The organism is Streptomyces sp. NPDC047061, assembly GCF_040643955.1.
In the GTDB taxonomy this organism is placed as follows: Bacteria; Actinomycetota; Actinomycetes; order Streptomycetales; family Streptomycetaceae; genus Streptomyces.
The window spans coordinates 1-56,709 of the sequence record NZ_JBEYVI010000013.1; the positions used below are offsets into that span (position 1 = coordinate 1).

Sequence of the window (56,709 nt, forward strand, 5' to 3'; positions counted from 1 at the left end):
CGTGATCGGCACGCCGGCGGGAAGGCCCTCCAACGTCGCGACAAGTGCGGGACCATGGGACTCCCCCGCGGTCAGCCAACGCAGCCTGCTCAACGATGCTCCTCAGTGCTCGCGCCCTGGTACTACTGCCCTGCGTACGCGCGTCCTCGCGTACGGCGACGGCCCGACCGGGTGCGCGGCCCCGGTCCGCCACCTCCGATCCTCCCACGTCCGGGCGGTGAACCCGGTCGCCGGTCCAGCAGACGGACGCGGATCTGTCAGGTCAGCGCTCGGCGAGTGCCTTCTCACCGGCCCTGCGCATGGCGTCCAGCGGTGCCGGGGCACGGCCGGTCATCTGCTCGACCTGGAGCACGGCCTGGTGCACCAGGAGGTCCAGACCGCTGACCACGGCTCCCCCGAACATGGACCAGCGGGCGGCAAGGGCGGTGGGCCAGGGGTGGTAGAGGACGTCGAAGAGGGTGGTGGGGCGTTCGGGTACGGCGCCGGCGAGGGCGTCGGTGGTGCCGGCGGGGGTGGTGGCGATCACCAGCGGGGCATGCAGGGCCTGTCCGGCGTCGGCCCAGTCGGCGGTGCGCACCTCGACGTCGAGCCGCTCGCCCCAGTGCCGCATCTCGGCGGCGCGCTCCTCGCTGCGGACGTAGGCGACGACCTCGCCGGTGCAGATCCGGGCGAGGGCGGCCAGCGCGGAGGAGGCGGTGGCACCGGCGCCGAGGACGGCGGCGGAGTCGACCTGTTCGATGCCGTGCTCGCGAAGCGCGGCGACCATGCCCGGGATGTCGGTGTTGTCCCCGAGTCGTCGGCCGTCCTCCGTGAACACGACCGTGTTGACCGCGTCGACCGAGGCGGCCGTCTCGCTGATCTCGTCGACCAGCGGGATGACCGCCCGCTTCAGCGGCATGGTCAGCGACAGCCCCGCCCACTCCGGCCCCAGCGTCCCGAGGAAGGCGGGCAGCCCCGCCTCGTCGATCTCGAAGCGCTCGTACGACCAGTCGGCGAGCCCGAGTTCGTCGTACGCGGCCCGGTGCAGCACCGGGGAGAGGGAGTGGGCGATGGGCTTACCGAGCACGGCGGCCCGGCGGGCATCAGTTGCCCGAGTTGGCATTGAATTTGTCCTTGAGCTTCTCGAATTCGGCGTTGGTCTTGGCGAATTCGGTGTTGTTCACGCCATCGGTCGCCACGAAATACATCCAGCCCTCGTCGGTCGGATTCAGTGCCGCCTTCAGTGCGTCCTCGCCGGGGTTGCCGATCGGACCGGGCGGAAGCCCCTTCTGGGTGTACGTGTTGTACGGGTCCCTGTTGCTGTTGATCTCCGACTCGCTGATGTGGATGTTGCTGGCGCCCTTCAGGTAGTTGAAGGTCGAGTCGAATTGCAGCAACCGGTTCGTCTCGGTGTTCGTGGTCTTGAGACGGTTGTAGACCACCTCCGCCATCTTGCGGAAGTCGTCGTGCGTCTTTCCTTCGGCCTGGACGAGGCTCGCGACCGTGATGACCTGCAGCGGGTTGTCCAGGTCGTACTTCTTGGCCTCCGCCACGAGGTCGTAGTTGGCGTACTCCTCCTTGGCCGCCGCGACCATCTGTTTCAGGATCGCGTCGGGCTTCATGCCCTTGGCCGCGGGATAGGTACCCGGGTAGAGGAATCCTTCCAGCGGATCCATGATCTTGCTGTTGGCGTTCGCGTAGCTCGGCAGACCCAGGTTCTTGTACTCGGCCTTTGCGACCTTCTTGGAGCTACCCGCGGAAAGGCCGAGTTTCTTGTCGAGGGCCACGTAGACGGCCGCGGCGCGCTCGCCCGGGGTGACGATCACATTCGCCTGGCTGCTCGGGTCGAGCATGAGCAGCACGCAGCTCGCGGCGGACATCTCCTTCTTGAGGGTGTAGGCGCCCGCCTGGATCCTGTCGCCCTTCGGATTCTGCGTCTGCGCGGAGACGAACGCGTCGACGCTCTTGACGACGCCGGCCTCCTTGAGCCGACGGCCGATCTCGTATCCGCCGGCGCCCTTGGGGATCTGGACGGTCACGGTCTCGCTGCTGCCGCTGCCCGCGAAGTCCGGGGCCGCGCCGAAACGATTTTGGTAGAAGTGCCAGCCGAAGTAGCCGACACCGGCCGCACCGCCGCCGAAGACCAGGCAGACCACCAGACAGGCGCAGCCGCTGCGACGCTTCTTGGCGCCTTTGCCGCCCTTGGCTTCCTTGCCACCCTTCCCGCCCTTGCCGCGGCCACCACCGCGGCGCCCTTTCGGGTCGTCGTCCTCATCGTCGTCGTCATCGTCGTCGGCGCCCGTGAAGAAGGGGTGCTGCTCTTCCTCCTCCTCGGCGGCGGGCTCCGCCTGCGGTTCCGGCTCGGGGCGTCGGCGGCCGGGCGGCTCCGGCGGCGGGTAGGCGTCCTCGGTGCCGTAGAGGTCGGGCTGCTCGTTGCCGTAGGCCACGGGCTGCTGCCCGTAGGGGTCGCCCGGGTCGGCGGCGTAGGGGACGTGACCGTGGGTGCCGGTGGCGTCCCAGGTGCCCTGGTGGTACTGCTGCGGGGCATGGCCGGCGTGCTGCTGGTCGTAGTGCTGCTGGTCGTACTGCTGCTGGTCGTACTGCTGCTGACCGTACCCGTCGGCGTACTGGAGTTGGCCCTGCTCGTCGTAGTACGCGTACTGCTGCTGGTCGTACCCACCCTGCTGGTGCTGGCCCCAGTCGCCGTACTGCTGCTGCGACTGCTGCGGATAGTGCTGCGGCTGACCGCCGTAGGGGGACTGCTGGCCCACCTGGGCCTGCTGTCCGCCCCATCCGTCGTCCCCGTACAACGGGTCCTCCGGATGCCACGGTTCGGAGCCTGGGCCCCGGCCATACTCAGTCATCGATCCCCTAGAGCCGCGAGGCGGCGCGTCACGCGGCTGGTGGGCCGGTTGACCGTTCCGCCTCTTGCTGTGCGGTGGCTGTTCGAAAACCATCGCATCGCGCGGAACGTTACCGTATCGCGATCAGATGACTACTTCGACGCCCTCGCCGGGTGGTTTACCTGACACCCGTTCGGATTCCAGCGCCTGCTGGAGGATGATCACAGCGGCGGCCTGGTCGATGACCGACCGCCCCTTCTTGGACTTCACCCCCGAGGCGCGCAGTCCCTGACTCGCCGTCACGGTCGTCATCCGCTCGTCGACCAGCCGGACCGGCACCGGCCCGATGCCCTTGGCCAGCTCCTGGGCGAAGGCCCGGACCTTGACCGCGGCCGGGCCCTCGCCCCCCTTGAGCGAGCGCGGGAGTCCGACGACGACCTCGACCGGTTCGTACTCCTCGACCAGTTGCCGCAGCCGGCGGTGGGCCGCCGGGATGTCCCGGCCGGGGACGGTCTCGACCGGGGTGGCGAGGATCCCGTCGGGGTCGCACGAGGCGACCCCGATCCGGGCGTCCCCGACGTCGATCGCGAGTCGACGTCCTCTGCGCATCTCCGACCGTTTCCTTACTTGGCGGTCTCGGCCACGAGACGCTCGACGGCGTCGATGGCCTCTCCGACGGCGGCCGGGTTCTGGCCGCCGCCCTGGGCGACGTCCGGCTTGCCGCCACCGCCGCCGCCGAGCGTCTTGGCGGCGGTGCGGACCAGGTCGCCGGCCTTGAGGCCGCGGTCGCGGGCGGCGTCGTTGGTGGCGATGACCGTGAGCGGCTTGCCGTTGTTGACCGTGAACAGGGCGACCACGGCGGCGCGTCCGCCCTGGATGCGGCCGCGCACGTCGAGGACGAGCTTGCGCAGGTCGTCCGGGGTGGTGCCGTCCGGGACCTGCCCGGTGACGACGGCGATCCCGCGGACGTCCTTGGCGGACTCGACGAGACCGCCGGCGGCCTGCAGCACCTTCTCCGCGCGGAACTTCTCGATCTCCTTCTCGGCGTCCTTCAGCTTGCCGAGCATGGCGGAGACCTTCTCCGGGAGTTCCTCCGGACGGCCCTTGATCAGCTCCTGGAGCTGGGCGACGACCGTGTGCTCACGGGCCAGGAAGTTGTAGGCGTCGACACCGACGAGGGCCTCGATACGGCGCACGCCCGAGCCGATCGAGGACTCGCCGAGCAGCTTCACCAGGCCCAGCTGGGCGGTGTTGTGCACGTGGGTGCCGCCGCACAGCTCCTTGGAGAAGTCGCCGATGGTCACCACGCGGACCCGCTCGCCGTACTTCTCACCGAACTCGGCGATGGCGCCCTGCTTCTTGGCCTCGTCGATACCCATGATGTCGGCGCGCACGTCGAGGTCGCGGGCGAGCACCTCGTTGATCTTCTGCTCGACGTCGGTCATCACGGCCGTCGGGACGGCGGACGGGGAGCCGAAGTCGAAGCGGAAGCGGCCGGGCTGGTTCTCCGAACCGGCCTGGGCGGCCGTCGGGCCGAGGGCGTCGCGCAGCGCCTGGTGGGTGAGGTGGGTGGCCGAGTGGGCGCGGGCGATGGCGGTCCGGCGGCGCTGGTCGATCGCGGCGTGGGCCTTGGCGCCGACCGTCACCTCGCCGAACTGCACGACGCCCTTGTGGACGTAGACGCCCGGGACCGGCTTCTGGGTGTCGCGGATCTCGACGACGGCACCGGAGTCGACCTTGATCCGGCCGGTGTCGCCGATCTGGCCGCCGCCCTCGGCGTAGAAGGGGGTGCGGTCCAGGACGATCTCGACCTCGTCGCCCTCGCTGGCGGCCGGGGAGGAGACGCCGTCGACGAGGATGCCGACGATCGTGGTCTCGCCCTCGGTGTCGGAGTAACCGATGAAGTCGGTCTCGCCGGTCTTGTCGGCGATCTCGCGGTAGGCGCCGGCGCCGGCGTGACCGGTCTTCTTGGCCTGGGCGTCGGCCTTGGCGCGGTCCCGCTGCTCCTTCATCAGGCGGCGGAAGCCGTCCTCGTCCACGGCAAGGCCCTGTTCGGCGGCCATCTCCAGGGTGAGGTCGATCGGGAAGCCCCAGGTGTCGTGGAGCAGGAACGCCTTGTCGCCGGCGAGGACCGTGCCACCGGCGTCCTTGGTCTCGGTGACGGCGGTGTCGAGGATGTTGGTGCCGGCCTTCAGCGTCTTGAGGAAGGCGTTCTCCTCGGCGACGGCGACCTTCTCGATGCGCTCGCGGTCGGTGACCAGCTCCGGGTACTGCTGGCCCATCATCCGGATCACCGTGTCGATCAGGTCGAGCACGACCGGACCGGTGGCACCGAGCAGGCGCATGTTGCGGATGGCGCGGCGCATGATCCGGCGCAGGACGTAGCCGCGGCCCTCGTTGCCGGGGGTGACACCGTCGCCGATGAGCATCACCGACGTACGCATGTGGTCGGTGACCACGCGCAGCGAGACGTCCGAGTCGTGGGCGTCGCCGTAGCGGACGCCGGTCAGCTCGGTGGCCTTCTCGATGACGGCCATGGAGGTGTCGATCTCGTACATGTTCTGCACGCCCTGCAGAATCATGGCGAGACGCTCCAGGCCGAGGCCCGTGTCGATGTTCTTGCTGGGCAGTTCGCCGAGGATCTCGAAGTTGTCCTTGCCGATGCCCTCGCCGCGCTCGTACTGCATGAAGACCAGGTTCCAGATCTCCACGTACCGCTCGTCGTTGACGGCGGGGCCGCCCTCGACTCCGAACTCGGGGCCGCGGTCGTAGTTGATCTCGGAACACGGTCCGCAGGGGCCGGGGACGCCCATGGACCAGTAGTTGTCCTTCATGCCGAGGCGCTGGATGCGCTCCTTCGGCACGCCGACGACGTCCTGCCAGATGCGCTCGGCCTCGTCGTCGTCCTTGTAGACGGTGATCCAGAGCTTCTCCGGCTCCAGGCCGTAACCACCCTTGTCCTGGGGCGTGGTGAGCAGCTCCCAGGCGTACTTGATGGCGCCTTCCTTGAAGTAGTCGCCGAAGGAGAAGTTGCCGCACATCTGGAAGAAGGTGCCGTGCCGGGTGGTCTTGCCGACCTCTTCGATGTCGGGCGTACGCACGCACTTCTGCACGCTGGTGGCGCGCGCCCACGGCGGCTTGACCTCACCGAGGAAGTACGGCTTGAAGGGCACCATGCCGGCCGGGACGAGGAGCAGAGTCGGGTCGTCCGCGATGAGCGACGCCGAAGGGACGACGGTGTGACCGCGCTCCTCGTAGAAGCTCAGCCAGCGGCGGCGGATCTCGGCCGACTCCATCAGTGGTCCTCATTCCGGTTGTACGAGTACGTCGTCCTGTCATCGGCGTACTTCGGGTTGCTGCGGTTCTCGATGGCGGCGAGCCGCCGGGGCGCGGGGAGTTCGGGGTTCGCGTTGATGCCCAGCGCGTCGCCCAGCTCCTCCTCCCGCTGCGCCATGTTGTCGCGGACGTCGAGCGCGAAGCCGACCGCCCGGTCCTTGATCCGGTGGCCGGTCTCCAGCGCCTTGTTCGCGGCGGTCGCGGCGAGGCTCTCCGGGGTCAGCTGCCTCAGCTTGCGGTTGACCTTGGTGGTGGCCCAGACACCGGCGGCGACGCCGGTGGTGAACCAGAACGTGCGGCGGAACATATGGCCTGGCTCCTACTTTCCCCGGTTCTTCCGCCGTGCGGCCGGGACCGTCCGGCCCACGATCACCGTACGCCTGGGCTCCTTCACGGGCACGTCCGCCTTGCGGCCGGCCAGCGCCCGGCGCACGCCGTAGCCGAAGGCCGCGACCTTGACCAGCGGGCCGCCGAAGGTGGCGGCGACGGTGGTGGACAGCGCGGAGGCGTTGGACGTGACCTCCTGGACGTCGGACGCGATCGCGTCGACCCGGTCGATCTGGGTCTGCGCGGAGCGGACGGCGGTGGAGGCGTCGGCGAGCAGCGGGACGGCCTGGTCGGTCACGTCCGCCACCAGCTTGGTGGTCGCCTTGAGCGTCTGGGCCAGCCTCACGAGGGCCACCGCGAGGAAGGAGACCAGGATCGCCCAGAAGACGGCCACCAGGATCCCGGCCACCTCTCCACCGGACACCGCGCGCACCCGCTCCCTGTCTCGTGCCTGAACATCGAAAAGTCTGCACCGAGCCTATCGCGCCGGGCATCGGACTCCGTACCGGATTAGCGCGCGCGGAAGGCGGAGTTGCGGGAAGCGATTGTACGGACCGAACACGGTTAAGTACGCTCCGTGTCCCATGCGAGGTCCTCAGCGCCCCGGCTCTTCGGCGGACGGCAATCTGCCCCTGGAACTGACCGCCTTCGTGGGCCGCTCGGCCGAACTGGGTGAGTTGTCCCGGGCCCTGGAGTCCGGTCGGCTGGTGACGGTGACCGGGGCCGGCGGGGTCGGCAAGTCCCGGCTCGCGGCCCGGGCGGCGGCCGGTGCGGCGCCCCGGGACGGGGTGTGGCGGGTGGAGCTGGCGCCGGTGCGCGACCCGGAGTTCGTGGAGTACGCGGTCGTGGAGGCGCTCGGCCTGACCGACCACACCACCCGGCTGCCGCGCGAGACGCTCCTCGGTCATCTGGCGGACCGCCGGATCCTCCTCGTCCTCGACGGGTTCGAGCATCTGGTCGACGCGTGCGCGGAGCTGGTGGCCGAACTGCTGCGGCGGTTGCCGGACCTGGCCGTGCTGGCGGTGGGGCGGCGGCCGCTCGGGGTGGCGGGCGAGCGGCTGTTCCCGCTGGCGCCGCTCGGTGAGGACGACGCGGTGGAGCTGTTCGCCGAGCGCGCCGGGCGGCAGGGGCTGGACGTGCGGGACTGCGCGGAGGTGCGGGAGGTGTGCAGGCGCCTGGACGGGATCCCGCTGGCGGTCGAGCTGGCGGCGGGGCGGCTGCGGGCGCTGTCGCCGGGGCAGTTGCTGGAGCGGCTCGACGACCGGTTCCGGCTGCTGACCGGTGGCGGGCAGGACGCGCTCCCCCGGCACCGGACGCTGCGCACGGCCATCGGCTGGAGCCATGAACTGTGCACGCCCGCCGAGCGGTTGCTGTGGGCGCGGCTGTCGGTGTTCGCGCAGACCTTCGACCTGGAGGCCGCCGAGTACGTGTGCAGCGGGGACGGGCTGGCGTCCGAGGAGGTCCTGGACGTGCTGGCGGAGCTGCTCGCCCAGTCGGTGGTGTCCCGTGAGGAGGCGCGGTCGGGCGTGCGCTACCGGATGCTCGACACCGTACGGGCGTACGGCGCCGACTGGCTGGCGGCGACGGGGGACTCGGGGCGGCTGCGGCGCCGGCACCGGGACTGGTTCATGGGGCTGGCGACCTGGTGCGAGCTGGAGTGGTTCTCGCCGCGGCAGGGCGAGGTGGCCACGCGGGTCGAGGCCGAGCTGCCGAACCTGCGGGCGGCTCTGGACCACTGTCTGACCGAGCCGGACGAGGCGCATCTGGGCCAGTTCCTGGCGGGTTCGCTGTGGTTCTACTGGGCGGGCTGCGGGCGGCTCTCGGAGGGGCGGCGCTGGCTGGAGCGGAGTCTGGAGCTGGACTCGGAGTATCCGCAGTCCCGGCTGAAGGCGTTGTGGGTGCTCGGCTATGTGGCGATCCTCCAGGGCGACGCGGTGCCCGCGCTCGCCGCGCTCCAGGAGTGCCGCGAGGCAGCCGAGCTGGCCGCCGATCCGACGGCGGTGGCGTACGTGGAGCACCGCACCGGCTGTCTGGCCCTGGTCACCGATGACATGGCGCGGGCGGAGACGCTGCTGCGCTCGGCCCTCGGCCGTTACCAGGAGATCGGCGAGCTCAACAGCAATGTCCTGATGGGGCAGGTCGAGCTGGCGATGACCAGGGCGTTCCTCGGTGATCTGCCGGACGCGGTACGGCTGTGCGAGGACGTACGCCGGGTCTGCGAGGACCACGGCGAGCGCTGGGCCCGTTCGTACGCGCTGTACGTGCTGGCGTACGCGGCCTGGCAGGACGGCGACCACGCGGCCGCCCGGGAGCTGCTGACCGACTGCCTGGGCCATGCGCACGGTTTCCGGGACCTGCTGGGCTCGGTGCTGTCGATCGAGCTCCTGGCGCTGGTGACGGTGGCGCAGGGCGATCCGGCGGAGGCGGCGGTGCTGCAGGGCGCGGCCGGGCGGATGTGGCCGTCGGTGGGGCTGCCGCTGTTCGGCTCGGCGTACTACAACGCCCCGCACGAGCTGTGCGAGGCGACGGCGCGGCGGGCGCTGGGCGACGAGCGGTACACGGAGTGCGTACGGCAGGGGGCGCTGCTGGACCGGGAGGCGGCGGTGGCCCGGGCGCTGGACTACTTCGGGGGACGGCCGCTGGACGCGCTGCCGGCGCCGCGCGGGCCGGTACGGCAGCGGCGGGACGGCGCCGACATGCGGAAGCCCGCCGCCTCGCCCACCCTGAAGGGCGGGGAGACGGCGGGCTGACGCTGAGGTGCTACACCCGGCTGGTGATCAGCGGGCGTAGTACTCGACGACGAGCTGCTCGTCGCAGATGACCGGAACTTCCTTGCGGTTCGGCTCGCGGTCCAGGCGGAAGGCCAGGGCGCGGAGGTTCACCTGCAGGTAGCGCGGGGTCTCGCCGTCGGGGGCGAAGCCACCCTCGCGGGCGATCTGGAAGAGCGTCTTGTCCTTCGAGCGGTCACGGACCTGGATGACGTCGTCCGGACGCACGCGGTAGGACGGCTTGTCGACCTTCTGGCCGTTGACCTGGATGTGGCCGTGGACGACCATCTGGCGGGCCTGGTAGATCGTGCGGGCGATGCCCGAACGCAGGACCAGCGCGTCGAGGCGGCGCTCCAGCTCGACGATCAGGGCCTCACCGGTCTTGCCCTGCACCTTGGAGGCACGCTCGTAGGCGCGGACCAGCTGACGCTCGGAGATGTCGTACTGCGCGCGCAGACGCTGCTTCTCCAGCAGACGGACCTTGTAGTCCGAGTTCTGCTTGCGGCCGCGGCCGTGCTCACCCGGCGGGTAGGGACGGGCCTCGAAGTACTTGACGGCCTTCGGGGTCAGCGCGATGCCGAGGGCACGCGACTTCTTGACCTTGGGGCGGGACTGGTTCGCCACTGTCTCTTTCTTCCTTCTGATATTCGGCTTGTCAGGGTTGAGGGAGGTCGCAATCCGCAGCCGGGGAAACCCGCCGGGACCCGTTGCCGGGCCTGGTGGGCAGCCGCTCCCCTGGTCTGGGCACATACGTGCAGCACGCGAGTGGCCCACCGACCGGTCCCGCCGTGCGGCGGATGGTGGTGGGCTGCCCGCGACACCGATCGACGGTGCGCGACGCTCCTGGATCCCTCTTGACGGGGGTTCCGGCCGACTGTCCCGCTCTGACTGCGCGGGACTCGGCGCTTCGAGGGATTCTACAGGCTGCTCAGGACCGCCTGCGACCGAGGTGCTTCCTGGTCCACTCGACGGCGTCGGCGTACCGCGCCTCGGCGCCGTGCCGGGTCGGGGTGTAGTACTCGCGGTCCCTGACGGTGTCCGGGGCGTACTGCTGCTCGGCGATGCCCTCGGGCAGGTCGTGCGGGTAGACGTAGCCCTGCGCGTGCCCCAGCTTGGCGGCGCCCTTGTAGTGCCCGTCACGCAGGTGCGGGGGCACCTGGCCGGCCAGGCCCTTGCGGACGTCCTCCATGGCGGCGCCGATCGCGGTGGTCGCGGAGTTGGACTTGGGGGCCAGGGCGAGGGCGATGGTGGCGTGGCTGAGGGTGAGGGCGGCCTCGGGGAAACCGATCATGGCGACGGCCTGGGCGGCGGCCACGGCTATGGGGAGGGCGTTGGGGTCGGCGAGGCCGATGTCCTCGCTCGCCGAGATCATCAGCCGGCGGGCGATGAAGCGGGGGTCCTCGCCGGCCTCGATCATCCGGGCCAGGTAGTGCAGGGCCGCGTCGACGTCCGAGCCCCTGATGGACTTGATGAGGGCGCTGGCGACGTCGTAGTGCTGGTCGCCGTCGCGGTCGTACTTCACCGCGGCCCGGTCGACGACCTCCTCCAGGGTCCCCAGGCCGATCTCCGCCTCGCCCTTGTCGAGGGCGGCCCCGGCGGCGGCCTCCAGGGCGGTCAGGGCGCGGCGGGCGTCGCCGCCGGCGATGCGCAGCAGGTGCTCCTCGGTGTCCTCGGGGAGGGTGACGGCCTCCTTGAGGCCCCGCTCGTCGGTGAGGGCCCGGCGCAGGAGGCCCCGGACGTCGTCGTCGGTGAGCGGTTCGAGGGTGAGGAGCAGGGAGCGGGACAGGAGCGGGGAGATCACCGAGAAGTAGGGGTTCTCGGTGGTCGCGGCGATCAGGGTGACCCAGCGGTTCTCGACGGCCGGGAGCAGGGAGTCCTGCTGGGCCTTGCTGAAGCGGTGGATCTCGTCCAGGAAGAGGACGGTCTCCTTGCCGTATCCCCCGGTGGCGCGGCGGGCGCCGTCGATGACCGCGCGGACCTCCTTGACGCCCGCGGTGATCGCGGAGAGCTCCACGAACCGCTTGTCGGTCGCCTTGGAGACGACGTACGCGAGGGTCGTCTTGCCGGTGCCGGGCGGCCCCCAGAGGATCACGGACGACGGTCCGGCGGGGCCGCCGGAGCCCGCGCCGACCAGTCTGCGCAGCGGGGATCCCGGCTTCAGCAGGTGCTGCTGGCCCACCACCTCGTCGAGGGTGCGCGGGCGCATCCGCACCGCCAGGGGGCTCCCGGTCGGGTCCTTCTCCTGGCGTTCTTCTGCGGCGGCGGTGAACAGGTCGGGTTCCACGCTGAAACCCTAAGTCACGGCACTGACAATCCGGTCCGGGCCGTCGGCGGCCCCGGTGGTCAGCTGGTCCAGAAGTCCCACCAGCGGGTCAGGATCAGCATGCCGATGATGCCGATGTGCAGGACCGGCAGCACCCAGGTGAACTCGCCGAAGAAGGACTTCAGCCAGTTCGGGGTCGGCAGGAAGCCCTGGCGGATGTTGAAGGAGGTCACGTACCAGAACATGGTGATCGTCGCGACCCAGGCCAGCGAGCACCACAGGCAGAGCGCGTTGATCCGGTACAGGGACTGGAACTGCAGCCAGGTGCAGAAGGCCACGCCGAAGAGGGTGCCGAAGTTGAAGGTCAGCCAGTACCAGCGCGGGAAGCGGGCGCGGGCCAGCAGGCTCATGCCGACGCAGATCACGATGCCGTAGCAGACCAGGCCGAGCATCGGGTTCGGGAAGCCGAAGGCGGCGGCCTGCTTGGACTCCATGACGCTGCCGCAGGAGACCACCGGGTTGAGGCTGCACCCGGGGGTGAACGTCTTGCCCTCGACCTTGGCTTCCAGCAGCTTGAACTTGTCGATCGTGATGACCCAGGCGGCCAGCAGGCCGGCGGCGCCGGTGATGATCAGCAGCAGCGCGAAGGCGCGGCTGCCGCCCTCGGTGCGCGGTGCCGCGGAGGCGTGCTCGGGCTCGGGCTCGGTGGAGACGTCCTTGACTGTCGTCTTGCTCATCACGCCGATTCCGTCTGTTTGAGAGTTGGAACTTCTTCGGGCAGGGGCCATTGTGCCGCACGAGGCACCCCGTCCACCGTTCGGTGGGCATAAGGAAGTACGCACGACCGCCCCGAAGAGTTCGGTTCCGGCCGATGCTCGGGGCACCCGCGCATGGCGGTCCCGGATGCGCATCGGCCGGCAGGGGGAACCGGCACCCGCCGAGTTGACGGTCCGCCCCCTGCCGGCCCCTGCCGACCCTCTCACCGGCCGCTCAGCCCAGCCGGGACTCCAGCTCCGCCACGATCTCGTTCACGCCGATCGCCGACTGCTCTCCGGACTCCATGTCCTTCAGCTGGACGACGCCCTCGGCGAGGTCCCGCTCCCCGGCGACGATCGTGTAGCGGGCGCCACTGCGGTTGGCGTTCTTCATGGCGCCCTTGAGCCCCTTGGCGCCGTAGGAGAAGTCCGCCGCGATGCCGACCCGGCGCAGCTCCGTGACCTTCGCGAAGAGGACGCGACGCGCCTCCTCGCCGAGCGGTACCGCGAAGACGCTGGTGGCGGACGGGAGGTCGAGCTCGACGCCCTCCGCCTCCAGTGCCAGCACCGTGCGGTCGACGCCCAGCGCCCAGCCGACGGACGGCAGCGCGGGGCCGCCGATCATCTCGGAGAGGCCGTCGTAGCGGCCGCCGCCGCCCACCGCGGACTGGGAGCCCAGGCCGTCGTGGACGAACTCGAACGTGGTGCGGGTGTAGTAGTCGAGACCGCGGACCAGCTTCGGGTCGTCCTCGAAGGAGACACCCGCGGCCGTGATCAGCTCACGGACCTCCTCGTGGTACGCCTTGCAGGCGTCGCAGAGGTAGTCGCGCAGCAACGGGGCGTCGCCCAGCTGCTTCTGGACCGACTCCCGCTTGTCGTCCAGGACGCGCAGCGGGTTGATCTCGGACCGGCGCAGGGTGTCCTCGTCCAGGTCGAGGCCGCGCAGGAAGTCCTGGAGGGCCGCGCGGTACACCGGGCGGCACTCCTTGTCGCCGAGGCTGTTGAGCAGGATGCGGAAGTTGCTCAGGCCCAGCGAGCGGTACGCCTGGTCGGCCAGGATGATCAACTCGGCGTCCAGGGCCGGGTCCTCGGCACCGATCGCCTCGGCACCGACCTGGGAGAAGTGACGGTAACGGCCCTTCTGCGGGCGCTCGTAGCGGTAGTACGAGCCGGAGTACCAGAGCTTGACGGGGAGGTTGCCGGCCTTGTGGAGGTTGGCCTCCAGGGCCGCGCGCAGGACGGAGGCGGTGCCCTCGGGGCGCAGCGCCAGCCGGTCGCCGCCCTTGGTCTCGAAGGCGTACATCTCCTTGGTGACGATGTCGGTGGACTCGCCGACACCGCGCGCGAAGAGCTCGACGTTCTCGAAGCCCGGGGTCTCGATGTAGCCGTAGCCGGAGTTGCGCAGCGGGGCGGCGATCGCCTCGCGGACGGCCAGGTACTTGGCGCTCTCCGGCGGGATCAGGTCGTACGTGCCCTTGGGGGCCTGAAAGGTGCTCACGGAAGTTCTCGTCACATTCCTCGTCGGGGAGCGTCGGCTTGCGCTCCCTGGCCGGCGGCCACCTGCCGCAGATAGGCGTTGGTGGCGCGCTCCTGACCGATGGTCGTCTGGGGGCCGTGGCCGGACAGCACCACGGTGGAGTCGTCTAGCGGCAGGCACACACGGGCCAGCGACAGCAGCATGTCGTCCATGGAGGCGCCCGGCAGGTCCGTGCGTCCGATGGAGCCGGCGAAGAGCAGATCGCCGGAGAAGAAGACCGAGGGGATCTCGGCCGTCTCCGGCATCTGGAAGGTCACCGACCCCCTGGTATGGCCCGGTGCGTGCGCGACGGAGAACTCCAGCCCGGCCAGGGCGAGTCGAGCGCCGTCGGTCAGTTCCCTCACCTCGTCCGGCTCCCCCACCGTCAGCTCGCCCATCAGCGGCATGCCGATGGACCGGCCGAGCGCCTTCTCGGGGTCGCTCATCATGTACCGGTCCGCGGGGTGGATCCAGGCCGGTACGTCGTGCGCGCCGCACACGGGGACGACCGAGGCCACGTGGTCGATGTGGCCGTGGGTGAGGACGACGGCGACGGGCTTGAGCCGATGCTTCTTCAGTGCTTCCTCGACGCCTTCGGCGGCCTGGTGGCCGGGGTCGATGATCACGCACTCCTCACCGGCGGCGGGGGCGACGAGATAACAGTTCGTCCCCCAGGCCCCGGCGGGGAACCCGGCAATGAGCACGATCGTCCTTCGTTGTGTCGATTCGGGTGGCTACAAGCTGTGGTCCAGAGCCTACCGGCGCTGCCGTTTCCTCAGCGAACCCATATACGGTACGGGGCTACACGCAGTGGTCGGCTCACACAGCGCACAGGACGCACGCGTAACCGGTCGACATATACGACACGCATGAGGAGAGAACCCGGTGGTCACCCAGGAGCAGCGGCGGCGTCAGCTCGCCCGGGAGAAGTTCTTGCGGCAGCAGCAGCGGCGTACCAGCGCACGCCGCAAGGCACGCATGCGCAACTCCGTGATCGCGTCCGTGCTCGGCGTGATCGTGATCGGCAGCGTCGCGCTGTACACGACCGGCGTGCTGAAGAACGACGACAAGGCGAACGCCAGCTCGGAGACGACACCCAGCGCCACGCCCAGCGCCAGCAAGGCACCGGACCCGTGCGAGAAGGCCGCGGCCGGCAAGGTGGCGAAGCTGAGCTGGAAGAAGGAGCCGGCGATGACGATCGACACGTCCGCCGACTACACGCTGAAGCTGGCGACGACGTGCGGTGACATCGGCATCGCGCTGAAGACGTCGGCGGCGCCGCACACCGTGAACTCGTTCGACTTCCTCGCGTCGAAGGGCTACTTCGACCACACGAAGTGCCACCGGCTCACCACCAACGGCATCTACGTGCTGCAGTGCGGCGACCCGACGGGCACCGGCAGCGGCGGTCCCGGGTACACGATCCCCGACGAGAACCTGAAGGACAAAAGCCTGAAGGGCGGCATCTACCCGGCGGGCACGGTCGCGATGGCCAACACGGGCCAGAAGCACACCGGTGGCAGCCAGTTCTTCCTGGTCTACCAGGACAGCCAGTTGCCTGCCAGCTACACCCCGTTCGGCACTGTTGACGCCGCCGGACTGAAGGTCCTGAAGAAAATCGCCGCCGCTGGAGAGAACACGGGTCAGGGCGACGGAGCGCCGAACGCGACGGTCGTGATCAACAAGGCCACGGTCACGAAATCCTGACTACCAACTGCGAAATTTCGGTCGCGCGGGATGCGGACAGGCAACCCGCCGGTCGCCTATGTTGGCCGTGACGAAACTGTGGACGATGCCCGGGGGCGCTGAGGCCCCTCGCGGGCATCATGTGGAGGAGGCGCTGTGAGCAGCGACCCGTGGGGCCGCGTCGACGAGACGGGGACCGTGTACGTGCGTACGGCCGACGGCGAGCAGGTCGTCGGTTCCTGGCAGGCCGGCTCCCCCGAGGAGGCGTTGGCCTACTTCGAGCGCAAGTACGAGGGCCTGGTTGTCGAGATCGGCCTCCTCGAAAAGCGAGTCCAGACCACCGACCTGTCCGCGAAGGACGCCCAGGTCGCCATCGACCACCTGCGCGAGCAGGTGGAGGCGCACCACGCGGTCGGTGACCTGGAGTCGTTGCGGACCCGGCTGGGCGATCTGGTGAAGACCGTCGACTCGCGTCGCGAGGAGCGCCGGGCACAGCGTGCCAAGCAGTCCGACGAGGCCCGGCAGGCCAAGGAGGACCTGGTCGTCGAGGCGGAGCAGCTGGCGCAGTCCGACCAGTGGCGGGCGGCGGGTGAGCGGCTGCGGTCCCTGGTGGACACCTGGAAGGGCCTGCCGCGTCTCGACCGCAAGTCGGACGACGAGCTGTGGCACCGCTTCTCGCACGCCCGGTCGGCCTTCTCCAAGCGGCGCAAGGCCCACTTCGCGCAGCTCGACGCGCAGCGCGAGGACGCCCGCAAGGCCAAGGAGAAGCTGGTCGCCGAGGCCGAGTCGCTGTCGGACTCGACGGACTGGGGTCCGACGGCCGCCCGCTACCGCGAGCTGATGTCGGAGTGGAAGGCGGCCGGCCGTGCCCAGCGCGAGCACGAGGACGACCTGTGGAACCGCTTCCGCGGCGCCCAGGACGTGTTCTTCGCGGCGCGCGGGTCCGCCTTCGCCGAGCGGGACGCGGAGCAGACGGAGAACCTGAAGCTGAAGGAGGAGCTGGCCGCCGAGGCCGAGAAGCTCCTGCCGATCGGCGACCTGAAGTCCGCGCGGTCCGCCTTCCGCTCGATCAACGAGCGGTGGGAGGCCATCGGTCACGTGCCGCGCGACGCGCGTCCGAAGGTCGAGGGCCGGATGCACACGGTCGACCGGGCCATCCAGGAGGCCGAGGAGGCCGAGTGGCGCCGGACCAACCCGGAGGCACGCGCGCGTGCGGCGGGTCTGACCGGCCAGCTGCAGGCCGCCGTGGACAAGCTGCGGGCGCAGATCGAGCAGGCCCGCGGCCAGGGCAACGCGTCGAAGGCGGAGAAGCTGGAGCGTGAGCTGGAGGGCCGCCAGGCGCTCCTGGACCAGGCCCTGAAGGGCCTGCAGGAGTTCGGCGGCTGAGTTTTCCCGACGGTTTCCGCGACATCGAGAGGGGCCCCGTACACGGCGTACGGGGCCCCTCTCGTCGTATGTCCGGTGTCCGGCTGCCGCTACGAGCGGTTGCGTGCCGAGGTCACGCGGTAGACGTCGTACACGCCCTCCACGCCCCGTACGGCCTTCAGGACGTGGCCCAGGTGCTTGGGGTCGCCCATCTCGAAGGTGAAGCGGGAGGTGGCCACCCGGTCGCGGGAGGTCTGGACGGCCGCGGAGAGGATGTTGACGTGCTGGTCGGACAGGACGCGGGTGACGTCCGACAGCAGCCGGGACCGGTCCAGGGCCTCGACCTGGATGGCGACCAGGAAGACCGAGGACTGGGTGGGCGCCCACTCGACGTCGAGGATGCGCTCGGGTTCGCGGGACAGTGACTCGACGTTGACGCAGTCGCTGCGGTGAACCGATACACCGCTACCGCGCGTGACGAAGCCGATGATCGGGTCGCCGGGCACAGGGGTGCAGCAGCGGGCCAGCTTGACCCAGACGTCGTCGACGCCCTTCACGACCACACCGGGGTCCTGGTTGCTGCGCCGCTTGCGGCCGCGGGTCCGGGACGGCGGGACCGCCTCGTCGATCTCCTCGGTGGCCGCCTCCTCGCCGCCGAGCGCCTGCACCAGCTTCTGCACGACGTTCTGCGCGGCCACATGGCCCTCGCCGATCGCCGCGTACAGCGAGGAGATGTCCGGGTAGCGCATCTCGTGCGCCAGCGTGACCAGCGAGTCGCCGGTGAGGATGCGCTGGATCGGCAGGTTCTGCTTGCGCATCGCGCGGACGATGGCGTCCTTGCCCTGCTCGATCGCCTCGTCCCGGCGCTCCTTGGAGAACCAGCCGCGGATCTTGTTGCGGGCGCGTGGGGACTTGACGAAGCCGAGCCAGTCGCGGGAGGGGCCGGCGCCGGGCGCCTTGGAGGTGAAGACCTCGACCAGGTCGCCGTTGTCCAGCGTCGATTCGAGCGGGACGAGACGGCCGTTGACCCGGGCCCCTATGGTCCGGTGGCCGACCTCGGTGTGGACCGCGTACGCGAAGTCGACCGGGGTGGCCCCGGCGGGGAGCGCTATGACGTCGCCCTTGGGGGTGAAGACGAAGACCTCGTTGCGGGACAGGTCGAAGCGCAGGGACTCCAGGAACTCGCTGGGGTCCTCGGTCTCCTTCTGCCAGTCCAGCAACTGCCGCAGCCAGGCCATGTCGTTGAGGTGGTCGTCCTTGCCCTTGCCGGACGACTTCGGCACGTCGGTGCGGACCTTGGAGGCGCCGGCCACGGCCTCCTGCTTGTACTTCCAGTGCGCGGCGATGCCGTACTCGGCGCGGCGGTGCATGTCGAACGTGCGGATCTGGAGTTCGACGGGCTTGCCGTTGGGGCCGATGACCGTCGTGTGCAGCGACTGGTACATGTTGAACTTGGGCATCGCGATGTAGTCCTTGAAGCGCCCCGGAACCGGGTTCCAGCGCGCGTGGACGGTGCCCAGGGCCGCGTAGCAGTCGCGGACGGTGTCCACCAGGACGCGGATGCCCACCAGGTCGTAGATCTCCGCGAAGTCCCGGCCGCGGACGATCATCTTCTGGTAGACGCTGTAGTAGTGCTTCGGCCGGCCGGTGACGGTCGCCTTGATGCGGGCGGCCCGCAGGTCGGCCTGGACCTCGTCGGTCACTATGGCCAGGTACTCGTCGCGCTTCGGGGCGCGTTCGGCGACCAGCCGGACGATCTCGTCGTACATCTTGGGGTAGAGGATCGCGAACGCGAGGTCCTCCAGCTCCCACTTGATGGTGTTCATGCCCAGGCGATGGGCGAGCGGCGCGTAGATCTCCAGGGTCTCGCGCGCCTTCTTCTCCTGCTTCTCGCGCTTGAGGTAGCGCATGGTGCGCATGTTGTGCAGGCGGTCGGCGAGCTTGATGACCAGGACGCGCGGGTCCTTGGCCATGGCGACGACCATCTTGCGCACGGTCTCGGCCTGCGCGGCCTCGCCGAACTTGACCTTGTCGAGCTTGGTGACGCCGTCGACGAGCAGGGCGACGACGTCGCCGAAGTCGCGGCGCAGGTCCTCCAGGCCGTACTCGGTGTCCTCGACGGTGTCGTGCAGCAGGCCCGCCATCAGGGTGGCCGGGTCCATGCCCAGCTCGGCGAGGATGGTGGTCACCGCGAGCGGGTGGGTGATGTACGGGTCGCCGCTCTTGCGCTTCTGGCCGCGGTGCCAGCGCTCGGCGACCTGGTAGGCGCGCTCGATCTGGCGCAGTGTGGCGTTCTCGATCTTGGGGTCGTTGCTGCGGACTATGCGCAGCAGCGGCTCCAGGACCGGGTTGTACGGGTTCGCGCGCTGCACGCCGAGGCGGGCCAGGCGGGCGCGGACACGGTTGGAGGAGCCGGAGCGTGCGGGCTGGCCGGTGTTGGGGCGGGCCGCCGGACGCTCGGGAGGGGCCGGTTTGGGGCGCGAGGACTCCGCCGACTTCTCGGCCTGCGCGGACTGGGCGTGCTCGACCGGCCCACGGGTGTCGCTCTTCGTCTGCGACACGTTCGGCGCGGGCTTGGCCGCGGGGGCCGAGGCGGGCTCGGGCTTGGCGGCGGTAAGTGGCTGGGCCTCGTCTGGCAAGAGGGCTCCTCGTGCGCGATCCGGGTCCCCGGTCAGGCTCCGGATGACCCATGGTAGCGATCCCGGGCTCCGGGATCGCCTTCAGGCCGAAGTGAGAGCGTTCCACCGGGGTAACACGGGCGGCTGCCACCGGATTCCCTGTCCCTGCAGCAGAGCCCGGAAACCCTTTTCCAAAAACCCACCAATTGGACAGATCGGGAAAATCGAGACTATTAATTCCGTTGACTAGAACATCAGCCGCTACATAAGATCCACTTCGACCAGGAAGCGGAAGAAATTGACCTATTCCGCTTTCAAAGAAAAAGAAACGGGATGAGCATGAGAATGTTCGGAAAGACAGTGGCGGCTGCGGCTCTGGCCGTGGGTATGAGCGCGGCTTTCGCGCTTCCCGCGCAGGCTGCGACCGCGGCCCCCATGTCGACGCACCGAGGTAGCTCGGGGTGCTTCAACTGGTCTTGGGCGGACGGCACCACCACGACCACCATCTACTACCACAACACGTGCAGCACGACGCAGCACCTGTGCGTGTGGTGGAAGGACGGTGCGGAGAACAACCTGCACCGCATCACCGCGGCGGGCGACGAGAAGGGACACCTCAAGGAGCCCGGCACCATCATAACCAACGACATCGAGGACTGCTGATTTCGAAATCAGCCGGATTCCGTGAATAGCACGGAAAAATGAAGCGGCCCCGGGTGCGCATTGAATCGCACCCGGGGCTGCGTCGTCTCCATCTCCGCTCAGATGGTGAGCACGGCCTCCAAGGGGGCGCCCTTGAGGGCGGATTCCAGACGGGCCCGTCCGCCCAGGAAGCCCAGCTCCATCAGGACCGCGACGCCCGCGACCTCGGCGCCGGCGCGGTGGATCAGCCGGATCGAGGCCTCGGCGGTGCCGCCGGTGGCGAGCACGTCGTCGACGACCATGACGCGGTCGCCCGCGGACAGGTCCTCGGCGTGCACCTCGATCTCGGCGGAGCCGTACTCCAGCTCGTAGGCCTGCCGGAGGGTGGCTCCGGGGAGCTTGCCCGCCTTGCGCACGGGGATGAAGCCGAGCCCGGCCCGCACGGCGACCGGGGCGCCCAGGATGAAGCCCCGCGCCTCCAGGCCGACGACCTTGGTGGCGCCGGTGCGCTCGGCGATCTGCGCGAGGGCGTCGGTGAGCACCGTGAACGCCGCCGGGTCCGCCAGCAGCGGCGTGATGTCCTTGAACATCACGCCCTGCTCGGGATAGTCCTCGACGTCCCGGATGCGGCTGAGCAGCAGTTCCGTGATGTCTGCGAGCTCGGTCATCGGCGCTTCCCCGAGGGCCGGCCGCGGCCGCCGCGGTTACGGGACGCGGGCTGGTTGCGCGGGCCGACGACGGCCGGAGCGGCGTCCTCGGGGTCCTCGGAACCGCCGACCCGGACCTCGGCCATCTCCTCCTCGGCTGCGGCCTGGGCGCGCTTGGCGAGGACGCGCTTCTTCAGGGCCTTCATCTGCGGCTCGGCCTCCTTGAGGTCGGCGACGAGCGGCGTGGCGATGAAGATCGAGGAGTAGGCACCCGCGGCGAGACCGACGAACAGCGACAGCGAGATGTCGTTGAGCGTGCCCGCGCCGAGGAAGCCGCCGCCGATGAACAGCAGGCCCGCGACCGGCAGCAGTGCGACGACCGTGGTGTTGATCGAACGGACCAGGGTGCCGTTGATCGAGTGGTTGGCGATGTCGCTGTAGGTGAAGCGGGTCTGCTTGGTGATGTCCTTCGTCTGCTCCTTGAGGCTGTCGAAGACGACGACCGTGTCGTAGAGCGAGTAACCGAGGATCGTCAGCAGACCGATGACCGTGCCGGGCGTGACCTCGAAGCCGACCAGCGCGTAGATACCGGTCGTGATGGTGATGTCGTGGATCAGCGCGACCAGGGCCGCGAGCGCCATCCGCCACTCGAAGGCGATCGCCAGGTAGATCACCACGAGGACCATGAAGATGCCGAGGCCCTCCCAGGCCTTGTTGGCGATCTCGTCACCCCAGCTCGGGCCGACCAGGTCGGAGTTGATGGACTCGGGGTCCACCTTCATGTCCTTGGCCAGCTTGACCTTGGTCGTGTCCGACTTCGCGGTGTCCATGCCGGCGATCTGGATGCGCAGACCGCCCGTGCCGAGCTTCTGCACGACCGCTTCGTGACCGGAGGCCTCCTTCGCGAAGGTCTCCGCCTGGGACACCGAGACACTGGTCTTCGAGGTGGTGAAGACGGCGCCGCCCTGGAAGTCGATGCCCATGTTCAGGCCGCGCACCGCCAGGCCGACGATGGCCGTGATGGTGATCAGGATGGAGACGCCGTACCAGATCTTGCGCTTGCCGACGAAGTCGTAGCTGATCTCGCCGCGGTGGAGTCGGGCGCCGAGGTTGCCGAGTTTCGACATCGCTCACGCTTCCTTCGGGTCGACAGGGCCGGCGACGGGACCGGCGGGACGGCGGGTACGGCGCAGCGGGGCCTTGGCGCCCAGACCCTTCGGGTCGAGCCCGGACCACTTGTGGCCGCTCGCGAAGAACTTACGCCGGGCGAGGAGCGTCATCAGCGGCTTGGTGAAGAAGAAGACGACGACCACGTCGAGCACGGTGGTCAGACCGAGGGTGAACGCGAAGCCCTGGACCTTGCCGACGGTCACGATGAACAGGACGGCGGCGGCCAGGAACGACACGAAGTCGGAGACCAGGATGGTGCGCCGGGCGCGCGGCCAGGCGCGCTCGACGGCGGGGCGCAGCGTGCGGCCCTCGCGGATCTCGTCCCGGATGCGCTCGAAGAACACGATGAACGAGTCCGCCGTGATGCCGATCGCGACGATCGCACCGCAGACGGCCGGCAGGTTCAGCGCGAAGTGGATCGCGGGGCCGAGCAGCGACATGATCGTGTAGGTGAGGACCGCGGACACCAGCAGCGAGGGGATCGCGACAATCGACAGGCCGCGGTAGAAGGCCACCAGATAGATGATGACCAGCGCGAGCCCGATGGCACCGGCGAGCAGACCGGCGTGCAGCTGCTGGCCGCCGAGGGCGGCAGTGACGGTGGTGACGCTCTCCGTGCGGAAGGAGAGCGGGAGGGCGCCGTACGACAGCACGTTGGCCAGGCTCTGGGCCTCGGTCTGGGTGAAGCTGCCGGAGATCTCCGCGGAGCCGCCGGTGATGGACTGGCTCACGGTCGGGCTGGAGACGACCTCGCCGTCGAGGACGATGCCGAACTCGTTCGTCGGCTGGGAGGCGTTCTTGGCGAGCTCGCCGGTGACGTCCGCGAACTTCTTGGATCCGCTGCCGGTGAAGGTCATCTGGACCTGCCAGCCGGAGGCGCCCTGCGTGTCGAAGACGGCCTGGGCCTTCTTGACGTCGGTGCCGTCGACGCGGGCCGGGCCGAGGACGTACTTGTACCAGACATCGTCGATCTTGCCGCAGGCCACGGTGGTGTCGCTCGGCTTGGCGGACTTGCCGGCCGTGGCGCGCTGGGTGGTCTTGGAGCAGTCCAGCGCGGTGTACTCGGCCTCCAGCTTCGAGGCCGCGGCGGAGGCGCTCGCGTCGGCCGAGGAGGTGGCGGAGGGGCTCGCCGACGAGGAGGCGGACGCCGAGGACGAAGCCGTGGAGCCGGCCTTCAGGGCGTCGGTGACCGCGCGGCCCTGCGAGGTGGCCGAGGACGACGGCGAGGCGGAGGACGTCCCGGTCGCCTTCTGGGACGACGACGCACTGCTCGACGGGGAGGCGCTGGAGCTGCCGCTGGCGGACGCGCTCGGGGAGGCGCTGGTCGTGGCGCCGGCGCTGGCTTCCTGGGCCAGGACCGGGCGGAAGTACAGCTTCGCGGTGGTGCCGACCTGCTTGCGGGCCTCTGCGGAGTTGGTGCCCTTGGGGATGTTGACGATGATGTTCTTTGAGCCCTGGGTCTGAACCTCCGTCTCGGATACGCCCAGACCGTTGACACGACGGTTCATGATCGCGACCGCGGTGTCCATGTTGGTCTTGTTGATCGCGTTGGGCTGGCCCGGCTCGTTCTCCGCCTGGAGAGTGATGCTCGTACCACCGGCCAGGTCGATACCGAGACGCGGAGTGGTGTTTCCGGAGGCGAACATTCCTCCGGTGAGCGCCACGATGGCGATCAGGATGAGGGCCAGCGAGCGCCCTGGCTTGCTCTGGGCGCTCGCGCTCCGGCCCCTCTTAGGTGCTGCCACCTTCTCGTACTCCCTCTCGGGCCGCCGCGCGCCTGGTCGGTGCGGTCGGCCATGACATGGTGTCGGGATCCCGTCCGGGAAACAGACGCGCCCGGGGTGCGGGGTGCGCGTGGGACGCGCGCACCGCTCCCCGGGTCACGGCTACTTCGCGTCGGAGTCGCCGTCGGTCTTCTTCGGCTCTTCGTCAGCCTTCGCCTCGGCGGTCGCGGCCTCCTCGGCCGGCCCGTCGGACTTGTCCTCCGCGTCCTCCGTCTTGTCCTCGGCGGCGTCCTTCTTCCCGAGGTCGACGGCCTTGTCGTCGGAGGCGGCGGCAGCGTCGGCGGACTCGCCGTCGGTCTCGGTGAGGGAGGAGGCGTCGTCCGGGACGACGTCGGCGTCGGACTTCAGGTCGTGCTCGACGCCGTGCACGATGCGGTTGTACTCGTCGTCCGTGAGGATGGCGCCGATCGCGTTCTTCGCGAAGAGAAGGTCGACGCCCGGGCCGGCGTCGAGGAGGACCGTGTCCTCGTTCACTTCCTTGACCGTCGCGTACATGCCCCCGATGGTGCGGACCCCGTTGCCGGGCTGGATCTCGTTCCGCATCTGCGTGGCCTGCTGCTGGCGCTTCCGGGTGGAACGCGTCATCAGGAACATGGCCGCGATGAGGACGATGAACACGAGAAGAGGCAAGCTATTCACGGGACGGAATTTCCTTCGCGCAGCCGCGGCGGTGAGCGGCCTGGATGATGGGGGTGTGGTCGGCGCCGCCCGCAAAGGCGGCATCGGCGGAGTCTAAGCGAGTCCGCGCGCATGGAACAACGCTCAGCATGGCACCTGGGTTCCTGGGCCCGCCAATGCCCCGCCGTCACGAAGAGATCACGTCTGCGGCCGAGGCCTGGTCGGCGGGCGACGGGGTGTCCCGGCCGGGACCGGGGCTCTCCGGGGCCGCTCCCAGCATACGGCGTGCGCTGCACGTTCCCGTCGGTAACGGCCCGGGCGCCGGACCTGCGCGGGGTCGGGGCCGGGCGGACATGCTGCCCCGGCGCGCGGAGCACGGCCCGTCCACCGGCGAACCGTCACCGCGCCCGCGTCAGGTACCGAACAGGTCCTGCTGGCCGGTTCCGCCCGTCGTACCGCGCGGGGCGGTCAGGCCCAGGTGGGCCCAGGCGGCGGGGGTGGCGACGCGGCCGCGCGGGGTGCGGGCCAGCAGGCCCTCGCGGACCAGGAAGGGCTCGGCGACCTCCTCGACCGTCTCACGCTCCTCCCCCACCGCCACCGCCAGTGTCGACAGGCCGACCGGGCCGCCGCCGAACAGCTTGAGCAGGGCCGCCAGGACCGCGCGGTCCAGCCGGTCCAGGCCGCGCTCGTCCACCTCGTAGACGGCGAGCGCCGCATGCGCGATCTCGCGTGTGATCAGCCCGTCCGCCTTGACCTGGGCGTAGTCGCGGACCCGGCGCAGCAGCCGGTTGGCGATGCGGGGTGTGCCGCGCGAGCGGCCGGCGATCTCGGCGGCGCCGGCCGGCTCGATCTCGACGTCCAGCAGGTTCGCCGAGCGGTGCACGACCCGCTCCAGCTCGCGCGGTTCGTAGAACTCCATGTGCGCGGTGAAACCGAAGCGGTCGCGCAGCGGGGGCGGCAGCAGACCCGCGCGCGTGGTGGCGCCGACCAGGGTGAACGGCGGCAGTTCGAGCGGGATGGCGGTGGCTCCCGGCCCCTTGCCGACGATCACGTCGACCCGGAAGTCCTCCATGGCCATGTACAGCATCTCCTCGGCGGGCCGCGACATCCGGTGGATCTCGTCGAGGAAGAGCACCTCGCCCTCCTGGAGGGAGGAGAGGATCGCGGCCAGGTCGCCCGCGTGCTGGATGGCGGGGCCCGAGGTGATGCGGATCGGGGCGCCCATCTCGGCTGCGATGATCATGGAGAGGGTGGTCTTGCCCAGGCCGGGGGCGCCGGAGAGCAGCACGTGGTCGGCGGTGGCGCCACGCGCGCGTGCGGCGCGCAGCACCAGGTCGAGCTGCTCGCGGACCTTCTCCTGGCCGATGAACTCGCCCAGGTCCTTGGGGCGCAGGGCGGCCTCGACGGCCTGGTCCTCACGGTCGGCGACGGCGCCCACCAGCCGCTCCGCCTCGGCGCCGGTGTCGGTCGGGTCGTCCCAGTTCATAAGTGATGTGCCTCAGCGGTGGTGGGGTCAGCGGGCGCGGTTGAGGGTCTGCAGGGCCGCCTTGAGCAGCTGGCCGACCTGGGGCGGGCCCCCGGCGGCCTCGGCCTGCGGGGCGACGGCGGTGACGGCCTCGTCGGCCTCCCGGGTCGCGTACCCCAGGCCGATCAGGGCGGCGTGCAGCTGGTCGCGCCAGCCCTGGGTGACCGGGGCGCCGATCGCGGGGGCGCCGACGGGTTCGCCGAGCCGGTCCTTCAGTTCGATGAGCAGCTTCTGCGCGCCCTTCTTGCCGATGCCGGGGACGGCGATCAGCGCCTTCTCGTCACTCGTGGCGACCGCGCGGCGCAGCGCGTCCGGGCTGTGCACGGCGAGCATCGCCTGGGCGAGCCGCGGGCCGACGCCGCTCGCCGTCTGCAACAGCTCGAAGACCTGGCGTTCGTCGTCGTCCACGAAGCCGTACAGGGTGAGCGAGTCCTCCCGTACGACCAGCGAGGTGGCGAGCTTGGTCTGCTGGCCCATGCGCAGCCCGGACAGGGTGTTCGGGCTGCACTGGACGGCGATGCCGATCCCGCCCACCTCGACGACCGCGGAGTCCGGGGCGAGGGCGGCGACCGGGCCGCTGACGAAGGCGATCATGCCGTACGGCCTTTCGTTGCGTTGGCTGCGTGCAGGGCGACGGCCTGCTGGAGTCGGTTCTGCGCGGGGGCGCGCCAGATGTGGCAGATGGCGAGCGCGAGGGCGTCGGCGGCGTCGGCGGGCTTCGGCGGGGCGCTGAGCCGGAGAAGCCGGGTGACCATGGCGCCGACCTGGTCCTTGTCGGCGCGTCCGGAGCCGGTGACGGCCGCCTTGACCTCGCTGGGGGTGTGCAGGGCGACGGGGATGCCCCGGCGGGCGGCGCACAGCATGGCGACGGCGCTGGCCTGGGCGGTGCCCATCACGGTCCGTACGTTGTGCTGGCTGAACACCCGCTCCACGGCGACGAATTCGGGCCGGTGTTCGTCCAGCCACTGCTCGATGCCCTGCTCGATGGCGACCAGGCGATGACCGAGCTCGGCGTCCGCCGACGTCCGTACGACCCCCACGGCGACCATGGTGAGCGGCCGCCCGGCGACGCCCTCGACGACACCGACACCGCACCGGGTCAGCCCGGGGTCCACCCCCAATACGCGCACCGCGCCCCTCCCCTCTTTGCGGCTAAACCGCCGCCGCTCTCGCGGACCTGGCCGAGCACCGTCGTGGTTCCGCAATTGATGGTTGCGGTCCATGGACGGTGATCTGCGGATGGCGCCAGGCTAGCCGCTGCCACCGACAACAGCGGCGGGCCGGGGGACGTGTCCCTCCGGCCCGCCGACTCGGCTCAGCCCGCGGCAGCGCTACGCGTCGACCTTCTCCATGACCTCGTCGCTGACGTCGAAGTTGGCGAAGACGTTCTGCACGTCGTCGCTGTCCTCGAGGGCGTCGATCAGCTTGAAGATCTTCTTGGCGCCGTCCTCGTCCAGCTCGACCTGCATGGTCGGGACGAAGTTGGCCTCGGCGGAGTCGTAGTCGATCCCGGCGTCCTGGAGGGCGGTGCGGACGGCGACCATGTCGGTGGCCTCGCTGAGCACCTCGAAGGACTCACCGAGGTCGTTGACCTCCTCGGCACCCGCATCAAGGACGGCACCCAGGACGTCGTCCTCGGACAGCTCGCCCTTGGGGACGATGACGACGCCCTTGCGGTTGAAGAGGTACGACACCGAGCCCGGGTCCGCCATGTTGCCACCGTTGCGGGTCATGGCGACGCGCACGTCGGAGGCGGCGCGGTTGCGGTTGTCGGTGAGGCACTCGATGAGCACCGCGACGCCGTTCGGGCCGTAGCCCTCGTACATGATCGTCTCGTAGTCGGCGCCGCCGGCCTCGAGACCGCCGCCGCGCTTGACCGCGGAGTCGATGTTCTTGTTCGGGACCGACTGCTTCTTCGCCTTCTGGATGGCGTCGTAGAGAGTCGGGTTGCCCTCGATGTCGACGCCGCCCATCCGGGCCGCGACCTCGATGTTCTTGATCAGCTTCGCGAAGAGCTTGCCGCGCTTGGCATCGATCACGGCCTTCTTGTGCTTCGTCGTAGCCCATTTAGAGTGGCCGGACATCTGCCTGTCTCCTTCGCGTAACCCATCCAAACAACGAACGCCAGAGATCCTACTAGGACTCCGTCGCCCGGTCGGCGTGCACCATGTCGACGAACAGGGCGTGCACGCGGTGGTCGCCGGTCAGTTCCGGATGGAACGACGTGGCGAGCGCGTTGCCCTGGCGGACCGCGACGATGTGGCCGCCGTGCTCGGCGAGCACCTCGGCCCCGGCGCCGACGGACTCGACCCAGGGGGCGCGGATGAAGACGCCCTCTACAGGATCGCCGTCGATCCCGCGTACGTCGACCGCCGCCTCGAACGACTCGTTCTGCCGCCCGAAGGCGTTGCGCCGGACGATCATGTCGATGCCGCCGACGGTCTCCTGGCCCGAGCGCGGGTCGAGGATCTTGTCGGCGAGCATGATCATGCCCGCGCAGGTGCCGTAGACGGGCATCCCGGCACGCACGCGTGCGCGGAGCGGCTCCATCACGCCGAACAGGACGGCCAGCTTGGAGATGGTGGTGGACTCGCCGCCGGGGATGACGAGGCCGTCCACCTCGGCGAGTTCCTCGGGGCGCCTGACCGGCCTGGCCACGGCGTCCGCCGCGGCCAGGGCGATGAGGTGCTCCCGTACGTCGCCCTGGAGGGCCAGGACGCCTATGACAGGTGCGTCGGTCATGTGTGCGAAACCCTTTGGCCTTACCAGCCGCGGTTGGCGTAGCGCTCGGCCTCGGGGAGGGTGTCGCAGTTGATGCCGACCATGGCCTCGCCGAGGTTGCGGGACGCGTCCGCGATGATCTTCGGGTCGTCGTAGAAGGTGGTCGCCTTGACGATGGCGGCGGCGCGCTTGGCCGGGTCGCCGGACTTGAAGATGCCGGAGCCGACGAAGACGCCCTCGGCGCCGAGCTGGCGCATCAGGGCCGCGTCGGCCGGGGTGGCGACGCCACCGGCGGAGAACAGCACGACGGGGAGCTTGCCGAGCTCGGCGACCTCCTTGACCAGCTCGTACGGGGCGCGCAGCTCCTTGGCGGCGGCGTACAGCTCGTTGTTGTCGTAACCGCGCAGCCGGGCGATCTCGTTCTTGATCTGGCGCAGGTGACGGACCGCCTCGACGACGTTGCCGGTGCCGGCCTCGCCCTTGGAGCGGATCATGGCCGCGCCCTCGGCGATCCGGCGCAGGGCCTCACCGAGGTTGGTGGCACCGCAGACGAAGGGGGTGGTGAAGGCCCACTTGTCGGAGTGGTTGACCTCGTCGGCCGGGGTGAGGACCTCGGACTCGTCGATGTAGTCGACGCCGAGCGACTGCAGGACCTGGGCCTCGACGAAGTGGCCGATCCGGGACTTGGCCATCACCGGGATCGAGACGGCCTCGATGATGCCCTCGATCATGTCCGGGTCGGACATCCGGGCCACCCCGCCGTCCTTGCGGATGTCGGCCGGGACCCGCTCCAGGGCCATGACGGCGACGGCGCCCGCGTCCTCGGCGATCTTCGCCTGCTCCGGCGTGACGACGTCCATGATCACGCCGCCCTTGAGCTGCTCGGCCATGCCGCGCTTCACACGGGCGGTGCCGGTCTCGGGGGTCTGGTTCTCACTGGTGGACACGGGTGACCTCACTCGCTGAAAGAGGGTTTCTGCAAACACCGAGGAAACGCGAGTGGACCAGGCCACAGCAAGGGCCAATGGGAAGGCGGTGGATCGTTTTCCGGTCAGGCCGTGCGCTCGACCAGCGCGGCGGGCGGTTCGTCGTCCATCTCGAAGGCCAGCGGGAAGGGGGCGTGTCCGGCCAGCCGGAACCAGCGGACCTTGCGGTGTTCACGCAGCCTGCGGGCCGCGCCGACGGCGTCGTTGTGGAACCGGCGGGCCATCGGGACCCGGCGTACGGCCTCGGCCAGCTCGCCGGCGGCCGCCTCCCCGCCGGGGGCCTCCCGCACCTCCTCGACCTGCTGCGGGTCCTCGAACACGGCCCGCAGGGCCTGGCTCAGCTCGCTCTCGGCGACCTCCCGCTGCTCCTCCTCGGCCTGCCGGGCGGCGTGCGCGGCCTCGTACAGCACGATCGAGGAGGCCGGATCCAGCACCCCCGAGGTCGCCAGCTCCTGGGCCACGGAGGCACGCCGCAACAACTGGGCGTCGAGGGCGGCCCGGGCGGCGTCGATCCGCGAGTGCAGCCGGTCGAGACGGCCGGCGGTCCAGCTCAGGTAGAGGCCGATCACCACGAGGGCGGCGAGGATCCAGAGAGTCCAGATGAGCGAAGCGGTCACGGGCGGAACGCTATAGGAGACGCTCACGGCAGCGCGCCCCCGAAGGGGCGCGGGGCCGTATCTGATCTGCGGCTACCGCCGCGTGGGCGCGACCAGCCACGACGGCGCCGCAGCCGACAGACAACCTGTCCCCGGCACCTCAGATGTCGCGGCCCTCCCAGCGAAGCGTCTAGTCCCGCGCCAGCCCGAACCGCGCCCGCAACCCCGACCGCTCGTCCGCCGCCACCGCCGCCGCGCCCGCCGTCACCGTCTCGTAGACGGACAGGATGTCCGCGCCCACGGTGGACCAGTCGAAGCGCCGCACGTGCACGCTGCCGCGCTCGCGCAGCCCGGCCCGGCGCTCCGGGTCCTCCAGGAGCCGCACCGCCGCCTCCGCCAGCGCGTCCGCGTCCTCGTTGGCGAAGAGCCCGCCCGCCGCCCCCTGGTCCAGGACCTGGGCGAAGGCGTCGAGGTCGGAGGCGAGGACGGGGGCGCCCGCGGACAGGGCCTCCACCAGGATTATCCCGAAGCTCTCGCCGCCCGTGTTGGGCGCGATGTACAGGTCGAGGCTGCGCAGGAAGCGGGCCTTGTCCTCGTCGCTGATCATGCCGAGGAACTCCACGCGGGAGCGCAGCTCGGCGGGGAGGGACTCGACCGCGGCCTCCTCGTCGCCCCGGCCGGCCACCAGGAGCCGGGTCTGCGGGCGGGCCGCGAGGATCTTGGGCAGGGCCTTCATCAGGACCGGGAGGCCCTTGCGGGGCTCGTCGATGCGGCCGATGAAGCCGATCGTGTCGCCCTGCCACTCGGGGCGCGGCTCGGCCTTGGCGAAGAAGTCGACGTCGACGCCGTTGGGGATCACGACGGCGTCCCCGCCGAGGTGCTCGACCAGGGTGCGGCGGGCGTACTCGCTGACCGCGATCCGGGCGCTGATCTTCTCCAGGGCGGCCTGCAGGATCGAGTACGCGGCGATCATCGCGCGGGAGCGCGGGTTGGAGGTGTGGAAGGTCGCGACCATCGGGCCCTGCGCCGCCCAGCAGGCCAGCAGGCCGAGGGACGGGGAGGTCGGCTCGTGGATGTGGACCACGTCGAACGCGCCGTCGTGCAGCCAGCGGCGCACCCGCGCGGCGGACAGGAAGCCGAAGTTGAGGCGGGCCACCGAGCCGTTGTACGGCACCGGGACCGCGCGGCCGGCCGAGACGACGTAGGGCGGCAGCGGGGTGTCGTCGTCGGCCGGGGCGAGGACGGAGACGTCGTGGCCGAGGCGGATGAAGTACTCGGCGAGGTCGCGGATGTGGAACTGGACGCCACCCGGGACGTCCCAGGAGTAGGGGCAGACGATGCCGATCCTCACGACGGTCCCTTCGCGGGGTCCAGGTCGGCGAGCCACAAGCGCTGCAGCATGTGCCAGTCCTCCGGATGGTCGGCGATCCCGGTGGCGAAGGCGTCGGCCAGCGCCTGTGTCATGACAGACGTCTTCGCGGCCTTGTCACCTGACTCGGGTACCTCGATCGGGGCGTGGACACGGCCCTTCATGACGGGGGTGTCGTCGTACCAGAGCGTCACGGGCAACAGGATCGCGCCGGTCTGCTGGGCCAGCAGGGCGGGTCCGGCGGGCATCCGCGCGGTGTCGCCGAAGAAGCCCACCTCGATGCCGGAGGCGGACAGGTCGCGGTCGGCGACCAGGCAGACCAGGCCGCCGTCGCGCAGCCTGCGGGCCAGGGTGCCGAAGGCGGTGCCGCCGCTGTGCGGCAGGACCTCCATGCCGAGGCCCTCGCGGTAGGCGACGAAGCGGTCGTAGAGCGTCTCGGGCTTGAGCCGCTCGGCGACGGTGGTGAACGGGGTCTTCAGCTCGGTGGTGACCCAGGCACCGGCCAGGTCCCAGTTGGCCAGGTGCGGCAGCGCGAGGATCACACCACGGCCGGAGGCGAGCCCGTCGGTGAGGTGATGGACGTCCTTGGGGACGAAGCCGGTGCGGACCCGGTCCTCGCTCCAGGACGGCAGCCGGAAGGACTCCATCCAGTAGCGCAGATACGACCGCATCCCCGCGCGCGACAGCTCGCGCAGCCGCTCCGGGCTCGCGTCGGGCCGCACGCGCGCGTAGTTGGACTCGAGCCGCTGGACGCCCTTGCCGCGCTGCCGCCAGGCTAGGTCCGCGACGGAGTTGCCGAGGCGCACGGCGACCGGCTCGGGGAGCCTCTTGACGGTGCTCCAGCCGAGACCGTACAGACCGTCGGTGAGCCGGTCGGCGGCGCTCACTGCCCGGCCTCGCTCCCGTGGGAGGCCTTCTCCCGCTCGGCCGCGGCCTCCGCCTCGGCGGACTCGCGGCGGACCGTGACGACCCGCTGGACGAGGGTGACCAGGCTGCCCACGGCGACGATCCACAGGGCGATCGGGAGCAGGATCTGGATGCCCGGGACGCCGAACTTGTGGAAACCGGCCAGACCGGCCGCCACCAGTGAGATCACCAGACGCTCGGCGCGCTCCACGAGACCGTTGACGGCCACCGGCAGCCCGATCGACTCGCCGCGCGCCTTCGTGTACGACACCACCTGGCCGCTGGCCAGGCAGAAGATGGAGACGGCGCACAGGACGTTGTTGTTCCCGTTGCCCGCGTACCAGAGGGCGAAGCCGCCGAAGATCGCGCCGTCGGCGACCCGGTCCAGGGTGGAGTCCAGGAACGCCCCCCAGCGGCTGGTGCGGCCCAGCTGGCGGGCCATGTTGCCGTCCACCAGGTCCGAGAACACGAACAGCGTGATCACGATCGTGCCCCAGAAGAACTCGCCCCGGGGGAAGAAGACCAGCGCGCCCGCGACCACTCCGGCCGTGCCGAGGAGCGTGACCGTGTCCGGGCTCACGCCCCGGCGGATGAGAAACGCGGCGAACGGTGTGAGGACACGCGTGAAGAATGCACGCGCGTACTTGTTCAGCATGGCCTTCCCGACGGTCGTTGCGCCGTGCGGCCCCTGCTGGCCACCCCGGCTGGCCCATCGTAGCCACGCGCGCGTGTGTGCGACGGGTGGGCACTCTCAGTCGGGACCGGCCGCCGGGCCGGAAGGGTCCCGCGGGCACGATCACGTCGTTCGTATGGACGCACCGTGACGGGAGTGGAAAGCTCGAATAACCGCGGGCGTCATCGGAGCCGCCACCGCACGCGGCCCGCCATGCTCGCCCGCGCCCACAGAGACCTCACCGTGCACGGGAGGCAAAACCATGGGCGACAAGGTCAAGGAACACCCCGGAGCCGCCGGCAGGGCAATGGCGGCCGACCACCCCGCGTCTGTACGGAATGTGGTGCTGGTCGGCCACTCCGGTTCGGGCAAGACCACATTGGTGGAGGCTCTCGCGCTGACCGCGGGAGCGGTGAACCGGGCGGGCCGGGTGGAGGACGGCGGAACCGTCTCGGACTACGACGACATCGAGCACCGGCAGCAGCGCTCCGTACAGCTGTCGCTGGTACCGGTCGAATGGAACGGATTCAAGATCAATATCCTGGACACCCCGGGATACGCCGACTTCGTCGGAGAGCTGAGGGCCGGTCTGCGCGCCGCGGACGCGGCCCTCTTCGTCGTCTCGGCCTCGGACGGGGTGGACGGCTCGACCCGGATGGTGTGGGAGGAGTGCGCGGCCGTCGGGATGCCCCGGGCGATCGTCGTCACGCACCTGGAGGCCGCCCGCGCGGACTTCGCGGAGATGACCCGGGTGTGCGCCGAGGCGTTCGGTGCCGACGACCCCGACGCCGTGCTCCCGCTCTACACGCCGCTGTACGGCCCGCAGGGCCCGGACGGGCACGCGCCCGTGACCGGTCTCGTCGGGCTGCTCACGCAGAAGCTGTTCGACTACTCCACCGGCGAGCGCAAGGAGTCCGAGCCGGGCCCCGACCAGCTGCCGGACATCGAGGAGACCCGCAACCGGCTCATCGAGGGGATCATCTCGGAGAGCGAGGACGAGACGCTCATGGACCGCTATCTGGGCGGCGAGCAGATCGACCTCAAGACACTGATCGAGGACCTGGAGCGGGCCGTGGCACGCGGGGCGTTCTTCCCCGTCCTGGCCGCCGCCCCGGCCGCCGACGGCGCCCGCCAGGGCCTCGGCACGGTCGAGCTCCTGGAACTGGTCACCGGCGGCTTCCCGACGCCGTTCGAGCACCCCACGCCGGGCGTCACCACCATCGACGGCAGGCCGCGCGAGATCAAGCCGTGCGACACCGGCGGCCCGCTGGTCGCGGAGGTCGTGAAGACCGCCTCCGACCCGTACGTCGGCCGGGTCTCGCTGGTCCGGGTCTTCTCCGGCACCCTGCGCCCCGACGAGACGGTGCACGTCTCCGGGCACGGCCTCGCCGACCGCGGCCACGAGGACCACGACGTCGACGAGAAGGTCGGCGCCCTGTCCACGCCGTTCGGCAAACAGCAACGGCCGGTCACGCACGTCATCGCCGGTGACCTCGCGTGTGTGGCGAAACTCGGCCGCGCGGAGACCGGGGACACCCTCTCCGGCAAGGACGACCCGCTGCTCATGGAGCCGTGGGAGATGCCCGACCCGCTGCTGCCGCTCGCCATCGAGGCGCACAGCAAGGCGGACGAGGACAAGCTCTCGCAGGGCCTGTCCCGCCTGGTCGCCGAGGACCCGACCATGCGCCTCGAACAGAACCAGGACACCCACCAGGTGGTGCTGTGGTGCCTCGGCGAGGCGCACGCGGACGTCGCCCTGGAGCGGCTGCGCAGCCGGTACGGCGTCCAGGTCGACGTCGTACCGCACCGGGTGTCCCTCCGGGAGACGTTCGCCGGGAAGTCCGGCGGGCGCGGCCGGCACGTCAAACAGTCCGGCGGGCACGGGCAGTTCGCGATCTGCGAGATCGAGGTGGAACCCCTGCCGGGCGGCTCCGGCATCGAGTTCGTCGACAAGGTGGTCGGCGGCGCGGTGCCCCGGCAGTTCATCCCGTCCGTCGAGAAGGGCATCAGGGCCCAGGCCGTCAAGGGGGTCGCCGCCGGCTACCAGCTGGTGGACGTGCGGGTCACCCTGCTCGACGGCAAGGCGCACTCGGTGGACTCCTCCGACGCCGCCTTCCAGACGGCGGGCGCGCTCGCCCTGCGGGAGGCCGCGGCGGACGCGAAGATCCATCTCCTGGAACCGGTGGCCGAGGTGTCCGTGCTGGTCGGCGACGACTACGTGGGCGCGGTGATGAGCGACCTGTCCGGGCGGCGCGGCCGGGTGCTCGGCACCGAGCAGACCAGCGGCGGGCGCACCCTGATCAAGGCCGAGGTGCCGGAGTTCGAGATCGGCCGCTACGCGGTCGACCTGCGTTCCCTCTCGCACGGCACGGCGCGGTTCAGCCGTTCCTACGCGCGGCACGAGCCGATGCCGCCGCAGATCGCCGAGAGGATTCGCGAACAGGCCAAAGAGGCCTCCTAGTTGGTCTCGCAGTGGACAACGGGGGACAACGGGGGACGACAACGGCCGACAACGGTCGGCGACGGGATCGTTCGGCGGGCGGCTTCGGCCGTCCGCCGACGGTCTGTCGGTGGCTGGGGATACTCTGAGTACTTGATCAACAGGTGTGCGGAGTACGGAAGTCGGGAAGGCCGCAGAAGCGGGACGGCGGCAAGTGGGGGCGGGAATGAGCTTCGAGGACTTCTTCGGGCCACAGGTGCCCAGGCCGGGCGGCGAGGCGCAGGCACCGACCTACGCTCTGGCCTCGGCGGCCTACCGGGACACGCCTATGGAGGAGATCAAGAAGGCCGACAACGAGTGGCACCAGTCCACGGTCAACGAGGGCCGCAAGTGGGCGAAGATATTCCGGCCCAACTTCGGTGAGGCGTACTCCCAGGCGGTCATCGACCGCATGCTGGGCGTCGGCCGCAAGCCGCTCATCCAGTCCTTCGGCAGCGAACCGCAGATGGTCGTCGAGCACTGCCTCGCGGCCAACCGCATCCGCAAGGAACGCGACCAGCGGCTGACCGCCCTCATGTTCCTGTGCGGCGTGCTGTTCCTGCCGGGGCTGCTGCTCTGGCTGCTGGTCTTCCAGCTTCGGGCGACCATGCTGAAGACCGACAACAAGCGGGTCTCCGGGCTCGGCAGCGCACTGCTGGCCGCCGTCGGCGTCGTCGCGGTGGTCTTCCTGATCCGGATGCCGCTCACCGGCTTCTGGGGCTGGTACGCGCGAGGCTGCATCGTGCTCCCCGTCGCCGGCTGGTACCTGGCCAAGCGGCTCTGCGAGCGCACCGCGAAGGACCTGCGCGAGGCCTGGGACGGCCTGCTGTCCGGCGGCAGCGTCGGCGCGAAGGTCCCCGAGGCGGTGCCGACCAGCCCCGACCAGGCCGCGGCCGAGCAGCTGCGCCAGTCCCTGGCCCGGCTCAGCGCCGAGCAGCAGTCCAACTCGGTCTTCTACGCCGGCCCCAAGGGCATACTCGGCATGGGCACCCGCTGGGGCTCCTGGCACCTCGCGGAGGAGCTGGTCCCGCTCGATCCGGTCAAGGGCGTCCACGAGTTCCGCGCCTGGACGGTCGTCCGGGAGATCGAGAAGGAGCTGAGCGTGCTGCACCGGCAGCACCTCAAGACCGGCGGCTTCCCGGAACCGCAGGTCAAGCACTGGATCGTCAGCCATGTCGGAGAGGGCGCCAAGGCGGTGTCCAGGCCCGAGGGGACCGACTACAAGGTGGGGCCCGCCGACGTCGAGCGGATCTGCAACAGCAACCACTTCGACAAGGGCGAACGGCACTACCTGGGCGTCCAGTGGCCGTACCTGTGGGACGGCGGCCTGATCATCACGATGATGACCACCGTGACCGTGCTGAAGGAGACCCTGCGGATCGAGGTCACCGGACACGCCCTCGGGCCGGTCAACGGCTTCTTCAGCGGCAAGCCCGAGGCACCCACCAAGACGGTCGCCAAGACCGTCCGGTTCTGGGAGACCCGGACCATCAAGCTGCCCCTGGTCACCCCGGACGAGGTGGTCCGGCTGTCCGCGCGGGCGCTGATCAGCTGGTATCCACCGCTGCTGAAGTGGCTCGGCGGTTCCATAGGCCTGCCCGAGCCGTTCGGCCTCCGGCACGCCTGGGCCGACCAGCCCTGGAAGCACCGCTTCATGGCCGACGACGCGCTGCGCGCGGCGACACCGGTGCTCCGGGCGGTGCACCGGGCCGCGTTCACCGTGCTCAAGGAGCACGACGTCAACATGGACAAGTTCAACGCGCGGGCGGGAGCGCTGAGCGGGTCGGTCCAGGAGGCGTCACCGAAGAAGGCGGACACCTACGACGCGTGAGCCTCCGGCGGACGGGCTGCTCAATGTGCCGTCGGCCAGGCCTCGGCCAGCATCTTGCGGGTGTCTGCCAGCAGCTGCGGCAGCACCCGTGTGTGGCCCACCACCGGCATGAAGTTCGTGTCGCCGCCCCAGCGCGGGACGATGTGCTGGTGCAGGTGGGCCGCGATGCCGGCGCCCGCCACCGAGCCCTGGTTCATGCCGATGTTGAAGCCGTGCGCGCCGGACGCCGTGCGCAGCGCGGTCATCGCCTGCTTGGTCAGCTCGGCCAGCTCGACCGTCTCCGGGCCGGTCAGGTCCGTGTAGTCGGCGACATGGCGGTACGGGACCGTCATCAGGTGGCCGCCGTTGTACGGGTAGAGGTTGAGCACCGCGTAGACGTGCTCGCCGCGCCGGACGATCAGCCCGTCCTCGTCGGACTTGGCCGGGATCGAGCAGAAGGGACAGCCGTCGTCGGCCCCCGGACCGGTCGGCTTGTTCTCACCCTGGATGTAGGCCATCCGGTGGGGCGTCCACAGGCGCTGGAACGCGTCCTGCGTCCCCACTCCGATCTGCTGCTCCGGCTCACTCGTCATGCTAGGCAGCATATGGCTTCGCCCGTTCGCGGCGTGTCGCCGGGGCCCGGGGAAACGGCCCGGCGGCGAAGCTGGGCGGATGGACGACGACAGCCGGCTGAACCGCTGGGACCGGAAGACCGACCTGGCGCTGGGCATCGCGTCGCTGGTCTTCCTCGGCTCGTACGCGGTGCACGTGCTGGAGCCCCGGCTGCCGAAGGCCGCGCACGTCTTCTTCCTGTCGCTGATGTACACGGCCTGGGCGATGTTCGCCGTCGACTACGCGGTGCGCTGGCGGCTCAGCGGCGAGGGACCGCGGTTCGTACGGCGGCACTGGCTGGACACGGTCGTCCTGGTGCTGCCCCTGCTGCGGCCGGTGCGGGTGGTGCGGACGTACGAGTCGATCCAGCGCCGGCACGGGGAACCCCGGCTCCCGTTGCACGCGCGCGTGGCGGCCTACTCGGCGCTGTCGATCTCACTGCTGGGCTTCTCCGGTGCCCTCGCCGTCTACCAGGTCGAGCGCTCGGCCCCGAACGCCAACATCCGCACCTTCGGCGACTCCCTCTGGTGGACCTGCTCGACCCTCTCCACGGTCGGTTACGGCGACTACGTCCCGGTGACCACCCTGGGGCGGTTCATCGCCGTGGGACTGATGGCCTGCGGTCTGGCACTGCTGGGCACGGTCACGGGGTCGTTCTCGTCCTGGATGCTGCAGCGGTTCTCACTGAACGAGAAGGAGAGAAGGCCCCCGGAGAACTGATCTCCGGGGGCCCCTGACGGATGCGGATCAGACCTGGGTCCGCTCCTCGACCACCTTCACGATCTTGGCGATGGCCTCGTCGAACGGGATGCCGTTCTCCTGCGAGCCGTCGCGGTAGCGGAAGGAGACCGAGCCGGCCGCCATGTCCTCGTCGCCCGCGATGACCATGAAGGGCACCTTCTGCTTCTGGGCGTTGCGGATCTTCTTCTGCATGCGGTCGGAGGACGCGTCGACCTCGACCCGCAGACCCTTCTTCTTCGCCTCGGCGGCGAACTTCTGCAGGTACTCGACGTGCCCGTCGCCGATCGGGATGCCCACCGCCTGGACCGGGGCCAGCCACGCCGGGAAGGCACCCGCGTAGTGCTCCAGGAGCACCGCGAAGAACCGCTCGATGGAGCCGAACAGGGCGCGGTGGATCATCACCGGACGCTGCTTGGAGCCGTCGGCGGAGGTGTACTCCAGGTCGAAGCGCTCGGGCAGGTTGAAGTCGAGCTGGACGGTCGACATCTGCCAGGTGCGGCCGATGGCGTCCTTGGTCTGCACGGAGATCTTCGGGCCGTAGAAGGCGGCGCCGCCCGGGTCGGGGACGAGCGGGAGGCCCTGCTTCTCGGCGACCGCGCGCAGCGTCTCGGTCGCCTCCTCCCAGACCTCGTCGGAGCCGACGAACTTCTCCGGGTCCTTGGTGGAGAGCTCCAGGTAGAAGTCGGTGAGGCCGTAGTCGCGCAGCAGGTTCAGGACGAAGGTGAGCGTCTTGTCGAGCTCCTCCGCCATCTGCTCCTTGGTGCAGTAGATGTGCGCGTCGTCCTGGGTGAAGCCGCGGGCCCGGGTCAGGCCGTGCACGACGCCCGACTTCTCGTACCGGTACACGGTCCCGAACTCGAAGAGGCGCAGCGGCAGTTCGCGGTAGGACCGGCCGCGCGCGTCGAAGATCAGGTTGTGCATCGGGCAGTTCATGGGCTTGAGGTAGTAGTCCACGCCCTCGTCGAGCTGCATGGGCGGGTACATGCCGTCGGCGTACCAGTCCAGGTGCCCGGACGTCTCGAAGAGCTTCCCCTTCGTGGCGTGCGGGGTGTAGACGAACTCGTAGCCCTCCTCCTCGTGCCGGCGGCGCGAGTAGTCCTCCATCACCCGGCGGACGACGCCGCCCTTGGGGTGGAAGACGGCGAGGCCGGAGCCGATCTGCTCCGGGATGGAGAACAGGTCCAGCTCGCTGCCGAGCTTGCGGTGGTCGCGCTTCTCGGCCTCGACGAGGAAGTCCAGGTACTCCTTCAGCTCTTCCTTGGAGGGCCAGGCGGTGCCGTAGATGCGCTGGAGCATCGGGTTCTTCTCGCTGCCGCGCCAGTAGGCGGCCGCGTTGCGCATCAGCTTGAACGCCGGGATCAGGCGGGTGGAGGGCAGGTGGGGACCGCGGCAGAGGTCCTTCCAGCACAGCTCGCCGGTCTTGGCGTCCAGGTTGTCGTACATCGTCAGCTCGCCGGCGCCGACCTCGACGTCCGCGCCGTCGTCGTGCGACGCCGAACCCTTGAGGCCGATCAGCTCCAGCTTGTACGGCTCGTCGGCCAGCTCGGCGCGGGCCTCCTCGTCCGTGACGACCCGGCGCGCGAACTTCTGTCCGCGCTTCTGGATCTCCTGCATCTTCTTCTCGATGGCCTTGAGGTCATCGGGGTGGAACGGCTTCTCGACGTCGAAGTCGTAGTAGAAGCCGTCCTTGACCGGCGGGCCGATGCCCAGCTTGGCCTCGGGGAAGAGCTCCTGGACGGCCTGGGCCATGACGTGCGCGGTGGAGTGGCGCAGGATGCCCAGACCGTCCTCGGAGGAGATCTCGACACCCTCGACGGTCTCGCCGTCCCGCACCTCGTACGCGAGGTCCTTGAGCTCACCGGCCACCCGGGCGGCGATGATAGAGCGCTCGCCGGCGAAGAGCTCGGCGGCCGTAGTGCCCGTCGTCACCACGCGCTCGTCCCGCTCGGAATCGCGTTGGATGATCACACGGACGTCTGACACCGGTCTCTCCTGACTGAAGACGAATGCGGGCGCCGTACCAGGAGCGCGCGCAATACCGGATCGTACCGACCCGGCACCGTCGATCGCTAAACGGTTACCCGCCGTCCCCGGTCAGTCGCAGTCGTCGCCGCTGCACGCCTCCTCGAAGAAGTCGAGGTTCTCCTGGAGCGACTTCATCAGGTGGTCCCGCTCGGCCTCGTCCACCTGGACCGGCGCGACCCCGAAGGCGCCGGACAGCCGCCGGAAGCCACCCCGGCTCTCCAGCCGCCCGTGCACCCGCACCGGGAGTCCGACGAGGTGGGCCTGCCCGGCGATCCGGTAGTCCTCCTCGTCGAGGGTGACCCGGACGTACGGCACCTCGGCCCCTGCGATCACCCGGAGCCGTACGGCGCCCTCGCCGCGCGGCTCGGAGCGGCGCATGCGGACGACGGTGCCGGTGATCCGGACCGCGACGGAGGGTTCGTCGCGCAGGTAGCGGGCGCCGGCCTCGCGCAGCACGGGCAGGTCGCCGGGTGAGAACTCGATCGGCTCGGTGGTGGCCGCGCAGTCGTCGGGGACCCCGGCGCCCGGCGCCCACTCGACGGAGATGCGGGCGCCCTCCGTGCCGCGCACGAGCGTGACGAGGGCGTCGGTCAGCTCCCGGCTCACGCCGGCCTCTACGGCTCCGTCGAAGGCGTCCATGCCGCCGGTGGCCCGCTGGTAGTCGATGGCCTCACGGGCGGCGTACAGGGCCTGGTGCAGGCGTACGGCGAGGGGCCGGCCGGTGCCGACCGGTACGAAGGCGGTCAGGCCGCGTCCGCCCTCCGCCGAGCCGACGAGGACGGACTCCAGCAGGGTGGCGGCCGCGCGCTTGTGCCGGGCGCCGTAGTACCCGGCACGCGCGCGGGTGGCGAGCGCGCCGGCCAGCAGGGTCTGCCGGGCGGCGGTGCGCAGTTGCTCCTCGACCGTCCAGGACGTGGCGTCCGCCGGTCCGCTCGGCACGTCACGCCACCAGCGGATCTCGTCGCTGGGCACGGCGAGGCCGACCAGCACCTCGCGCGCGGCGGGCGTACCGCTGCGCACCAGAGCCGTGAGCGCCTCCCCGAGCAGGTCGTCACTGTCCGGGAAGGCGCGGCTCTCGGGTACCAGCAGGCTGGTGCCGGTGTTGCCCGGCCCGGGTGGGGTCCAGCGGCCGTAGCGCCCCGGGGCTCCCCCGCGCCGCTGCCAGCCGTGCCGGCGCAGCAGGGCGCCGAGCACGGCGGGGTCGACCTCGGCGGGCTCGGGGGGATGGTTCCAGTGGGGCCCGTGGAGATCGTCGGGATGCGGCCGGACCTCCCGCAGCTGCTCCTCGTACGGACGGTGCCTCATGGTCTGCCTCCCGTCCCGACCCGCGTCATGATCTCGCAGAGCGCCCGGTCGTCGAAGATGCGCGAGGTCGGAACCCGCACGGTGGTCCGGTGCCGGCCGGTGATCGGGTGCCCTGCCAGGTTGACCCAGTAGCAGCAGTGGCGCAGATCGAGCCGGTCGTGGCTGGCGCGCAGCCAGTCGTCCTGGGAGCGCGGTACCAGCATCACCACCAGGATCTTGTGCACCGACACCGGTGTGCGGGCGAGCTTGCGCAGGTGGTCGTTGTCCAGCGTGAAGGAGAAGAAACGTCCCGGCGGGTTCGGTGCGATCTGGTAGGTGCACTTGAGCTGCACCTTTATCGTCACCTCGTCGTCGACGGTATGACCGGGCGAGCCGTGGCTGACGTGCCAGTCGATGCCGTTGTCCGGGAATGGCTGCGACAGCGAGCAGCCGGCCGCCGCCGCGACGGCATGCAGATAGCCCACCTGCAGTGTCTCCATGCAGGCGGTCGTCGCGAGTGTGCCGCGATGGGGGCCCGTGCGTTCGGGCAGCAGCCCGCCCCGCTCGGGCTGCGCTATCGCCATGACCAACAGCCTTCCCAGCCAAAGAGTTTCCCCGTGGCGGGCCGCTGAACTGCAAAGACCCGCACTCCTGTTGTGTCCTTCCGGCGTACGTCGCAAACGGCCCGGGTATCACCAAACGGGCAGAAGACGGAACGTCATCTGCGGTGGGTGAACGAGGAGTTGTATTGGCATGACGTGCTGGTACGAGGGGCCCCTGGCGGCCTTCGACACGGAGACCACGGGCGTGGACGTGGAGACCGACCGCATCGTGTCCGCCGCGGTCGTCGTCCAGGACGCCCCGGGCACCCGGCCCCGGGTGACCCGATGGCTGGTCAACCCGGGCATGCCGGTGCCGGAAGCGGCGACGGCGGTGCACGGGCTGACGGACGAACACCTGCAGCGCAACGGCCGCTGGCCGGCGCCGGTGATGCATGAGATAGCCGAGGAACTGGCCGAGCACGCGGCGATGCACCGCCCACTGGTGGTGATGAACGCGCCGTTCGATCTGACCCTGCTGGACCGCGAGTTGCGCCGCCATCGGGCGTCCTCGCTGGACCGCTGGTTCGAGGCGAGCCCCCTGCTCGTCCTCGACCCCCGGGTCCTGGACAAGCATCTGGACCGCTACCGCAAGGGCCGCCGCACCCTGACCGACCTGTGCGCGCACTACGAGGTCACCCTCGAGGGCGCGCACGACGCTGGCGCGGACGCGCTCGCGTCCCTGGAGCTCGTACGGGCGCTGGGCCGCCGTTTCGCGACCCGCCTGGAGCGCCTGACCCCGGCCGAGCTGCACACGTTGCAGACGACCTGGCACGCGGCGCAGGCCCGTGGCCTGCAGGCGTGGTTCACCCGCAGCGGCACACCGGAGACGGTGAACACGGACTGGCCGCTGCGCCCGGAACTGCCGACGGCGGCATGACGGAGGGGGCGCCACGACCGGATCGGGGAACCGGCAACCAAAAGGCCGGTCCGCTGCTGCGGACCGGCCTTCCCGGTGGTGGGCGATACTGGGTTCGAACCAGTGACCTCTTCGGTGTGAACGAAGCGCTCTCCCACTGAGCTAATCGCCCGGGAACGCAGTGAACGATACAGGTACCGGCGGGTTTCGTTCAAACCGCTTGGAGGTGCCGGAGCAGCCCGCGCCGTCCGGAGCGCATCATCAGCCGGTGGTTGAGCCGGAAGAACGGCCGCCCCAGCGGGGCGAGTCGTCGCAGCAGCGGCTTGTTGACGTCGACGACCTGGTCGTAGCGGGCCAGGGTGCCGGTGCCGTCCGGCGTGATCGTCCACCGCGCCCAGCCCTCGATGTCACCGGTCATCGAGATCTCCAGCACACCGGCCTCGGGATCGCGCCGCGCCTCGCGTGCGGTGAACGTGAGGTCGTACGGGATGAACGAGCGGATGGTGAGGACGGCGACGGTGTCGTCCAGCTGGTTCACCGCGCGCACCTGGGGCCACCAGCGGGGGTACTCGTCCACCGTCCGCAGCGCCTCGTACACGGTGGTGAGCGGTACCGGGAGGGGCCACAGGCTGCGGAAACGGTAGTGGTTCCAGTCCATGGCCGCAGTCTGTCGCAGACCGTGGATCTGAGTACGCGTACTCATGCCCACGCGAAGTGACCTGGACCACACTCGGCGGTACGAGCGCCGCCGCCCGTGCGACGGCGCTCCCCCTTCTCCTTCTTCTCCTTTACGAGGGCATCCTGTCGCCGAGCAGGGCCAGGTTCTCGATGGCCGCGAGCCCGTACAGCGCGGTGTCGTTGGAGGACACCCAGCTCGCCTCGGCGCCCGCGACGAGCGCGACCGGGCCGGAGAGCGGCTCGGTCTTCCACGGTGAGGACTCGGTGTAGCCGTCCGAGCTGTAGAACTTCGTCCACGCACGCTGGGCGAGCGTCGCGTCGCCGGTCTGCACGGCGGCGTACGCGTCGAGGCGCGAGTGCCCCTGGAAGAGCAGCAGGGTGCCGAAGTTGGAGCCGTAGCGTGCCGCCTGTTCGGCCTTGGTGGCGTTGAAGTAGCGGCAGTAGTCGAAGTAGGCCTCGTCGAACTCCGGCATGTCGGTCAGGTGGATGAGTTCGGCGCAGAGTTCGTTGAGGCCGAAGACCGCCGAGAGGTGGGAGACGGAGACGACCGGGGTGGTGGCGGTCGCGAACCTGCCGGTGTCGAGGTCGTAGAGGCCGCTGCCCTGGACGAAGCCGTTGGGCTGGGCGGCGATGCCCTCCATGGTCGACAGGACCCGCGCCCTGGCCTTCTCCCACTGGGGGCCCTTGCGTTCCCACTCGGTCAGCCAGGCCGACACCAGCCCGCTCCAGTCCGTGCCGAAGCCGATCGACAGGGCGTGGCGATCAGGGGTGTAGGGGTCGGTGCGGACCTTGCGCTGCGGGTCGAGGACCAGGAAGGTCTCGTCGGAGTCGACGTTGGCGGCCATGAGGTCGCCGACGCGTTCGTCGGCGGTGAGGAAGTAGTAGAAGCGCCGGTAGGTGGTGTTGGAGATGCGCTGCTGCTTGGCGCTGTCCGCGTAGTGCTGGATGCCGTGCCGGGTGCCGAGCCCGGCCCACTGGCCGATGTGGTAGACGTCGACCTCGCCGGTGTGCCGGGTGAGCGCCTCCGCGAACCGGAAGATGTCCGCGCGGCCGCTCCTGAGGTACGCGTACCAGAGCCAGAGGTCGGGCGAGAGCTCGGAGTTGTCCCAGGCGTAGCCGCCGACGTCGTACCGCCACTGGTGGCGCACGGTGTCGTAGGTGTGCATGAAGTCGCCGTAGTCCCAGAAGCCGTACCAACGGCGTTGCTCCACCTGGTCCTTGTAGTAGGTGAAGAGGAAGTCCAGGTGGTCCTCGATCCTCGCCTTGGCGGCGGTGGAGCGGTCCGGCTCGGAGTAGAGGCCGGGGCCGAAGACCTTGGCCTTGATCAACTGCTTCGGTGGGGCGGTGAGCTGCGGCAACGTCCGTACGGCCGTGACCTGTTCGGCCAGTGTCTCCGCCGAAGGGGTCGACTCGTTGGCCCAGAAGAGGAGTTCGGAGGTACGGGCGATGCCGTACGGGGTGCCGAACTCCGGTTCGTAGTCCTCGTAGGTGATGTTGAGGCCTTCGAGCTGTTCGGCGTACGTGTCCTGGCCCATTCCGTCGTGGTAGAAGCGCAGGTCCATCGGCTGGGCCTCGGGTGACCAGAGCCAGAGGGTGACCTCGGCCGCGTCGGTGTGGGCGTCACGGATGTCGAGCTGGGCCGGGAACTTCTCCCAGAAGTCCCGCAGGCCGAAGGAGAGTCCGCCGCTCGCCCCGCCGACGTAACCGAAACCGGAGGCCCGCTTTCCGCCGCCGGCCGCGATCCAGCCGTACCCCTTCTTCGTCCGCTTGCGCAGGGTGAAGCCGTCGGCGGAGAGCTGGGCGAGGGTGTAGTCGCCCCAGTGCGGGATGTACTGGAGCCGGGTCGTCACCCGCTGGTCCCAGGTGGCGGGGTCGGCCAGCTTCTGCCCCGCGTACTGGGCCGCCTGGACGGTGGCGCCCGGGTCGCGGCGCAGGCCGGTGATGCCCTGGACGGCCTCCCGCAGCAGGCCGGTTCCCTCACCGCCGATCCGCACATGCCGGTCGTACGCCTCGTCGCGCATCGGCACGCTGAAGCGCACGCCGAGTCCGCGGATGAAGTCACCGCTGGCCTTGCCGGGCTCCTGGGTGCCGTCGTAGGTGATCGTGTGGACCATCCGGAAGGAGTCGGCGCCCGCGTAGAAGTAGAGCCGGATCGAGAACGGCAGCCAACTCCGGTTTCCCTTGCGGTGCTTGCCGTCGACGCGGACGACGGCCCGGACCGGTCCGTCCTGCTCGACGGTGACGGAGCCGATCGCGCCGTCGAAGCGCTCGGTTCTGACCGTGCCCTGGTCCTCGTCCTCGATCTCGGGCTGGCGGAGGAGGACCAGCCGCCCGTTCCTGGCGATCTCCGTCGAACCCCGGGTGACGGACTTGACGATCGTCGAGCCGTTCTTGCCGATCTTCACGGCGATCACGCCGGTAGAGACGTCGATCGTGCCGCCGCTCCTGTCGACGGTGACCTTCCCGTCGGGGGCGGCCGGCCTGCCCGTCGCGAGGGTGAGCTTGCCGTTGCCCGAACTCACCGCGTGGGCGGTCCACTTGAGGGAGCCGTCCGGCCAGTAGGCGATCGGCCAGGACTGGACGGGCACGTCCTTGCCGTCCTCGTCGGTGAGCGCGAAGGTCTGGTCCTCCTGGAACGCGCCCATCGGCCAGGGCACGCCCACGGCCGAGCCGGGCGCGGCGCCGAGGCCGCCGTCCTCCAGCCAGTCCAGGGTCACCGGGTCCGCGTCGGCGGCCTCGGCGCCGGGCGCGGCCTGTGCGTCCTTCGCACCCAGCGCCCAGCTGAACTGGGCGGCGGCACCGGCGACGGCGGCCGCCTTGAGGAAGGACCTGCGGGGGATGGGAGACATGACCGTTCCTTTCCATGCGGGTTCTGGTCAGGGGCATGACAGAGAGAGGGGCGGCGCCGGGCGCCGCCCCGGGTACGGGACACCGCGGCTCAGCGCCGGCGGTGCCGCTCCTCCACGGCCACGGCCGCCGCCGCCACGGCTCCGAGCACGGGCACCGCCAGCGGTGCGACGAGCAGGGCCGAACAGACCACGAGGACCGCTCCCCCGACGAGCAGGAAGGATCCGCCGGGGTCGAGGACGGTACGGCGGCCGGCCGCCGCGAGCAGGGTGCGCCAGCGGTCGCCGGGCGCCCAGACGGCCGCCGCGCGCAGCCCCGCGACCGCGAGGCCGATCACCGCGAACAGGCCCACGGCCCCGACCAGCGGGCCGCCGGGCAACCCGGCCCGCACGGCCCGGACGTCCACCCAGGCGGCCGCGACGGCACCCCATCCGGCCAGCCCGACGAGCAGTCCGCCGGGCAGCGCGGCCCGGAAGTCGCTCACGAACTCCCGCAGGCCGCCGCCCGTCTGCCCGGTACGGCGGCGCAGATGCCGGGCACCGGCGGCGAAGGCGGCCGGGTAGGTGACCACGCCCAGGGACGCGACCGCGATCCACACCCCGGTGAGCAGAGATTCGGCGAAGACGCCGAACCGCTCCGCGAAGACGGACGGCTTTGCGCGCACGTCGGCCACGACGTCATCAGCCCTTCAGTCCGGAGGTCGCCATTCCGTCGATCAGATAGCGCTGGAAGGCGAGGAAGAACAGCAGCACGGGCAGCAGCGCGACGAGGGACATGGCGATCATCCCGCCGTAGTTGGCGGCCACGCCGTCGGAGTCGCGGAACATCATCAGGCCCAGCGAGACCGTGTACTTGCCGGGCTCGTTGAGATAGATCAGCGGGCCCATGAAGTCGTTCCAGGCGTTGATGAAGGTGAAGATCGCGCTGGTGATGAGGGCCGGCCGGCACAGCGGCAGCACGATCGACCAGTAGATGCGGAAGTGCCCGCAGCCGTCGAGCCGGGCCGCCTCGTCGAGCTCCCTGGGCAGGTTCCGCATGAACTGCACCATCAGGAAGACGAAGAACGCCTCGGTGGCGAGGTACTTCCCGATCAGCAGCGGGACGTAGGTGTTGATCCAGCCCAGCTTCTGGAACATCACGTACTGCGGGATCAGCAGTACGTGGTACGGCAGGAGCAGGGTGCCGATCATCAGGGAGAAGAGCAGATTGCGGCCGGCGAAGCGGATGCGGGCGAAGGCGTAGGCGGTGAGCGAGCAGGAGACCAGCACGCCGACCACGGCGCCGCCGGCGTAGAAGAGGGAGTTCTGGAAGAACGTCCAGATGCCGATGTCCGCTATGCCGTCGGCAAGGCCCTTGAAGTTGGACAGGATCGGGTGGGACGGGAACAGCTGGAGGCTGTTGATGATGTCCTTGCTCGGCTTGAAGGACGCCCCGATCACCCAGACCACCGGGTAGAGGATGACCGCGAGGATCAGCAGGGCGCCGAGGTGCCAGCCGAGGGAGCCGGCCCGGCGGCGGCTCAGCAGCGGCGGTCTGGTGGTGGTCGCGCTCATCGGGCGTCCTCCTCGTAGTGCACCCACTTCTTCTGGGACCAGAAGAGGACGGCCGTCACCAGGGCCACGGCCAGCAGCAGCATCCAGGCCATCGCCGCGGCGAAGCCCATCCGGGCGTTCTGGAAGCCCTGCTGGTACAGGTAGCAGGTGTAGACGAGCGTGGCGTCGGCCGGTCCGCAGGTGCTGTTGGAGACGACGTAGGCCGAGCCGAAGATCTGGAAGGAGTGGATGGTCTCCAGCAGCACGTTGAAGAAGAGCACCGGGGAGATCATCGGCAGGGTGATGTTCCAGAACCTCCGCAGCGGCCCGGCGCCGTCCATCTCGGCCGCCTCGTAGAGCTCCCTCGGCACCTGCTTCAGCCCGGCCAGGAAGATGACCATCGGCGCGCCGAACTGCCACACGGTCAGGGCGACCAGGCAGTACAGCACCCAGTCGGCGTTGCCGACCCAGCCGCCCACGTGCCAGCCGAAGAAGGACTGGGAACGGTCGACGATAGCGCCGTCGGAGAACAGGGACCGCCAGACGAAGCCGACGGAGACGCTCGCGCCGATGAGCGAGGGGGCGTAGAAGGCGGCCCGGTAGAAGGCCTGACCGCGCCGACTCTGGGCCAGGAGCATCGCCACCCCGAGGGCGAGGAGCAGCTTCAGCGGGGTGCCGATGACCACGTACTTCGCGGTCACCTCCACCGACCTCTGCCAGCGGGGGTCGTCGAACATCTGGGTGAAGTTGTCGAACCCGACCCACTTCGGGGTGTTGAAGAGGTTGTAGTCGGTGAACGCGAAGTAGAGCGAGGCGACCATCGGGCCCGCGGTCAGCAGCAGGAAGCCCGCGATCCACGGAGACATGAAGAGGTAGCCGGCGAGGTTCTCGCGCCGGCGGCCGGGCCGCCGCCCCCTGGTGGCGGAGGCGGCCGGGCGCGTCTTGCGGGCGGTGGGCAGGGAGTCCTCGACGAGCGTCACGGCCGGTCCCATCAGGCCTGGAAGGCGGCCTCGGACTCGGTGAAGAACTGCTTCACCGCGTCCGCGACCTTGGTCTTGCCCTGGCCGAGGTCGCCGCCGATGCGCAGGAAGGCGGCCTCGATGGTGTCGGCACCGGAGGGGTGCGGGGTGATCGTGCCGAGGACTCCGGCCTTGGCGGTGTCGTCCTCGTACTGCGCGATCTCCTTGTTCACCGCGTCCGTGGGCTTGAACGCCGCGTACTGCTCGGTGCTCGCGAGAATGCCCCGGTCGTAGCCCATGATCGTGCCGACCTCGGGGTCGTGGACCATGAAGTCGATGAACTGCGCGACCTCCTTGGGGTGCGCGGTGCGGGCGGAGGCGCTCAGCATCAGGGAGGCGAGGTACTGCCCGGTGTGCTTGCCGTCCATGGTCGGGATCGGCGCCAGGCCGTACGTGCTGTCGCCCTCCGACGAGTAGCGGACGGTGAAGTTGTCCCAGGTGAACTCCGAGGCGCCGTGTCCTGCGGAGAGGGAGGACTTGGGGAAGTCCTGGGCGACCGTCTTCGGGTCGGTGACGATGCCGGCCTTGACGCGGCCGTAGCCGTCGGCCCACCACTCCGTCAGGTCTGCCTTGTCGAAACCGAGCCCGTCGTCGGTGTAGAAGGCCTTGCCGTTCTGGCGGAGGTAGAGGTCGTACAGGTACATGATGGTGAAGTAGCCGGTGTCCCCCGCGACCTTGGTCCTGTCGTGGATGGTCTTCAGCGCCTTGAAGTAGTCGTCCCAGGTCCAGCCCGTGTGCGGCTCCACACCGGCTCTCTCGAAGACCTTCTTGTCGATGACCAGCGCCATGGTGTTGGAGCCGACCGGGATTCCGAGCTGCTTTCCGTCGACCTCGCCGACCTTCGTCACTCCGGCCCGGAAGTGATCCAGGCTCAGATTTCCTGCCTGAACCTGTGACTTGAGATCGAGGAGAATTCCTCGCTTGTCGTACTTCCGGAGAAAGGTGACGGCATTCTGGAAAACGTCCGGGGGATTTCCGCCGGCGGCCTGCGTCTGGAACTTCTCCCAGAACGACGCATACGTCTGAAAGTCGGTCTTGACCTTGATCTTCGGGTACTTCTCCTCGAAGAGCGCGATGGTCTTGTTGATCTTCTGCGCGCGTTCCTCGGCACCCCACCACGAGTAACGGATCGTCACCGTTCCATCCCCGGAACCGCTTCCGCCTCCGCACCCGGCCGTCGCCGCGACCCCGAGCGCGGCAGCCGAGGCTCCGGCCGCCTTCAGGATGGTCCGCCTCTCCACGTTCCTGCTGGTTCCCACAGTCGGGCCCCTCCCCGCAGCGTCGCCGACGCCTGCATGAATCGTTTCAAGTAAGCGCTTGCTGGCACAAGTTACGGAGGGGGCGGTGAGGCGTCAATGATTCGCACAGGAATTTCTTGTGGGCGGCGGTGGCAGGGCCGGGCGGTGGGGCGAGGGCGCAGGGGCTGCGAGGTGGGCGATCTCGCAGGTGACGGACATGCGGTCGACAGGTCGAACGCGAAGTGGCTTGCAGGAGGCGGGGGTTACGGCTTGGCCTCGGCAGGCGGCTCGGGTGGGCGGACAGGCGGCCCGGGTGGGCGAGCAGGCGGACGGGCAGGCGCCGAGAGCCGACGGGGTCGAGACGCGCCCGAACCCGCCCGAGCCCACCTGCCGGCACTGGGCACCCGGGGCGCACACCTCCGACCACTACGGCCGGTACGCCCCACCCAGCGGGTTCGGTCGGCAGGTCCGATCGGCAGGTCAGTCCGGCAGTCCGGCAGTCCGGTCAGGGAGATCGTCGACCGGCCGTGTTCGTCGCCGCCACCGCACCTGGACGACATCGCCGTACGGCGCCCCACGCCCCCTCCAGAGGCGCTCACGCTCCCGCACGCCGACCGTGCACGGCCTTAGCCCTCCCCGACCCCGGCCCCCGTCCCCGTCCCCGGTGCCACAGTCACGCCGCGCGAGGTGGCCACAGCCACCCCAGCCCACCCCAGCCGTGAGCCCCGAGCCCCGAGCCCCGAGGCAACGGCGGTGCTCGAAAACGACTACGGCCCACCTGCTCTCTGGCAGGTGGGCCGTGGTTCCGGGTGGGCGATACTGGGTTCGAACCAGTGACCTCTTCGGTGTGAACGAAGCGCTCTCCCACTGAGCTAATCGCCCGGGCGCAGGGAGAACATTACCCCATGTCAGGGGGTGCCCCCGACCGGTCGCCGGGGGTCTGCGGCCTGATCACTCCTCGATCTTCCAGGGCATCACGATCCCGAACCTGGAGAGGTAGATCCCCACCCCGGCGGCCACGACCACCAGCCCGATCGTCGTGAGCGTGATGTTGCGGCGGCGCACCTTGGGGTCGAGGGCCTTCTGGGCCGCCTCGGTGACCTTGCGTTTCGTCCAGCGCAGCACCAGCTGGGCCCAGACGAACTCGGTCGCCCAGATCGCCATGCCACCGAAGATGATCACCCAGCCCGGCCCCGGCAACGGCAGCAGGACGATGCCCACGACCACCACCGCCAGGCCGACCGCGAAAACGCCGACCTGCCAGCTCAGGTGCAGTGCCCGGCGTGCCTTGATGAACTCGGGCGCCCGCGATCCGAGCCCCTGCTCGGCGCGCTCCCGGTCCGTCGACGTCCCGTCCACCTCACTCCCGTCCGAGGCCACGGCGACCTCGCCCGGTTCGTTACTCCCCGTATTCATACGACCAAACCCTACCTGAGCGAATCAGGTCACCGGAATGGTCGTAGATCGCGTCCGGCTTCTCGGCCGGAAGAGTTACGTAAAGGCACGCAAAACACTCAGAGGGGTTTACAACGGCACCGTAGGTGGCATGTCGATTTCGCCGACGTGCGAATCCCCGAGCGCACACTGAGCGAAAGGCCCTGGCGCTTATGAACACCACGGTCAGCTGCGAGCTGCACCTGCGCCTCGTTGTGTCGAGCGAGTCATCCCTGCCTGTCCCCGCAGGCCTGCGGTACGACACGGCCGACCCCTACGCCGTGCACGCCACCTTCCACACCGGAGCCGAGGAGACCGTCGAGTGGGTGTTCGCCCGCGACCTCCTCGCCGAGGGGCTGCACCGCCCCACCGGCACCGGCGACGTCCGCGTCTGGCCGTCCCGCAGCCACGGTCAGGGCGTCGTGTGCATCGCCCTGAGCTCCCCGGAAGGGGAAGCCCTGCTCGAAGCCCCGGCGCGGGCCCTGGAATCCTTCCTGAAGCGAACAGACGCCGCCGTGCCGCCCGGCACGGAGCACCGGCACTTCGATCTCGATCAGGAGCTCTCCCACATCCTGGCGGAGAGCTGAGGCACGGCCCCTGAAAGCCGCCCGGCGCCGTCCACTCGGGGAGACGGCTCGGGCCAAGACAACCGCATACGGCAGCACCGGCGCCGCCACCGTGTTTCGGTCACGGGGCGGCGCCGGCGTGTCCGCGCGCCCGTGGAACCTCCGCGAGGCGGTGAGCGTTCTACCGGGCAGCCGTGAGTGGGGCAGGGCACGGTGCGGGGCCGCCGCATGTCGCTACCATCGGCCACCATCGGCGGGCGCCTGCCCGACCCTCAGGCCAGGGAGCGAAACGTGCTGATCACCCACGACACCCGGTGTTCTCTCGACGCCGTGGTGGATCTGGTGAACACCGCACCGGAGGACGACACGGCGGCGGAGGGACTGCCCGATGTCGCAGCTCTCCAGGTTTTCGTACGAAACCACGACATCAGCGATGTCGGCGTGCTCTCGGAGTTCGATCTGTCGGCAGTGCGCAAGATCCGCGGCCGGTTCGCGGGGATCTTCGCCGCTCCGGACGCCCGGACCGCCGCCGGGATGATCAACGAGCTGGTCGCGGCCGCGGGCACCACGCCCCGGCTCACGGACCACGACGGCTACGACTGGCATGTGCACTACTTCGCGCCCGGCGCCTCGGTGGCGGACCACCTCGCCGCCGACTGCGGGATGGCGCTCGCGTTCTTCGTGGTCGCCGGGGAGCAGGAGCGGCTGCGGCGCTGCGAGGCCCCGGACTGCCGACGCGCCTTCGTCGACCTCTCCCGTAACCGTTCGCGTCGTTACTGTGACAGCCGGACCTGCGGAAACCGCCTGCATGTCGCCGCGTACCGGGCACGCCGCAAGGAAGCGGCGGGCTGATCCCGGGGACGCCGGGGAGGCTGGAGACGCCGAGGACGGGTACTCGGTACGGGGTGCCCGGTCGGTCCCGGCCGGATGTGTCGATGCCGACGCCTGTCCCGGCGGGTGACGCCGGGACGGGCGGGTACGGCTCACAGCCACAGCAGGTCGTGCAGCGCAGCCATGAGGAGCAGACACCCGATCACCGCTAGGAAGATCATCAGCGGTGGCTGGGAAAGGGCGAAGAGGCACCCGCGGGGCTCGTCCTTCGACGGCGCGGCCTCGCTCTGTTTCGTGTCCAGCATCTCGCGGCGATGATGTCTCAGCGAGCACCTGCCGCGCGATCAACACGCCCGGAATGGGCGGGAGTTCGCCGAATTCCGTGATGTCCGTTTCACTTCCGCTCGCGCCATGATCACTTCCGCGCGCGTCACAGCCGCACTGTGTCGTTTCAATGCCTCATGTGACTGTCATATGCATGCGCCCGCAACCCGGCTGAACAGCACCGCGCCGGCGCACCGCCGGGCACCGACCGGCGCGCGCCGCCCGCCGCGGCGGAGTGTCATATTCCGTGCTTCTTGAGGATGGCCTCGATGTCACTGAAGTCCTCGCCCGCGGCGGTGCCGCGCGGCGCCGCCGCGGGCCTGGCCGTCGGCCGGGTGGCAGGGCTGAGGGACGGTGCGGACGCGGCGGGGGCGACGGCGTCGCGCTGTGCGCTCCGGGCGGCCGCCTTGCGCTCGGCGCGGGTGCCACGGGTGCCGCCGCGCCTGCGCTCCACGGCGCGGGTGGTGGCGAACAGGGCCCAGGCCGCCCCGAGCACCACGAAGCCGGCCCAGGCCGTGGGGCTGAAGGCGGTGTCGGCGAGCCAGCCGACCACGCCCGTCATGACCAGGCCGACGGGTACGAGGGAGTAGGCGGCGATGCGGGCCGCCGCCAGGTACCGCTTGCGATAGCCGGTGACCACGGCGATACCCAGACCGGCCGCGGACACGGCGGAACAGACTGTCTCGGCGATCATCCGGTCCTCCTGCGGGCTGGGTCGGGCGGCGGGCGGGGCGAGGGGCTGCGTGCGCGCTGCTCCGCCCCTTCCATCGTGCACCGCCCGGCCCGTGCGATCCATGCCCGTGCCCGACAATCAGGGGCATCTCGGGGTCCTCTCCGGGTAGCCTCCACCCCAGGCACTAGCCGGGACCACACCTGCTGCGGCCGTCGCCCGCCACCGCCCGCCGTCTCGATTGGGTCGACGGAGCGGGGCCTGGAAGACTGGCCGTCATGAACGACTCCCCCGCGCGCACCGACGCCCTGGTCCTCGACGTCTGGTGTGAACTCCAGTGCCCCGACTGCCGCAGCGCCCTGGACGACCTCCGCGCCCTGCGTGCCCGGTACGGCGACCGGCTGGAGCTGCGGCTGCGGCACTTCCCGCTGGAGAAGCACAAGCACGCCTTCGCCGCCGCGCAGGCCGCCGAGGAGGCCCTGGAGCAGGGGAAGGGCTGGGAGTACGTCGAGGCGGTCCTCGGCCGGGTGGAGGAGCTGGACCGCGAGGGTGAGCCGTTCCTGGTCGAGGTGGCCGGTGAACTGGGCCTGGATGCCGAGGAGTTCGACACCGCGCTGATCGACGGCCGGCACATCCTGATCGTGGACGCCGACCAGGCCGAGGGCAAGGCCATCGGCGTGACCGGCACCCCGACCTACGTCATCGGCGGCGAACGCCTCGACGGCGGCAAGAGCCAGGAAGGCCTGCGCGAGCGCGTGGCGGAGATCGCCGACCGGCTGCTTGCCGCGCAGGAGTGACCATGCAGGAGTGACCATGCAGGAGTGACCGGGCAGGAGTGACCGGGCAGCGGCGGCCGGGCAGCGGCGGCCGGCCCTCAGATCAGGTTCTTGTAGAGGACGTACGACACGGTGACGTACCCCAGCGACTCGTAGAGCCGTTCGGCCGGGGTGTTGCCGGCGAACACGTTGAGGCCGAGGACGCGTCTGCCCGCGGCGATCGTCTGGTTCTCCGCCAGCAGCATGAGGGTGCGGCCGTGTCCCCGGCCACGGTGGGCGGCGTCGGTCTCGACGTCGTACACCCAGACCTGGTCCTTCCAGAGGGCCAGCCACAGGGTGCCGACCCGTGTCCCCTCGTGTTCGAGGATGCTGAACCGCATGTCCTCCGTGGCGATCCCCCGCGGCAGCAGCTGTTCGTGGTCGCGCCGCGACTTCTCGTGTGCCTCGGTCTCGGGCAGGCCCCGCTCGATCCACATGCGCGTGTACGCCCGGGACTCGTAGGCGAGCCACTCCTCGAACTCGGCCCCGGTCATGGCACGGCCGAGGCTGCCCGTCGGCAGGGCGGACGGGATGTCCCCGAGCCGCTTCTCCATGCCCCGGTTGCGCGGGACGTAGCCCAGCGCCTCGACGAGCCGCAGCGCCGGTTCCTCGGCGGCCGGAACGCCCAGCTCGATCTGCCGGCAGCCCCAGCCGCGCGCCACCTCCTCCGCGGCGAGCGCGGCCACGGTGCCCCGGCCCCTGCGGCGGTCCGGTTCCTCGATGCGCAGGTCGTCGATCCGGGCCACCCGGGCACCGAGATTCCGCGAGGTGCCCAGGTGGAGGGTGCCGACGGGCCTGCTGTTCACGCACACCTGGAAGCGGCGGGACAGCGCTCCGTCGGCACCGTGCTGCAGCGGCTCGGTCGGCCGCAGGGTCGTGGTCATCAGGGGTGTTCTACCCGCCCGGGACGCCGACGTCAGCCCAATGAGGCCCCGTCTTCCCCGTCTTCCCCATGTTCTCCGTGTTGTCCATGTTCCCCATGGGCCATCAGGACGGCGCCTCAGGGGGCTCAGGGATCCAGGTCCTCGCCCGACCGCTCGTCGAAGATGCGCATGGCCTTGGCGGTCACCGGGCCGGGGGCGCCGGGGAGTTCACGGTCGTCGACGCGGTGCACGGCCTGGACGTCGCGCAGGGTGGAGGTGAGGAAGATCTCGTCGGCCCGCTCCAGGACGTCCAGGGGCAGGTCGGTCTCCCGGGCCCCGGTCCACTCGACGGCCAGGGCACGGGTGATGCCGGCCAGGCAGCCGGAGGCG

Annotated in this window: 53 protein-coding genes and 2 tRNA genes (1 of these 55 only partly in view); 11 read left to right on the forward strand and 44 right to left on the reverse strand. The window is 70.1% G+C overall.

Annotation, left to right across the window (positions count from 1 at the left end; genetic code table 11):
- The 7 genes from ABZ887_RS20020 to ABZ887_RS20050 all read right to left on the reverse strand — a co-directional run.
- Positions 1-93, reverse strand: a 93-nt coding sequence (locus tag ABZ887_RS20020) for a chorismate synthase (RefSeq protein ID WP_351336173.1), incomplete at its 3' end; no start/stop codon positions are given.
- Positions 94-262: 169 nt separating this feature from the next.
- Positions 263-1,102 (reverse strand): shikimate dehydrogenase, encoded by an 840-nt coding sequence (locus tag ABZ887_RS20025; RefSeq protein WP_361291068.1) that lies wholly within the window; start codon positions 1,100-1,102, stop codon positions 263-265.
- Positions 1,083-2,843, reverse strand: coding sequence for an endolytic transglycosylase MltG (gene mltG, locus ABZ887_RS20030; RefSeq protein WP_361291071.1), 1,761 nt, complete (start codon positions 2,841-2,843; stop codon positions 1,083-1,085). The genes ABZ887_RS20025 and mltG overlap by 20 nt, the downstream gene beginning before the upstream one ends.
- Before the next feature lie 123 nt (positions 2,844-2,966).
- A complete protein-coding gene (gene ruvX / locus ABZ887_RS20035) occupies positions 2,967-3,431 on the reverse strand; it encodes a Holliday junction resolvase RuvX (RefSeq protein ID WP_361291074.1) in 465 nt (154 codons plus the stop codon).
- 14 nt (positions 3,432-3,445) lie between these two features.
- Positions 3,446-6,118, reverse strand: a complete 2,673-nt coding sequence (gene alaS, locus ABZ887_RS20040; protein WP_361291077.1) for an alanine--tRNA ligase — start codon at positions 6,116-6,118, stop codon at positions 3,446-3,448.
- Positions 6,118-6,465 (reverse strand): hypothetical protein, encoded by a 348-nt coding sequence (locus ABZ887_RS20045; protein ID WP_361291080.1) that lies wholly within the window; start codon positions 6,463-6,465, stop codon positions 6,118-6,120. Before ABZ887_RS20045 ends, alaS begins: the two co-directional genes overlap by 1 nt.
- 12 nt (positions 6,466-6,477) lie before the next feature.
- Positions 6,478-6,909 (reverse strand): DUF948 domain-containing protein, encoded by a 432-nt coding sequence (locus ABZ887_RS20050; protein WP_361291083.1) that lies wholly within the window; start codon positions 6,907-6,909, stop codon positions 6,478-6,480.
- Positions 6,910-7,069: 160 nt separating this feature from the next.
- On the opposite strand from ABZ887_RS20050, the gene ABZ887_RS20055 reads away from it, so the two are divergent.
- A complete protein-coding gene (locus tag ABZ887_RS20055; RefSeq protein ID WP_361291086.1) occupies positions 7,070-9,235 on the forward strand; it encodes an AAA family ATPase in 2,166 nt (721 codons plus the stop codon).
- Between the two features lie 27 nt (positions 9,236-9,262).
- On the opposite strand, the gene rpsD is transcribed toward ABZ887_RS20055, so the two are convergent.
- The 5 genes from rpsD to ABZ887_RS20080 all read right to left on the reverse strand — a co-directional run bounded on the left by rpsD (position 9,263) and on the right by ABZ887_RS20080 (position 14,491).
- Entirely contained in the window at positions 9,263-9,877 is a 615-nt protein-coding gene (rpsD, locus tag ABZ887_RS20060) for a 30S ribosomal protein S4 (RefSeq protein WP_181803162.1), read from the reverse strand.
- Between the two features lie 304 nt (positions 9,878-10,181).
- Positions 10,182-11,537: a replication-associated recombination protein A gene (locus ABZ887_RS20065; RefSeq protein WP_361291090.1), complete on the reverse strand. Its 1,356-nt coding sequence runs from the start codon at positions 11,535-11,537 to the stop codon at positions 10,182-10,184.
- 59 nt (positions 11,538-11,596) lie between these two features.
- A complete protein-coding gene (locus tag ABZ887_RS20070; RefSeq protein WP_361291093.1) occupies positions 11,597-12,253 on the reverse strand; it encodes a vitamin K epoxide reductase family protein in 657 nt (218 codons plus the stop codon).
- Between the two features lie 253 nt (positions 12,254-12,506).
- Complete coding sequence (gene hisS, locus ABZ887_RS20075; protein ID WP_361291096.1) at positions 12,507-13,769, reverse strand: histidine--tRNA ligase; 1,263 nt, start codon at positions 13,767-13,769, stop codon at positions 12,507-12,509.
- Between the two features lie 11 nt (positions 13,770-13,780).
- Positions 13,781-14,491 (reverse strand): MBL fold metallo-hydrolase, encoded by a 711-nt coding sequence (locus tag ABZ887_RS20080; protein WP_361291099.1) that lies wholly within the window; start codon positions 14,489-14,491, stop codon positions 13,781-13,783.
- A gap of 181 nt (positions 14,492-14,672) precedes the next feature.
- On the opposite strand from ABZ887_RS20080, the gene ABZ887_RS20085 reads away from it, so the two are divergent.
- Complete coding sequence (locus tag ABZ887_RS20085) at positions 14,673-15,494, forward strand: peptidylprolyl isomerase (protein ID WP_361291102.1); 822 nt, start codon at positions 14,673-14,675, stop codon at positions 15,492-15,494.
- A 135-nt stretch (positions 15,495-15,629) separates the two neighbouring features.
- Positions 15,630-16,859, forward strand: coding sequence for a DUF349 domain-containing protein (locus tag ABZ887_RS20090; protein WP_361291105.1), 1,230 nt, complete (start codon positions 15,630-15,632; stop codon positions 16,857-16,859).
- A gap of 89 nt (positions 16,860-16,948) precedes the next feature.
- Here the strand turns inward: ABZ887_RS20090 and ABZ887_RS20095 are convergent, their stop codons facing one another.
- Entirely contained in the window at positions 16,949-19,477 is a 2,529-nt protein-coding gene (locus tag ABZ887_RS20095) for a bifunctional (p)ppGpp synthetase/guanosine-3',5'-bis(diphosphate) 3'-pyrophosphohydrolase (protein ID WP_361291108.1), read from the reverse strand.
- Positions 19,478-19,891: 414 nt separating this feature from the next.
- Between ABZ887_RS20095 and ABZ887_RS20100 the strand changes: the two genes are divergently transcribed.
- The gene (locus ABZ887_RS20100) at positions 19,892-20,119 is read left to right on the forward strand and encodes a hypothetical protein (protein ID WP_217550581.1); all 228 of its coding nucleotides are present in this window, start codon (positions 19,892-19,894) and stop codon (positions 20,117-20,119) included.
- Between the two features lie 98 nt (positions 20,120-20,217).
- Here the strand turns inward: ABZ887_RS20100 and ABZ887_RS20105 are convergent, their stop codons facing one another.
- The 14 genes from ABZ887_RS20105 to pgsA form a co-directional block, all read right to left on the reverse strand.
- A complete protein-coding gene (locus tag ABZ887_RS20105) occupies positions 20,218-20,766 on the reverse strand; it encodes an adenine phosphoribosyltransferase (protein WP_361291112.1) in 549 nt (182 codons plus the stop codon).
- Positions 20,763-21,872: a protein translocase subunit SecF gene (gene secF / locus ABZ887_RS20110; protein WP_361291115.1), complete on the reverse strand. Its 1,110-nt coding sequence runs from the start codon at positions 21,870-21,872 to the stop codon at positions 20,763-20,765. Before secF ends, ABZ887_RS20105 begins: the two co-directional genes overlap by 4 nt.
- Positions 21,873-21,875: 3 nt before the next feature.
- On the reverse strand, positions 21,876-23,660 hold the full coding sequence (gene secD, locus ABZ887_RS20115) for a protein translocase subunit SecD (protein ID WP_361291118.1): 1,785 nt from the start codon (positions 23,658-23,660) through the stop codon (positions 21,876-21,878).
- Between the two features lie 141 nt (positions 23,661-23,801).
- The gene (gene yajC, locus ABZ887_RS20120) at positions 23,802-24,338 is read right to left on the reverse strand and encodes a preprotein translocase subunit YajC (RefSeq protein WP_361291121.1); all 537 of its coding nucleotides are present in this window, start codon (positions 24,336-24,338) and stop codon (positions 23,802-23,804) included.
- A gap of 391 nt (positions 24,339-24,729) precedes the next feature.
- Positions 24,730-25,803, reverse strand: a complete 1,074-nt coding sequence (gene ruvB, locus ABZ887_RS20125; RefSeq protein ID WP_361291124.1) for a Holliday junction branch migration DNA helicase RuvB — start codon at positions 25,801-25,803, stop codon at positions 24,730-24,732.
- 27 nt (positions 25,804-25,830) lie between these two features.
- A complete protein-coding gene (gene ruvA / locus ABZ887_RS20130) occupies positions 25,831-26,436 on the reverse strand; it encodes a Holliday junction branch migration protein RuvA (RefSeq protein ID WP_361291127.1) in 606 nt (201 codons plus the stop codon).
- The gene (gene ruvC / locus ABZ887_RS20135; RefSeq protein WP_361291130.1) at positions 26,433-26,972 is read right to left on the reverse strand and encodes a crossover junction endodeoxyribonuclease RuvC; all 540 of its coding nucleotides are present in this window, start codon (positions 26,970-26,972) and stop codon (positions 26,433-26,435) included. Before ruvC ends, ruvA begins: the two co-directional genes overlap by 4 nt.
- Before the next feature lie 201 nt (positions 26,973-27,173).
- Complete coding sequence (locus ABZ887_RS20140; protein WP_361291133.1) at positions 27,174-27,926, reverse strand: YebC/PmpR family DNA-binding transcriptional regulator; 753 nt, start codon at positions 27,924-27,926, stop codon at positions 27,174-27,176.
- Between the two features lie 52 nt (positions 27,927-27,978).
- On the reverse strand, positions 27,979-28,584 hold the full coding sequence (gene pdxT / locus ABZ887_RS20145) for a pyridoxal 5'-phosphate synthase glutaminase subunit PdxT (RefSeq protein ID WP_361291136.1): 606 nt from the start codon (positions 28,582-28,584) through the stop codon (positions 27,979-27,981).
- Between the two features lie 20 nt (positions 28,585-28,604).
- The gene (gene pdxS, locus ABZ887_RS20150; RefSeq protein WP_361291139.1) at positions 28,605-29,510 is read right to left on the reverse strand and encodes a pyridoxal 5'-phosphate synthase lyase subunit PdxS; all 906 of its coding nucleotides are present in this window, start codon (positions 29,508-29,510) and stop codon (positions 28,605-28,607) included.
- Positions 29,511-29,614: 104 nt separating this feature from the next.
- Positions 29,615-30,166, reverse strand: coding sequence for a hypothetical protein (locus tag ABZ887_RS20155; RefSeq protein WP_361291142.1), 552 nt, complete (start codon positions 30,164-30,166; stop codon positions 29,615-29,617).
- A gap of 169 nt (positions 30,167-30,335) precedes the next feature.
- Complete coding sequence (locus tag ABZ887_RS20160) at positions 30,336-31,496, reverse strand: glycosyltransferase family 4 protein (protein WP_361291145.1); 1,161 nt, start codon at positions 31,494-31,496, stop codon at positions 30,336-30,338.
- Positions 31,493-32,401 carry a phosphatidylinositol mannoside acyltransferase gene (locus ABZ887_RS20165; RefSeq protein ID WP_361291148.1) on the reverse strand — a complete coding sequence of 303 codons (909 nt, stop codon included), beginning with the start codon at positions 32,399-32,401 and terminating at the stop codon, positions 31,493-31,495. The genes ABZ887_RS20160 and ABZ887_RS20165 overlap by 4 nt, the downstream gene beginning before the upstream one ends.
- Entirely contained in the window at positions 32,398-33,075 is a 678-nt protein-coding gene (pgsA, locus tag ABZ887_RS20170; RefSeq protein ID WP_361291151.1) for a phosphatidylinositol phosphate synthase, read from the reverse strand. Before pgsA ends, ABZ887_RS20165 begins: the two co-directional genes overlap by 4 nt.
- Before the next feature lie 280 nt (positions 33,076-33,355).
- Here pgsA and ABZ887_RS20175 point away from each other — a divergent pair, with 280 nt between their 5' ends.
- The gene (locus ABZ887_RS20175; RefSeq protein ID WP_361291154.1) at positions 33,356-35,554 is read left to right on the forward strand and encodes an elongation factor G-like protein EF-G2; all 2,199 of its coding nucleotides are present in this window, start codon (positions 33,356-33,358) and stop codon (positions 35,552-35,554) included.
- A 205-nt stretch (positions 35,555-35,759) separates the two neighbouring features.
- Complete coding sequence (locus ABZ887_RS20180) at positions 35,760-37,403, forward strand: hypothetical protein (protein ID WP_361291157.1); 1,644 nt, start codon at positions 35,760-35,762, stop codon at positions 37,401-37,403.
- A 20-nt stretch (positions 37,404-37,423) separates the two neighbouring features.
- Here the strand turns inward: ABZ887_RS20180 and ABZ887_RS20185 are convergent, their stop codons facing one another.
- Positions 37,424-37,975 (reverse strand): HIT domain-containing protein, encoded by a 552-nt coding sequence (locus tag ABZ887_RS20185; RefSeq protein ID WP_361291160.1) that lies wholly within the window; start codon positions 37,973-37,975, stop codon positions 37,424-37,426.
- 79 nt (positions 37,976-38,054) lie between these two features.
- Here ABZ887_RS20185 and ABZ887_RS20190 point away from each other — a divergent pair, with 79 nt between their 5' ends.
- Complete coding sequence (locus ABZ887_RS20190) at positions 38,055-38,714, forward strand: ion channel (RefSeq protein WP_361291163.1); 660 nt, start codon at positions 38,055-38,057, stop codon at positions 38,712-38,714.
- A gap of 27 nt (positions 38,715-38,741) precedes the next feature.
- Here ABZ887_RS20190 and thrS read toward each other — a convergent pair whose 3' ends face one another.
- From thrS to ABZ887_RS20205, 3 genes are all read right to left on the reverse strand, one after another.
- A complete protein-coding gene (thrS, locus tag ABZ887_RS20195; RefSeq protein ID WP_361291166.1) occupies positions 38,742-40,718 on the reverse strand; it encodes a threonine--tRNA ligase in 1,977 nt (658 codons plus the stop codon).
- A 111-nt stretch (positions 40,719-40,829) separates the two neighbouring features.
- The gene (locus tag ABZ887_RS20200) at positions 40,830-42,065 is read right to left on the reverse strand and encodes a hypothetical protein (RefSeq protein WP_361291169.1); all 1,236 of its coding nucleotides are present in this window, start codon (positions 42,063-42,065) and stop codon (positions 40,830-40,832) included.
- Positions 42,062-42,628 carry a DUF4365 domain-containing protein gene (locus tag ABZ887_RS20205; protein WP_093505297.1) on the reverse strand — a complete coding sequence of 189 codons (567 nt, stop codon included), beginning with the start codon at positions 42,626-42,628 and terminating at the stop codon, positions 42,062-42,064. Before ABZ887_RS20205 ends, ABZ887_RS20200 begins: the two co-directional genes overlap by 4 nt.
- Before the next feature lie 169 nt (positions 42,629-42,797).
- Between ABZ887_RS20205 and ABZ887_RS20210 the strand changes: the two genes are divergently transcribed.
- A complete protein-coding gene (locus ABZ887_RS20210; RefSeq protein ID WP_361291172.1) occupies positions 42,798-43,523 on the forward strand; it encodes a 3'-5' exonuclease in 726 nt (241 codons plus the stop codon).
- 76 nt (positions 43,524-43,599) lie between these two features.
- Here the strand turns inward: ABZ887_RS20210 and ABZ887_RS20215 are convergent.
- The 9 genes from ABZ887_RS20215 to ABZ887_RS20255 all read right to left on the reverse strand — a co-directional run bounded on the left by ABZ887_RS20215 (position 43,600) and on the right by ABZ887_RS20255 (position 52,232).
- A tRNA-Val gene (locus tag ABZ887_RS20215) sits at positions 43,600-43,674 on the reverse strand.
- Positions 43,675-43,713: 39 nt separating this feature from the next.
- The gene (locus ABZ887_RS20220; RefSeq protein WP_361291175.1) at positions 43,714-44,160 is read right to left on the reverse strand and encodes an SRPBCC family protein; all 447 of its coding nucleotides are present in this window, start codon (positions 44,158-44,160) and stop codon (positions 43,714-43,716) included.
- Between the two features lie 130 nt (positions 44,161-44,290).
- On the reverse strand, positions 44,291-47,029 hold the full coding sequence (locus ABZ887_RS20225) for a twin-arginine translocation signal domain-containing protein (RefSeq protein ID WP_361291178.1): 2,739 nt from the start codon (positions 47,027-47,029) through the stop codon (positions 44,291-44,293).
- 89 nt (positions 47,030-47,118) lie between these two features.
- Positions 47,119-47,691 (reverse strand): hypothetical protein, encoded by a 573-nt coding sequence (locus tag ABZ887_RS20230; protein ID WP_361291567.1) that lies wholly within the window; start codon positions 47,689-47,691, stop codon positions 47,119-47,121.
- 16 nt (positions 47,692-47,707) lie between these two features.
- Positions 47,708-48,580 carry a carbohydrate ABC transporter permease gene (locus ABZ887_RS20235; protein ID WP_361291181.1) on the reverse strand — a complete coding sequence of 291 codons (873 nt, stop codon included), beginning with the start codon at positions 48,578-48,580 and terminating at the stop codon, positions 47,708-47,710.
- On the reverse strand, positions 48,577-49,539 hold the full coding sequence (locus ABZ887_RS20240; protein WP_361291184.1) for a sugar ABC transporter permease: 963 nt from the start codon (positions 49,537-49,539) through the stop codon (positions 48,577-48,579). Before ABZ887_RS20240 ends, ABZ887_RS20235 begins: the two co-directional genes overlap by 4 nt.
- A gap of 11 nt (positions 49,540-49,550) precedes the next feature.
- Positions 49,551-50,837 carry an extracellular solute-binding protein gene (locus tag ABZ887_RS20245; RefSeq protein WP_361291187.1) on the reverse strand — a complete coding sequence of 429 codons (1,287 nt, stop codon included), beginning with the start codon at positions 50,835-50,837 and terminating at the stop codon, positions 49,551-49,553.
- Positions 50,838-51,626: 789 nt separating this feature from the next.
- A tRNA-Val gene (locus ABZ887_RS20250) sits at positions 51,627-51,698 on the reverse strand.
- Between the two features lie 69 nt (positions 51,699-51,767).
- Positions 51,768-52,232, reverse strand: coding sequence for a TIGR02611 family protein (locus tag ABZ887_RS20255; RefSeq protein ID WP_361291190.1), 465 nt, complete (start codon positions 52,230-52,232; stop codon positions 51,768-51,770).
- A 191-nt stretch (positions 52,233-52,423) separates the two neighbouring features.
- Between ABZ887_RS20255 and ABZ887_RS20260 the strand changes: the two genes are divergently transcribed.
- Together ABZ887_RS20260 and ABZ887_RS20265 are read left to right on the forward strand one after the other, a co-directional pair.
- A complete protein-coding gene (locus tag ABZ887_RS20260; RefSeq protein ID WP_004002642.1) occupies positions 52,424-52,837 on the forward strand; it encodes an SsgA family sporulation/cell division regulator in 414 nt (137 codons plus the stop codon).
- A gap of 270 nt (positions 52,838-53,107) precedes the next feature.
- On the forward strand, positions 53,108-53,668 hold the full coding sequence (locus ABZ887_RS20265) for a CGNR zinc finger domain-containing protein (protein WP_361291193.1): 561 nt from the start codon (positions 53,108-53,110) through the stop codon (positions 53,666-53,668).
- A gap of 131 nt (positions 53,669-53,799) precedes the next feature.
- On the opposite strand, the gene ABZ887_RS20270 is transcribed toward ABZ887_RS20265, so the two are convergent.
- Together ABZ887_RS20270 and ABZ887_RS20275 are read right to left on the reverse strand one after the other, a co-directional pair.
- The gene (locus tag ABZ887_RS20270) at positions 53,800-53,952 is read right to left on the reverse strand and encodes a hypothetical protein (protein ID WP_234531635.1); all 153 of its coding nucleotides are present in this window, start codon (positions 53,950-53,952) and stop codon (positions 53,800-53,802) included.
- A gap of 257 nt (positions 53,953-54,209) precedes the next feature.
- On the reverse strand, positions 54,210-54,665 hold the full coding sequence (locus ABZ887_RS20275; RefSeq protein WP_361291197.1) for a hypothetical protein: 456 nt from the start codon (positions 54,663-54,665) through the stop codon (positions 54,210-54,212).
- 254 nt (positions 54,666-54,919) lie between these two features.
- Here ABZ887_RS20275 and ABZ887_RS20280 point away from each other — a divergent pair, with 254 nt between their 5' ends.
- On the forward strand, positions 54,920-55,438 hold the full coding sequence (locus ABZ887_RS20280; protein WP_361291200.1) for a DsbA family protein: 519 nt from the start codon (positions 54,920-54,922) through the stop codon (positions 55,436-55,438).
- A 77-nt stretch (positions 55,439-55,515) separates the two neighbouring features.
- Here the strand turns inward: ABZ887_RS20280 and ABZ887_RS20285 are convergent, their stop codons facing one another.
- Positions 55,516-56,340, reverse strand: coding sequence for a GNAT family N-acetyltransferase (locus tag ABZ887_RS20285; RefSeq protein WP_361291203.1), 825 nt, complete (start codon positions 56,338-56,340; stop codon positions 55,516-55,518).
- A gap of 125 nt (positions 56,341-56,465) precedes the next feature.
- On the reverse strand, positions 56,466-56,709 hold the final stretch of the coding sequence (locus tag ABZ887_RS20290; protein WP_361291206.1) for an aminodeoxychorismate lyase. Its footprint extends 578 nt past the window's final position; 244 of the gene's 822 nt are visible here — the last part of the coding sequence; the start codon falls outside the window, past its right edge — the gene reads right to left on this strand; its stop codon occupies positions 56,466-56,468.

Excerpts from the sequence above, each read along its gene's own strand:
- ABZ887_RS20025 (WP_361291068.1), bottom strand. The coding sequence starts at position 1,102 with ATGCCAACTCGGGCAACTGATGCCCGCCGGGCCGCCGTGCTCGGTAAG.
- mltG (WP_361291071.1), bottom strand. The coding sequence starts at position 2,843 with ATGACTGAGTATGGCCGGGGCCCAGGCTCCGAACCGTGGCATCCGGAG.
- ruvX (WP_361291074.1), bottom strand. The coding sequence starts at position 3,431 with ATGCGCAGAGGACGTCGACTCGCGATCGACGTCGGGGACGCCCGGATC.
- alaS (WP_361291077.1), bottom strand. The coding sequence starts at position 6,118 with ATGGAGTCGGCCGAGATCCGCCGCCGCTGGCTGAGCTTCTACGAGGAG.
- ABZ887_RS20045 (WP_361291080.1), bottom strand. The coding sequence starts at position 6,465 with ATGTTCCGCCGCACGTTCTGGTTCACCACCGGCGTCGCCGCCGGTGTC.
- ABZ887_RS20055 (WP_361291086.1), top strand. The coding sequence starts at position 7,070 with ATGCGAGGTCCTCAGCGCCCCGGCTCTTCGGCGGACGGCAATCTGCCC.
- ABZ887_RS20070 (WP_361291093.1), bottom strand. The coding sequence starts at position 12,253 with ATGAGCAAGACGACAGTCAAGGACGTCTCCACCGAGCCCGAGCCCGAG.
- ABZ887_RS20100 (WP_217550581.1), top strand. The coding sequence starts at position 19,892 with ATGTCGACGCACCGAGGTAGCTCGGGGTGCTTCAACTGGTCTTGGGCG.
- ABZ887_RS20105 (WP_361291112.1), bottom strand. The coding sequence starts at position 20,766 with ATGACCGAGCTCGCAGACATCACGGAACTGCTGCTCAGCCGCATCCGG.
- secF (WP_361291115.1), bottom strand. The coding sequence starts at position 21,872 with ATGTCGAAACTCGGCAACCTCGGCGCCCGACTCCACCGCGGCGAGATC.
- ruvB (WP_361291124.1), bottom strand. The coding sequence starts at position 25,803 with ATGAACTGGGACGACCCGACCGACACCGGCGCCGAGGCGGAGCGGCTG.
- ruvA (WP_361291127.1), bottom strand. The coding sequence starts at position 26,436 with ATGATCGCCTTCGTCAGCGGCCCGGTCGCCGCCCTCGCCCCGGACTCC.
- ABZ887_RS20140 (WP_361291133.1), bottom strand. The coding sequence starts at position 27,926 with ATGTCCGGCCACTCTAAATGGGCTACGACGAAGCACAAGAAGGCCGTG.
- pdxT (WP_361291136.1), bottom strand. The coding sequence starts at position 28,584 with ATGACCGACGCACCTGTCATAGGCGTCCTGGCCCTCCAGGGCGACGTA.
- pgsA (WP_361291151.1), bottom strand. The coding sequence starts at position 33,075 with ATGCTGAACAAGTACGCGCGTGCATTCTTCACGCGTGTCCTCACACCG.
- ABZ887_RS20175 (WP_361291154.1), top strand. The coding sequence starts at position 33,356 with ATGGGCGACAAGGTCAAGGAACACCCCGGAGCCGCCGGCAGGGCAATG.
- ABZ887_RS20180 (WP_361291157.1), top strand. The coding sequence starts at position 35,760 with ATGAGCTTCGAGGACTTCTTCGGGCCACAGGTGCCCAGGCCGGGCGGC.
- ABZ887_RS20185 (WP_361291160.1), bottom strand. The coding sequence starts at position 37,975 with ATGACGAGTGAGCCGGAGCAGCAGATCGGAGTGGGGACGCAGGACGCG.
- ABZ887_RS20190 (WP_361291163.1), top strand. The coding sequence starts at position 38,055 with ATGGACGACGACAGCCGGCTGAACCGCTGGGACCGGAAGACCGACCTG.
- ABZ887_RS20200 (WP_361291169.1), bottom strand. The coding sequence starts at position 42,065 with ATGAGGCACCGTCCGTACGAGGAGCAGCTGCGGGAGGTCCGGCCGCAT.
- ABZ887_RS20205 (WP_093505297.1), bottom strand. The coding sequence starts at position 42,628 with ATGGCGATAGCGCAGCCCGAGCGGGGCGGGCTGCTGCCCGAACGCACG.
- ABZ887_RS20210 (WP_361291172.1), top strand. The coding sequence starts at position 42,798 with ATGACGTGCTGGTACGAGGGGCCCCTGGCGGCCTTCGACACGGAGACC.
- ABZ887_RS20220 (WP_361291175.1), bottom strand. The coding sequence starts at position 44,160 with ATGGACTGGAACCACTACCGTTTCCGCAGCCTGTGGCCCCTCCCGGTA.
- ABZ887_RS20225 (WP_361291178.1), bottom strand. The coding sequence starts at position 47,029 with ATGTCTCCCATCCCCCGCAGGTCCTTCCTCAAGGCGGCCGCCGTCGCC.
- ABZ887_RS20235 (WP_361291181.1), bottom strand. The coding sequence starts at position 48,580 with ATGAGCGCGACCACCACCAGACCGCCGCTGCTGAGCCGCCGCCGGGCC.
- ABZ887_RS20255 (WP_361291190.1), bottom strand. The coding sequence starts at position 52,232 with ATGAATACGGGGAGTAACGAACCGGGCGAGGTCGCCGTGGCCTCGGAC.
- ABZ887_RS20260 (WP_004002642.1), top strand. The coding sequence starts at position 52,424 with ATGAACACCACGGTCAGCTGCGAGCTGCACCTGCGCCTCGTTGTGTCG.
- ABZ887_RS20270 (WP_234531635.1), bottom strand. The coding sequence starts at position 53,952 with ATGCTGGACACGAAACAGAGCGAGGCCGCGCCGTCGAAGGACGAGCCC.
- ABZ887_RS20275 (WP_361291197.1), bottom strand. The coding sequence starts at position 54,665 with ATGATCGCCGAGACAGTCTGTTCCGCCGTGTCCGCGGCCGGTCTGGGT.
- ABZ887_RS20280 (WP_361291200.1), top strand. The coding sequence starts at position 54,920 with ATGAACGACTCCCCCGCGCGCACCGACGCCCTGGTCCTCGACGTCTGG.
- ABZ887_RS20285 (WP_361291203.1), bottom strand. The coding sequence starts at position 56,340 with ATGACCACGACCCTGCGGCCGACCGAGCCGCTGCAGCACGGTGCCGAC.